The sequence below is a fragment of the Candidatus Aalborgicola defluviihabitans genome (assembly GCF_016705985.1).
GTDB lineage: Bacteria > Pseudomonadota > Gammaproteobacteria > Burkholderiales > Burkholderiaceae_C > Allorhodoferax > Allorhodoferax defluviihabitans.
This window is the reverse complement of record NZ_JADJKN010000015.1, coordinates 1-45,846: the sequence shown is the minus strand read 5'-3', so window position 1 is coordinate 45,846 and position 45,846 is coordinate 1. Positions and strand designations below refer to the sequence as shown.

General features: G+C 59.7%; 43 protein-coding genes, 2 tRNA genes and 5 pseudogenes. 35 read left to right on the top strand and 15 right to left on the bottom strand.

All coding sequences use genetic code 11. The annotated features are described in order from the left end of the window. Positions 1-185: hypothetical protein (locus IPI80_RS15060; RefSeq protein ID WP_413861496.1), on the bottom strand; the 185-nt coding region annotated here is incomplete at its 3' end. Between IPI80_RS15060 and IPI80_RS15055 the strand changes: the two genes are divergently transcribed. After that, a complete protein-coding gene (locus IPI80_RS15055) occupies positions 164-439 on the top strand; it encodes an exonuclease domain-containing protein (protein ID WP_413861494.1) in 276 nt (91 codons plus the stop codon). The genes IPI80_RS15060 and IPI80_RS15055 overlap by 22 nt on opposite strands. Before the next feature lie 361 nt (positions 440-800). Here the strand turns inward: IPI80_RS15055 and IPI80_RS15050 are convergent, their stop codons facing one another. Beyond that, positions 801-1,016 (bottom strand): hypothetical protein, encoded by a 216-nt coding sequence (locus IPI80_RS15050; RefSeq protein WP_413861492.1) that lies wholly within the window; start codon positions 1,014-1,016, stop codon positions 801-803. Positions 1,017-1,351: 335 nt separating this feature from the next. Between IPI80_RS15050 and IPI80_RS15045 the strand changes: the two genes are divergently transcribed. The 4 genes and pseudogenes from IPI80_RS15045 to IPI80_RS15030 all read left to right on the top strand — a co-directional run bounded on the left by IPI80_RS15045 (position 1,352) and on the right by IPI80_RS15030 (position 3,407). Then, on the top strand, positions 1,352-1,462 hold the full coding sequence (locus IPI80_RS15045) for a hypothetical protein (protein ID WP_413861490.1): 111 nt from the start codon (positions 1,352-1,354) through the stop codon (positions 1,460-1,462). A 310-nt stretch (positions 1,463-1,772) separates the two neighbouring features. Then, positions 1,773-2,251 (top strand): annotated as a pseudogene (locus tag IPI80_RS15040) (FKBP-type peptidyl-prolyl cis-trans isomerase). Then, positions 2,251-2,604, top strand: a complete 354-nt coding sequence (locus IPI80_RS15035; RefSeq protein WP_413861488.1) for a hypothetical protein — start codon at positions 2,251-2,253, stop codon at positions 2,602-2,604. Before IPI80_RS15040 ends, IPI80_RS15035 begins: the two are co-directional and overlap by 1 nt. 227 nt (positions 2,605-2,831) lie before the next feature. Then, on the top strand, positions 2,832-3,407 hold the full coding sequence (locus IPI80_RS15030) for a hypothetical protein (RefSeq protein ID WP_413861486.1): 576 nt from the start codon (positions 2,832-2,834) through the stop codon (positions 3,405-3,407). A gap of 97 nt (positions 3,408-3,504) precedes the next feature. Here IPI80_RS15030 and IPI80_RS15025 read toward each other — a convergent pair. The 3 genes and pseudogenes from IPI80_RS15025 to IPI80_RS15015 form a co-directional block, all read right to left on the bottom strand. Next, positions 3,505-4,775 (bottom strand): annotated as a pseudogene (locus tag IPI80_RS15025) (amidohydrolase family protein). 4 nt (positions 4,776-4,779) lie between these two features. Further along, a pseudogene (gene upp / locus IPI80_RS15020) lies at positions 4,780-5,142 on the bottom strand (uracil phosphoribosyltransferase); the annotation flags it as partial. Between the two features lie 447 nt (positions 5,143-5,589). Next, the gene (locus IPI80_RS15015) at positions 5,590-6,072 is read right to left on the bottom strand and encodes a hypothetical protein (protein WP_413861484.1); all 483 of its coding nucleotides are present in this window, start codon (positions 6,070-6,072) and stop codon (positions 5,590-5,592) included. 420 nt (positions 6,073-6,492) lie between these two features. Between IPI80_RS15015 and IPI80_RS15010 the strand changes: the two genes are divergently transcribed. Then, positions 6,493-7,458 carry a hypothetical protein gene (locus IPI80_RS15010; RefSeq protein WP_413861482.1) on the top strand — a complete coding sequence of 322 codons (966 nt, stop codon included), beginning with the start codon at positions 6,493-6,495 and terminating at the stop codon, positions 7,456-7,458. Positions 7,459-7,670: 212 nt separating this feature from the next. Further along, positions 7,671-9,320: a YecA family protein gene (locus tag IPI80_RS15005; protein ID WP_413861480.1), complete on the top strand. Its 1,650-nt coding sequence runs from the start codon at positions 7,671-7,673 to the stop codon at positions 9,318-9,320. Positions 9,321-9,628: 308 nt separating this feature from the next. On the opposite strand, the gene IPI80_RS15000 is transcribed toward IPI80_RS15005, so the two are convergent. Next, positions 9,629-9,790, bottom strand: coding sequence for a hypothetical protein (locus tag IPI80_RS15000; RefSeq protein ID WP_413861478.1), 162 nt, complete (start codon positions 9,788-9,790; stop codon positions 9,629-9,631). A gap of 48 nt (positions 9,791-9,838) precedes the next feature. Continuing rightward, positions 9,839-11,398, bottom strand: coding sequence for a helicase HerA-like domain-containing protein (locus IPI80_RS14995; RefSeq protein ID WP_413861476.1), 1,560 nt, complete (start codon positions 11,396-11,398; stop codon positions 9,839-9,841). Between the two features lie 58 nt (positions 11,399-11,456). On the opposite strand from IPI80_RS14995, the gene IPI80_RS14990 reads away from it, so the two are divergent. The 10 genes and pseudogenes from IPI80_RS14990 (at position 11,457) to IPI80_RS14945 (ending at position 20,266) form a co-directional block, all read left to right on the top strand. Continuing rightward, complete coding sequence (locus IPI80_RS14990) at positions 11,457-12,176, top strand: YebC/PmpR family DNA-binding transcriptional regulator (protein WP_413861474.1); 720 nt, start codon at positions 11,457-11,459, stop codon at positions 12,174-12,176. 50 nt (positions 12,177-12,226) lie between these two features. Continuing rightward, positions 12,227-13,552, top strand: a complete 1,326-nt coding sequence (gene purD, locus IPI80_RS14985) for a phosphoribosylamine--glycine ligase (RefSeq protein ID WP_413861472.1) — start codon at positions 12,227-12,229, stop codon at positions 13,550-13,552. Continuing rightward, positions 13,549-14,466 (top strand): oxygen-dependent coproporphyrinogen oxidase, encoded by a 918-nt coding sequence (gene hemF / locus IPI80_RS14980; protein ID WP_413861470.1) that lies wholly within the window; start codon positions 13,549-13,551, stop codon positions 14,464-14,466. The genes purD and hemF overlap by 4 nt, the downstream gene beginning before the upstream one ends. 10 nt (positions 14,467-14,476) lie before the next feature. After that, entirely contained in the window at positions 14,477-15,094 is a 618-nt protein-coding gene (gene nadD / locus IPI80_RS14975; RefSeq protein ID WP_413861468.1) for a nicotinate (nicotinamide) nucleotide adenylyltransferase, read from the top strand. Next, complete coding sequence (gene rsfS, locus IPI80_RS14970) at positions 15,094-15,759, top strand: ribosome silencing factor (RefSeq protein WP_413861466.1); 666 nt, start codon at positions 15,094-15,096, stop codon at positions 15,757-15,759. The genes nadD and rsfS overlap by 1 nt, the downstream gene beginning before the upstream one ends. Positions 15,760-15,766: 7 nt before the next feature. Next, on the top strand, positions 15,767-16,234 hold the full coding sequence (rlmH, locus tag IPI80_RS14965) for a 23S rRNA (pseudouridine(1915)-N(3))-methyltransferase RlmH (RefSeq protein ID WP_413861464.1): 468 nt from the start codon (positions 15,767-15,769) through the stop codon (positions 16,232-16,234). 23 nt (positions 16,235-16,257) lie between these two features. Then, a pseudogene (locus tag IPI80_RS14960) lies at positions 16,258-16,859 on the top strand (Maf family protein). Between the two features lie 24 nt (positions 16,860-16,883). Further along, positions 16,884-18,359 (top strand): ribonuclease G, encoded by a 1,476-nt coding sequence (gene rng / locus IPI80_RS14955; protein ID WP_413861462.1) that lies wholly within the window; start codon positions 16,884-16,886, stop codon positions 18,357-18,359. An 18-nt stretch (positions 18,360-18,377) separates the two neighbouring features. Beyond that, a complete protein-coding gene (locus tag IPI80_RS14950; protein ID WP_413861460.1) occupies positions 18,378-19,103 on the top strand; it encodes a polysaccharide deacetylase family protein in 726 nt (241 codons plus the stop codon). Then, a complete protein-coding gene (locus IPI80_RS14945) occupies positions 19,100-20,266 on the top strand; it encodes a glycosyltransferase family 4 protein (RefSeq protein ID WP_413861458.1) in 1,167 nt (388 codons plus the stop codon). Before IPI80_RS14950 ends, IPI80_RS14945 begins: the two co-directional genes overlap by 4 nt. A gap of 61 nt (positions 20,267-20,327) precedes the next feature. Here the strand turns inward: IPI80_RS14945 and IPI80_RS14940 are convergent, their stop codons facing one another. Then, positions 20,328-21,746 (bottom strand): heavy metal sensor histidine kinase, encoded by a 1,419-nt coding sequence (locus IPI80_RS14940; protein WP_413861456.1) that lies wholly within the window; start codon positions 21,744-21,746, stop codon positions 20,328-20,330. After that, the gene (locus IPI80_RS14935) at positions 21,743-22,426 is read right to left on the bottom strand and encodes a heavy metal response regulator transcription factor (protein WP_413861454.1); all 684 of its coding nucleotides are present in this window, start codon (positions 22,424-22,426) and stop codon (positions 21,743-21,745) included. The genes IPI80_RS14940 and IPI80_RS14935 overlap by 4 nt, the downstream gene beginning before the upstream one ends. Before the next feature lie 158 nt (positions 22,427-22,584). On the opposite strand from IPI80_RS14935, the gene IPI80_RS14930 reads away from it, so the two are divergent. From IPI80_RS14930 to IPI80_RS14880, 11 genes are all read left to right on the top strand, one after another. Next, complete coding sequence (locus tag IPI80_RS14930; protein WP_413861452.1) at positions 22,585-23,790, top strand: TolC family protein; 1,206 nt, start codon at positions 22,585-22,587, stop codon at positions 23,788-23,790. Then, the gene (locus IPI80_RS14925) at positions 23,787-24,347 is read left to right on the top strand and encodes a hypothetical protein (RefSeq protein WP_413861450.1); all 561 of its coding nucleotides are present in this window, start codon (positions 23,787-23,789) and stop codon (positions 24,345-24,347) included. The genes IPI80_RS14930 and IPI80_RS14925 overlap by 4 nt, the downstream gene beginning before the upstream one ends. Before the next feature lie 5 nt (positions 24,348-24,352). Continuing rightward, on the top strand, positions 24,353-25,507 hold the full coding sequence (locus tag IPI80_RS14920) for an efflux RND transporter periplasmic adaptor subunit (RefSeq protein ID WP_413861448.1): 1,155 nt from the start codon (positions 24,353-24,355) through the stop codon (positions 25,505-25,507). Position 25,508: 1 nt separating this feature from the next. After that, entirely contained in the window at positions 25,509-28,625 is a 3,117-nt protein-coding gene (locus IPI80_RS14915; RefSeq protein ID WP_413861446.1) for an efflux RND transporter permease subunit, read from the top strand. Between the two features lie 52 nt (positions 28,626-28,677). After that, a complete protein-coding gene (locus tag IPI80_RS14910) occupies positions 28,678-29,133 on the top strand; it encodes a hypothetical protein (RefSeq protein ID WP_413861444.1) in 456 nt (151 codons plus the stop codon). Between the two features lie 34 nt (positions 29,134-29,167). Beyond that, complete coding sequence (locus IPI80_RS14905) at positions 29,168-29,635, top strand: DUF411 domain-containing protein (RefSeq protein WP_413861442.1); 468 nt, start codon at positions 29,168-29,170, stop codon at positions 29,633-29,635. 287 nt (positions 29,636-29,922) lie between these two features. Then, positions 29,923-30,429: a hypothetical protein gene (locus IPI80_RS14900; protein ID WP_413861440.1), complete on the top strand. Its 507-nt coding sequence runs from the start codon at positions 29,923-29,925 to the stop codon at positions 30,427-30,429. Positions 30,430-30,439: 10 nt separating this feature from the next. Further along, positions 30,440-30,910 (top strand): DUF302 domain-containing protein, encoded by a 471-nt coding sequence (locus tag IPI80_RS14895; protein WP_413861438.1) that lies wholly within the window; start codon positions 30,440-30,442, stop codon positions 30,908-30,910. Between the two features lie 5 nt (positions 30,911-30,915). Further along, positions 30,916-31,161: an SHOCT domain-containing protein gene (locus tag IPI80_RS14890; RefSeq protein ID WP_413861436.1), complete on the top strand. Its 246-nt coding sequence runs from the start codon at positions 30,916-30,918 to the stop codon at positions 31,159-31,161. 94 nt (positions 31,162-31,255) lie between these two features. Then, complete coding sequence (locus IPI80_RS14885) at positions 31,256-33,622, top strand: heavy metal translocating P-type ATPase (protein ID WP_413861498.1); 2,367 nt, start codon at positions 31,256-31,258, stop codon at positions 33,620-33,622. 173 nt (positions 33,623-33,795) lie between these two features. After that, the gene (locus IPI80_RS14880; RefSeq protein WP_413861434.1) at positions 33,796-35,010 is read left to right on the top strand and encodes an aminopeptidase; all 1,215 of its coding nucleotides are present in this window, start codon (positions 33,796-33,798) and stop codon (positions 35,008-35,010) included. On the opposite strand, the gene msbA is transcribed toward IPI80_RS14880, so the two are convergent. Genes msbA through IPI80_RS14865 form a run of 3 tightly spaced genes read right to left on the bottom strand, consistent with a single transcriptional unit; the run spans position 34,933 to position 38,719 of the window. Next, positions 34,933-36,687 (bottom strand): lipid A export permease/ATP-binding protein MsbA, encoded by a 1,755-nt coding sequence (msbA, locus tag IPI80_RS14875; RefSeq protein ID WP_413861432.1) that lies wholly within the window; start codon positions 36,685-36,687, stop codon positions 34,933-34,935. The genes IPI80_RS14880 and msbA overlap by 78 nt on opposite strands. Further along, a complete protein-coding gene (locus IPI80_RS14870; protein ID WP_413861430.1) occupies positions 36,684-37,967 on the bottom strand; it encodes an O-antigen ligase family protein in 1,284 nt (427 codons plus the stop codon). The genes msbA and IPI80_RS14870 overlap by 4 nt, the downstream gene beginning before the upstream one ends. Next, complete coding sequence (locus IPI80_RS14865) at positions 37,937-38,719, bottom strand: glycosyltransferase family 2 protein (RefSeq protein WP_413861428.1); 783 nt, start codon at positions 38,717-38,719, stop codon at positions 37,937-37,939. Before IPI80_RS14865 ends, IPI80_RS14870 begins: the two co-directional genes overlap by 31 nt. Positions 38,720-38,790: 71 nt before the next feature. On the opposite strand from IPI80_RS14865, the gene IPI80_RS14860 reads away from it, so the two are divergent. The 7 genes and pseudogenes from IPI80_RS14860 to IPI80_RS14830 all read left to right on the top strand — a co-directional run bounded on the left by IPI80_RS14860 (position 38,791) and on the right by IPI80_RS14830 (position 43,303). Then, positions 38,791-39,645: a glycosyltransferase family 2 protein gene (locus IPI80_RS14860; protein ID WP_413861426.1), complete on the top strand. Its 855-nt coding sequence runs from the start codon at positions 38,791-38,793 to the stop codon at positions 39,643-39,645. Between the two features lie 7 nt (positions 39,646-39,652). Continuing rightward, positions 39,653-40,918, top strand: a complete 1,266-nt coding sequence (gene tolB / locus IPI80_RS14855; protein ID WP_413861424.1) for a Tol-Pal system beta propeller repeat protein TolB — start codon at positions 39,653-39,655, stop codon at positions 40,916-40,918. A gap of 31 nt (positions 40,919-40,949) precedes the next feature. Next, positions 40,950-41,486 (top strand): peptidoglycan-associated lipoprotein Pal, encoded by a 537-nt coding sequence (pal, locus tag IPI80_RS14850; protein WP_413861422.1) that lies wholly within the window; start codon positions 40,950-40,952, stop codon positions 41,484-41,486. Further along, entirely contained in the window at positions 41,483-42,274 is a 792-nt protein-coding gene (gene ybgF / locus IPI80_RS14845; RefSeq protein ID WP_413861420.1) for a tol-pal system protein YbgF, read from the top strand. Before pal ends, ybgF begins: the two co-directional genes overlap by 4 nt. A gap of 78 nt (positions 42,275-42,352) precedes the next feature. Further along, positions 42,353-43,073 (top strand): annotated as a pseudogene (locus IPI80_RS14840) (ThiF family adenylyltransferase). Positions 43,074-43,144: 71 nt separating this feature from the next. After that, a tRNA-Lys gene (locus tag IPI80_RS14835) sits at positions 43,145-43,220 on the top strand. A 7-nt stretch (positions 43,221-43,227) separates the two neighbouring features. After that, positions 43,228-43,303: transfer RNA gene (locus IPI80_RS14830), tRNA-Lys, on the top strand. Between the two features lie 317 nt (positions 43,304-43,620). On the opposite strand, the gene IPI80_RS14825 is transcribed toward IPI80_RS14830, so the two are convergent. The 3 genes from IPI80_RS14825 to IPI80_RS14815 form a co-directional block, all read right to left on the bottom strand. Further along, entirely contained in the window at positions 43,621-44,196 is a 576-nt protein-coding gene (locus tag IPI80_RS14825; RefSeq protein ID WP_413861418.1) for a tyrosine-type recombinase/integrase, read from the bottom strand. Between the two features lie 71 nt (positions 44,197-44,267). Then, positions 44,268-44,399 (bottom strand): hypothetical protein, encoded by a 132-nt coding sequence (locus IPI80_RS14820; protein WP_413861416.1) that lies wholly within the window; start codon positions 44,397-44,399, stop codon positions 44,268-44,270. Between the two features lie 220 nt (positions 44,400-44,619). Beyond that, on the bottom strand, positions 44,620-45,846 hold a 1,227-nt coding region (locus tag IPI80_RS14815; protein WP_413861414.1), incomplete at its 5' end, for a hypothetical protein.

The following is a 45,846-nucleotide window of genomic DNA, read 5'->3' as shown; positions in this document are numbered from 1 at the left end:
TGGCCTCGGCGCACCAGCCTTGCGGGTAGCGGCGCTTTCCACATTGCAGCTGGCGGTATTGCGCCTTGGTCGTCCAGCATCGCAGCGCCCACGGCGTAGTGGGAGTAGGGCACGCGGGCGTGGGTGCGGGCGGCTTGAGGAGGCGGCGCGCAGGCGTTCCAGAATGTCGGGGAGAGTGGGTCCATATTGCGTTTTTGCTAGGGATGTCAGGGCCAGGAATAGGTGTAGTGTCGTCACACACGGTAAAGCCTATGGACCGCCACACCTTCTCTGGCACGACTACGAAACTTTTGGTGCCACTCCCCGGCGCGATCGCCCGGCGCAGTTTGCAGCCATCCGCACCGATGCCGAACTGAACCAACTGGGCGAGCCCCTCATGCTGTATTGCCAGCCTGCGCCCGATTTTTTGGCGCCGACCCAGAGGCCTGCAAGGCTCTGATCACCGGCATCACGCCGCAGCAGTGTCTGGAGCAGGGCAAAGCCTGAATACCAATCTACTGCCACCATTGAGCAGGCTTTGCCCTGCCCGGCACCAAGGGCAGGGCTACAACACCATCCGTTTTGACGATGAGGTCACGCGCTTTATGTTTTGGCGCAAACCTGATAGACCCCTACGCCATGAATGGCGTGTAAAAACGAATGCGGCCGCTGGGATTTGCTCGACGTGGTGCGCACCGCCTATGCCTTGCGCCCGAGGGCACTCAATGGCCCACACGGCCAGAGGGTGCAGCCAGCCTCGCGCGACTGACCTGACTGCCGCCAGTCGGCCTCGCGTTACAGCTTAGCCGCCCATGATGCCCTCAGCGACGTGCGCGCCACCATTGCCCCTGGCGCGCTTGATTCGCACCGCGCAACCACGCTCGTTTGACTACCGCCCGGGCTTCGTACAAGAAGGACCAGGTGGCGTTCGAGGTCAGTTTACCTGCCACTTGCACCACGCCAAGCCGTTCTGGCACGTGTCGGGCATGTTCGGGGTAGAGCGCGGGCTGCCCGGCCTTGATGTGGCCGCTGGCCATGCACCCGCACAACAAGAACGAGCCGATCGCCTGGGACTGCGTTTGACCCCGCTGAACTGGCCACGCCTCGGCCGATACCATCCGCATGCGCCTCGTTCAGCAAGACGGCCGATCTGCCCGAGGGGCGCGCGGCTGCCAGTTAAAACCATTCACCCTCAACAAATCGCCCATGGTGGGGTTGCAACCCCAAGGTGTTTCCCTAAGCGCCGTGACTGCGCGCTGGGGCATGGACTTGCCCGCCCAACCGCAGCGGCGCAGTGCAGGCGCGTGACCCGCTCCGACATGAGTGGCATCTGGCCCGAGGTGTTTGATCGCCTCAAGCGCCCGCGCCCGATGTGGACGAAGACCCGTACGGCGGCTTTATCGGCAACAGCGACCGGCGCCGCCTGAACGAACTGCGCACTTTGCTGCCCGCGCAACTGGCAATACGCCCACCCCGCGTTTGACGACCTGGGCGCTCTGCCAGAGCCTGTTGTTTCGCTACCGGGCTCGCAACTTCCCGATGGGCTCACCGCGGAAGTTATTAGTTGCTCAATGGGGAGGCGCACCGCGCCGAAAGCGCCTGTTTGAGGCGCCGGTGGTGCCCGCACGGTGGAACAGTTGTTTGAGGCCATCGACCGCCATCCGAGACCGTGGATGACCGCGGCGAGGCGATTTTGGGCGCCCTGTACGATTACGGAATCCATCGCCCCTGACCGCGCCTGATCTGCGGCGAAAATGCCCCACTGAACCATTCAACCCACTTTACGGAACCCCATGAAAATTGCAAAGACACTCGCCGTTACCCTGCGCGTCCGCCCCGGACTCTACCGGCAAACTGATCGACGACGGCACCCACCCCACGGTTTACCTGCACGTAGGTTACGAAAACACCTTCCTGAAGATCGAAGCCGCGCTGGAAGGACAAGAACCAGGCTTTCAGTTCACTATGACCCCAAGCTGTCTGCAGACGTTGTTTGGCGTGCGCGATGAAGCCTTGCTAACCACTCATCGACAAGAAGAACTTTCCACCCGGCGTGAAAGTGGGCGGCCAGTTGCAGGGCCGGGGTGAAGATGGCCAGGACCGCGTCTTTAACGTGGTCAAAATCAAGGGCCCTGTCGTGCACCTCGATGCCAACCACCCTCTGGCCGACCTGACCCTGCGCATTACCGGCACCGTGGTGGATGTGCGCGCGGCATCCGCTGAAGAAATTACCCACAAACATGTGCACGGGGAGCATGGGCACCACCATTGATGAGCTATTCGACAAACGACCTCAAACATGGCTTGGTGCACGGCCAGTATGCACCGGGTTTTGAGCCGGTTGTAACCCGGTTCGTCCAGTCCTTTGAACGCGCCCAAGAGATTGGCGCCAGCCCATGTGTGTACCACCGGGGAGAAATCGTGGTGGACCTGTGGCGGGCTAACAGATCAGGCGGCACGCACGCGCCGTGGACGGCAGACAGCCTGATCGTCGCCTCTTTTCTGCCACCAGAAGGGCTGACCGCCATGGCCCTGAACCCGGCCGCCGGAGCGGGCGGCTTTGATCGGGACACATCCGTGGCACGGTATTGGCCTCCGCCTTGGGCAGGCTGGCAAACAGCATAACCGTGCGCCAGCTTATTCAACCACCGCGCGGGCCTGGGCGGTATCACCGGACCGCTAAGCCTTGCGCAAATCAGCGACCCGGCGCCCGTTGACTCGGTGCGCTCTGCGCTGGAGCGGCAAGCACCCGCATGGCCGGCCGATACCGAGCAGGGCTACCACGGCATTAGCTACGCACTCAGGCGTTACTGCTTTTTTGAGCAGGTGTGTGGTGAACCCCGCACACGTTCTTGCACTGTGAATACCTCGACCCATTGGGTGCCGACGTTTTCATGGGTACACCGCCGCGCAAGACCACCGGTAGCAACGTTGTACCCCTGTTCGCGCGCCAGTCTGTTGGGCAAATGGCTCTGGGCCGCCGTGCGCGGGGGCAGCACCGAGACCCATGGGGCGTTCGCTTCTCCGCAGGCGGCCATGCCCGGCAAGCGTTTGTGAATCCGCCCACGCCCCCGGTGGAATTTGGCGTCTACAACTCACTGCCGCTGCGTCGCCACAACCTCGCATGGGCGTCGGCCACCGCTACCGCGCGCGGCCCGGCACGCGCCTACGTGCCATGGTCCAGCGGTGGCAATGGTAAGGCCGCCGCCATCTTCGCCGACGAGACGATTGCAGCCGTCACCCAGCGCCAAGGCAGGAGCGAGCGCGACCATGTGCTGGGAAAGCCTTTGGGCTGGGCGCAAGGGTTTTTGAAGAAGATGATGGCGCTTTTTCACCCAATCGCGCCTTTCGGGCACCCTGGAATGCGTGGCGCGGGCTGGTGCGACCCTGCACGCAACTGGCCTTGCGTACACCATGAACCGTTGTGACTGGCATATCCGCTCACCGCGCACCGTGGCGCTGTGCGAGGCGTTGTACTGCTGTGATGTGAACCCCGACCGCAGGGGTTCAAACCAAGCCCGCGGTTCATCGGCCAACCATCAACGAGGTTTTGGTCCGCCGCCCTGGCAGATTCAAGCGCGGCCGTGCGAGGCCGGCGTTTGCGCCAGCAGTTTGCCGCGCTTGAATACCTTGAGCCGAGTGGCTTTCAGGCGCAGGGCCTCCACAGTGTCGCGCGCTTGCAGCAACACAAAATCGGCGTGGCAGCTTTTGGCAATGCCATAGCCGGCGAGCTGCAGGATGCGCGCGGGGTTGGTGGTGACCGCCTCGAAGCATTGGCGCATGGCGCCTTGGCTGGTCATCTGGGCCACGTGCAGGCCCATGTTGGCTACCTCCAGCATGTCGGCACAACCCAGGCTGTACCGGGTCCAGCACGCAGTCGTGGCCAAAGGCCACGTTCACGCCGGCGGCCATCAGCTCGGGCACGCGGGTCATGCCGCGGCGCTTGGGGTAGGTGTCGTGGCGGCCTTGCAGCGTGATGTTGATCAGCGGGTTGGCCACCACGTTGAGCTGCGCCTCGGCCATCAGCGGCAGCAGCTTGCTGACGTAGTAGTTGTCCATGCTGTGCATGGAGGTCAGGTGCGAGCCGGTCACGCGGCCCTGCAGCCCGAGCCGCTGCGTCTCGGCGGCCAGGATCTCGACATGGCGCGACAGCGGGTCGTCCGATTCGTCGCAATGCATGTCCACCGGCAGGCCGCGCTCGGCGGCCAGCTCGCACAGCAGGCGCACGCTGTCGGCACCATCGGCCATGGTGCGCTCGAAGTGCGGGATGCCGCCGACCACGTCCACGCCCATGTCCAGCGCGCGCTGCAGGCTCGCGGCGCGCCCGGGGTGCGCAACACGCCATCCTGCGGGAAAGCCACCAGTTGCAGGTCGATATAGGGCGCCACGCGCTTGACCTCCAGCAGTGCCTCCACCGCCAGCAGGCGCGGGTCGCTGGTGTCCACATGGAGCGGAATGGCCAGGCAGGCCCTGGGCCACGGCCCAATCGCAGGAGGTAAGGCACGCTCGATGATGGCATCTGCCGTCAGGCTGGGCAGCTCGCCCCACAGCGCAATGCCCTCCAGCAGCGTGCCGCTGGCGTTAACACGCGGCATGCCATAGGTGAGGGTGGCGTCCATGTGGAAATGCACGTCCACAAAGGGCGGACTTAACAGCAGGCCACCTGCGTCCAGCGTCTCGGCGGCGGGGGCTTGCAGACACTCAGCCACTTCCACAATGCGCCCATCTTGCACCGCCACCGACATATTGGTGCGGCCATCGGGCAGGGTGGCGTGGGTGATCAGCAGGTCGAGCATGGGGTTCAACCGCCTGCAGTGTTTTGGGGTCGCGGTACAGGCCAATGTGGCCCACACGCGCGCCGGGCACCACCGACAGCACACCGTCCAGAATGCCGTTGCCGGCGCGCAGGATGCTGACAAACACCAGCTTCTTGCCGTCGATCATCTTGGCGTTCATCTTCTCCAGCGGCGTTTCAATTTCGACGTCTTGCAACGCCATGTCGCGGGTGACCTCATAGGCCATCAGGCTGGAGAGCTCGTTGAGCAGGCGGCGAAAGCTGTTGGTGCTGGCCGTTTTGTTGCGCATCAAAGACAGCTTGTGCTGCACCAGCGGGTGGTCAATCAGGTGGACGTTGGCGCGGGCTTGGGGGTTTATGGGTGTCATGGGCGGGGCTACCGGTGAAAGTGGGAAGGAGTGTGCTGAGTTTAGGCTCGCCAAACTCTAACGCAATTTGTTTGTGGGTTTAAGCATTCGACAGGGCGCCTGCGAGCCCTACAGCGACATTGCATGGGAGTTGTGTGCCACGCGGAAATATGGGCACGGGTTGCGGAGGATGAAGGAGGCAGTGACCGGCTATGGCAGATCGCGGGCCTTCAATCCTGCAAGCCCTATGTCAGCATCCGACCCAAAGCTGAATTCCGCTACATCGCATTCAGAGCCCAGTAGCGGACATTCAAGGAAGCGGCAATGCTGTGAAAACCGGAATAGCCCTAAGTGAAAAGTAGCCGCTCAGCCTGCTGCGGATCGGGCCAACTTAGACGTAACCGGCGACTTGCGCCAAGAGGAAGCGCAGCGGCCGGACTCCGCAAGGCGTCCGGGTTGACGACCATATTAAACAGCACGCCCACCGCTCCGCGGCTTCGAAACCTTCGCCCGAGCCTTTTTGTTCCAGAGAAGATGCGTCTCAGAAAGTGAATTTCGGTTGATCAGTTCTTCTTCCACGGTCAACCGTATCGAATCTGGTTGAACCAGAATTGCGGTAACGCCGACCTGCGCGCCCGATTCGATTGCCGCCCGCACTTCCTGCAATTTCGACTGTGTGCCGCTCGGCGTTGAGAAAAGGTGCTGCCGAACCCGACCCCAACCAGATTTGAAACTGCGTTGACCGACGTACATCAGTTCCCATTTCTCATTCGACGTATTGCGCTGCCAAAGTGCGTAGATGTTGATCGAGTCGCCTCCGAGCGAAGATGGGAGTTGGTTGTTCTTGAGAGTCTTCTTGTCTGAGTAGTCGATCAAGCAAGGGGTCGATGCCAAGAGGCGCTCTTGGGCAGCGTCGATCAAGGCGCTGATGTCAATGGAGAGGTTGTTCATGCGGTCTGCGTAATGTATAGAAAAAAAGCCTGCTAGATAAAACCGAAGCGGCTCGATGTTCTGGCCATTGAATTCCCAGAAGCCCGCTTACAGTCTGAACTTTGAAGGTGAATAAAGTCCATTCGTACAGTTACAAAAATTCCACGAAATATCGCAGTCTGTTGCCGTTGATTTTGCCGAGTCTCTCATTCCTTACACATCCCCCAATCGGGTGAGTCTTCGGGTGCCTTTGGACTTGAAAGCAGACGTTCGCCTAAGAAAGCTTCTGGTCGATAGCTATGCCCGGCGTGGTGCCACGCACAAGAGCCTGACAGCGGCTTGCGCCAGAAGGCCCAAGCTTTCCCAGAAATGGGCACGCATCGACAAGGACAAAACGTGAAATACTGTTTGAAGTTGTAACTTCCCCTCCCGCTCTCCCCCATGGTCATTCTAGATCCAGCCCAGCTTGTCAGGATCGAAGCCGTTCATCGAGGCTTCATGTACCAGCACCTCTTCGCTGCTGGTTGCCTGCTTGCAGCTTCAGGTTCGGACCTCATGGCTATCAGAGTCGAGCTGGACGAAGACATCGAACTGCAGTTCCCGTCTCTGACAGTCTATGTGCAAGTCAAGACGCGGAACCGCCCGTTGATCCGATCCGACATTGAGGGCGTATTGGAGCGATTTGCCACGCTACAGCAGGAGCACGCTTCGGGCGGAAGAGCCGGTGATTCACAGTTTGTCGTTGTCTCGAACCAACCGCCTGGTGAAGCATTGGCTCGCGCGGTTGCTGAACGAGACTTGAGCTACGTTTCGCTGGAATGGCCCGGGGGCTGCATCGGGCCTCAGACTCCAGGCATACCGCGTGCGTGGCGAGACCTCCCGAGTGCGGTCGCTTGGTGCACTACAGCTGCAGAACAGTTGCCACTGCGAACCATCGCAGCCGAGACGCTGGTTTGGAAGCTGGCTGCAAACGTGGCGCTTGCTTGCAGCGGCACAGAGCCTTACGGCGATCATCAGTTTCTTGCGGAAAGCCTGCCAGCACTCTTTGAACAGTTCGCAAGTCAGTTGCACGACTTCCCTGAGTTGTTGCTTCACTATAGGCCGCACCAGAGTGAGCCGGCGATTGAATCGACGGAGCACATTCGGGTCGTCTGCGGCTTTTCGGGTGCTGGAAAGACGGCGTGGGCGGCGCAGACTGCCGCGCATTCTGGAAGTGCATGCGCCTACTACGACGCGGGAGACACGGCACCTGCCGCCCTGCCATCGGCTCTCGTGCGGGAATGCGCCGCCCAACTAGCAGGCGCAGTGGCACTGGAAAAGGTTCTGCTTCCCGGCGCCAGCGGCCTTGAATCGCTTCGAGCCTTGGACCAAGCATTGCAGGAGAGGGGCCGCTCCCCATTCTGGTAATCGACAACGCCCACGCCTTGCCCCTCGACAGCTCTGGAACAAGTCGCGCGGAATACATCGTGCATACGTCTGGTGTTGCTCTGCCACCCTGGGCGCACGGTGGCAGAGCTGGAAGCATTGCAGGGCATTCAGCGAGAGGACCTTCGCGGCTGGTCTGTCGAGGATGTGGCGGCGAAGCCGCGGCGCTCGGTTGCGCAGGCACGATCTAAGGAATGGAGCGCCTGCGGGTCCTGACAGGAGGCTATCCGTTGTTCGTGCAAAGCGCGGCTCGCTTGACCGCGTCGGCGCACGACGGCAGCATCGACGAGTTAGTGCAGTCGCTAGAAGCAGGCCTCCACGGCGCAGTCACCGCCCAGGAAGTGATCCTGGAGCGAGTCTTCGATAGCTTGCCGCTTCAACAGCAGAAGGCAGCCTGCGCCTTTAGCTTCTCCGACGTTCCGCTATCCCACGCAGAGATGCTCAAGCTTCTGACGCGCTGCCTGGACATCGATGAAGCGAGCGCCGCCAGCATCGTAAGGCAACTCAAGACACTGGGTTTGGCACAAAGTGTTGGAGGTGATCGTGCGCGCATTCACGATGCTGTTCGTACCCTCGGCAAGATTCGATCCAACGAAGTGCCGGACTTCAAGGCGCGGGCGCTGCAGGAGTTGTCCGAGATCATCTTGCAATCCCTGCAGGAGCATCGCGATTTCGGTCGAATCGTCTTCTGGGCGAGGCTGCTGTCCGCACTCAATCATCTAGAGCCTCTGATAGAGCTGATCGGGGAGGAGATCTTCCATGAAATGGGCGTCATTCCCGAAGTCTCGTCGGCCCTGGAGCAAGCATTGGTGTCGGGCACGTTGGAGCCTGAGCAGCAATTCTGGGCTTACGACGGCTTGATTTTTGCGTCGCTCAAGCACGGGGTGCTAGAGCGAGCCGACAAAGTCTCTGAGTGGCTTTCAGCAAGTGAACACATCGTTGAGCAGTTCGGTCTTTCGCCGACGTTTCGAGCGCGGCTCTGGATGAAGCGCATGAACTTCGCGGGCGTGCTATGCGATGAGGACGGCGTGATGGCCGCACTTGAAGAGGCGTCCCGCGACATGCCTGATCTAAAAGGCCACCAACGCATACTGGCCTACAACGCCGCAGCGGCGCTCTTTTCTATAGGCTCCCACCGAGTCGCCGAGGCGGTCGTTTCTGGCGTCATCGAGGAGTACTACGAAGTACTCGGCATTGCACCGGAGCAGGTCATAGGGCTCAAGCAGGCAGAGCTCTGCATGGCCATCAACACACCATCACTCGACATTGATGACGTTAAACATCTCGCCGATGCACTTGAGCTTCTGGCGAAGATTGGTAAAGAGACCAAGCAGAGAATGTCGCTCGCGCGGATTCATGCCATGCGGTTCTATGAGATAGCTGGCGCTCTTGATTCCTATGTGCGAGCCGGGCTCGACGTGGCTGATGACTTCGTATGGGTGAATGATTTCCTGGGAGCTCGCAACATCATGGAGGACTTTGTCTTGCCGTTCATTCAGCGACACTCCATGGTTGGCAAGATGCTGGATGCACGCAGCTTGTACGCGGTGATACTGGCCTATAGCGGTGAATTCGACGACGCGGAATTGCAGATGCGGCGGCTTGAGCCCCTCATCGAGGGAGCACCGCAGCCTATGCAGACTCAGCTCGCCGATCAGAAACGCCTCATCGCCGAGATTCGTCAGAAGGGGCCTCCCCCTCAGCGCAAACTGCGTGAGGGTGCCATAGTCTCTCCGTTTGTGCCCAGATCTGCGCCAATCGCTCATCAGAGCGGGAAGGTCGGGCGTAACGAGCCATGCCCCTGCGGTTCAGGCTTCAAGTTTAAGAAGTGCCACGGCGCGTGAATCACGCCCTCGATCACTACACAGTTGCTGACGCAAGGAACAGTTCTAGCTCCTTGACCACCACGTCGCGCTTTTCCCTGTGCGGTTGGGTACTCAAGCAATAGCTCACACGCGCGGCGAAGGGCTTCAGTAACCGCAAGCGGATCTGCTGGTGGGCGCCCGAATTGCGCCAGCAATGCCTGCCTAGAACCAGTCACTCGCGAACGTCAGGTACTGGCCCATTGTGTCAGTTCGTTTCGTCAAGCCGCAGGACAGCTGCCGTAGCAAAGCGGGTGGCCAACTAGAACAGGTGAGCAAATCCATGCACGCTAAATGCCCGATGGGAGTTTGGACGCCATCATCTTCTTGCGATCCATCTTGAGCCCATCGACAATGAATGTTCCGTCACCAACAGCGTGAACCGTGCACGTCTCCTGACGTGTGGTATCAATGGTTGCAGCAACCGCCTCCAGCACAACGATGTTGTGCATTTTGATGTTGTCGATGACCTTGCATTCGATGTTGGCAAGGCATTCTGGCTACCGCTTGGACCCACCAAAAATCCCACCCAGCACCCCGCGAATAATCTGTCGCCCCACCTCGCGCCCAATCGAGCTCGCCGCGCTGCGGGCCAGTTGTTCGCCTACGCCGGTGCGGGTGCGGCGGTTGCCGCCACCGAGCATGTCTCCAATGGAGTCAAAGATGCTCTTTTCGGGTACCGCAGGCGCGGTCGGTGCACCCGCAGGTGCGGGCGCTGACGTGCTGGCCTGACCCGCCGTCGGCGCTGGCTGGCGCGCCTGGGTTCTGCCCTTGATGGCTTCAAAGGCAGACTCGCGGTCTACGGCCTTCTCGTACACGCCGGCTACCAGCGAGTTGGCGATCAGGGCTTTGCGCTGCTCGGGCGTGATCGGCCCAATCTGGCTGCAAGGTGGCAACACAAACACACGCTCGGTTGGGCAGGGGCGGCCTTTCTCGTCCAAAAAGCTCACCAGGGCCTCGCCCACGGCCAGTTCGGTGATGGCGGCGCCAATGTCCAGGCCGGGGTTGGGGCGCATGGTGTCCGCAGCGGATTTGACTGCCTTTTGGTCACGCGGCGTAAATGCGCGCAGTGCGTGCTGCACGCGGTTGCCCAATTGGGCCAGCACGGTGTCGGGAATGTCCAACGGGTTTTGCGTGACGAAATACACGCCCACGCCCTTGCTGCGAACCAGGCGCACCACCAGTTCAATGCGCTCCAGCAGCACTTTGGGTGCGTCGTTGAATAGCAGGTGGGCTTCGTCAAAGAAGAACACCATCTTTGGCTTGTCCAGGTCGCCCACTTCGGGCAGGGTCTCAAACAGTTCGCTCAGCATCCACAGCAAGAAGGTGGCGTACAGGCGGGGCGCGTTCATCAGCTTGTCGGCGGCCAGGATGTTGACCATGCCTTGGCCATTGGTATCCGTCTGCATGAAGTCGGCAATGTTGAGCATGGGCTCGCCAAAGAACTTCTCGCCGCCCTGGGCTTCAATTTGCATCAAGCCGCGCTGGATGGCGCCAATGCTGGCGGCGCTGATGTTGCCGTATTCGGTGGTGTACTGGCTGGCGTTGTCGCCCACGTCCTGGCACATGGCGCGCAGGTCTTTCATGTCCAGCAGCAACAGGCCGTCGTCATCGGCAATCTTGAACACCAGTTGCAGCACGCCAGCCTGGGTGTCATTCAGGTTGAGCATGCGCGAGAGCAACAGCGGCCCCAAATCGCTGACGGTGGCACGCACCGGGTGGCCTTGCTCGCCAAACACGTCCCACAGGGTGGTGGGGAAGGCCTGGTAGCTGGGTGTGGGCAGGCCACGCTCGGCAATGATTTTGGTCAAACCGGCTTTTGCAACACCCGCTTGTGAGATGCCGGTCAGGTCGCCCTTGACGTCGGCCATGAACACCGGCACGCCCCGGCTGGAGAAGCCTTCGGCCATGGTCTGCAGGGTGATGGTCTTGCCAGTGCCAGTGGCGCCGGTGATCAGGCCGTGGCGGTTGGCCTTGTTGGGCAGCAGGTAGCACTGGACAATATTGTTGTCGGTGCCATGCTGGGCAATGAGGATGCTGGTGTCGTTGAGGTCGGCCATGAAATACTCAAAAAGTACAATCGAACCAGTAGGGTAACGAATAATTAAAGGATTTCACGTGGCAGGACATAGTAAATGGGCCAATATTCAGCACCGCAAAGGTCGCCAGGATGAAAAGCGCCAGCGTATCTGGACGCGGGTGATGCGTGAAATCATGGTTGCGGCGCGTATGGGTGGCGGCGACCTCACCACCAACCCCCGCCTGCGCCTGGCCATTGATAAGGGCAAGGCCGCCAATATGCCGGCGGAAAACGTCAAATACGGCATTGCCAAGGCCACGGGAACGCTGGAAGGCATTGTGTACGAGGAGATCCGTTACGAGGGTTACGGCATTGGCGGTGCAGCCATCATTGTGGACACCATGACCGACAACAAGGTGCGCACCGTGGCCGAAGTACGCCATGCCTTCAGCAAACACGGCGGCAACATGGGCACCGAAGGCTCTGTGGTGTTCCAGTTCAAACACTGCGGACAATTGATTTTTGCGCCTGGCACCAACGAAGACAAGCTGATGGAAGTGGCCCTGGAGGCCGGTGCCGATGATGTGGTTACCGATGATGACGGTGCTATTGAAGTGCTGACCACCCCTGCAGACTACGAAGCTGTCAAAACCGCCCTGGAGGCTGCCGGATTTACCGCCGATGTAGCGGGAGTCACCATGCGTGCCGAAAACACCATCGAAATGGGTGTGGAAGAGGCCGCGCGCATGCAACGGCTACTGGACGTTTTGGAAGACCTGGACGATACCCAAGAGATTTACCACAACGCGGCTTTATAAGCACTGTACGGGACAGATCTTTAGCTCTGCCCCCGACTGATTAGGATTCTATGAATGTTCTTGTGATTGGTGGCGGTGGGCGTGAACACGCTTTCGCCTGGAAGTTGGCGCAGTCGCCCAAGGTGCAAACGGTCTATGTGGCCCCTGGCAATGGGGGCACGGCGCTGGACAGCCGCCTGGAAAACATCCCCATTACCGACGTAGTAGCCCTGCGTGAATGGGCTCAGGCCAACAAAATCAATCTGACCGTGGTGGGTCCCGAGGCTCCGCTGGCTGCCGGTGTGGTGGACGAGTTTCGCCGCCACGGCATGCGCATTTTTGGCCCCACCCAAGCTGCTGCCCAGCTGGAAAGCTCCAAGGCCTTCTCCAAAGCCTTTATGCAGCGCCATGGTATTCCCACGGCGGCTTATGAAGCGTTCACCGACCCGGTGGCAGCTCATGCCTATGTGACCCGCATGGGTGCGCCCATTGTGGTCAAGGCGGACGGCCTGGCCGCAGGCAAAGGCGTGGTGGTGGCGATGTCGTTGGACGAGGCCCACGCTGCCATCGACTTCATGTTGCTGGACAACAAGTTGGGCGTGATGCACAACGCGGGCGAGGGCGGTGTGGCCGTGCCACGCGTGGTGATTGAAGAGTTTTTAGAGGGCGAAGAAGCCAGTTTCATGGTCTTGTGCGATGGCAAGGACGTGGTGCCACTGGCCACCAGCCAAGACCACAAGCGCCTGCTGGATGACGACCAGGGCCCCAACACCGGTGGCATGGGCGCCTATTCGCCCGCACTGGTGGTGACACCCCAGGTGCATGCCCGTGCCATGCGCGAGATCATCTTGCCCACGCTCAAGGGTATGGAGCAAGACGGCATTCCTTACACCGGATTTTTGTACGCTGGCTTGATGATCGACCCCCAAGGCCAAGTCAAAACGCTGGAATTCAACTGCCGCATGGGCGACCCCGAAACGCAGCCCATTTTGATGCGCCTCAAGTCCGATTTTCTGGATGTGCTGTGGGCCGCGACCGAACCCGGTGGCCTGGAAAATAGGGAGCTCGAATGGGACCGCCGTACCGCCATGGGTGTGGTGCTGGCAGCCTATGGTTATCCGCTTGCGCCGCGTAAGGGTGATTTGATTACAGGGCTACCTGTGGAATCCGAAACCGCCATGGTGTTCCATGCCGGCACCGAACAGGTAGATGGCACAACCCGCACCAGCGGTGGGCGCGTGCTGTGTGTGACTGCGTTGGGTGAAAACCCCCGTGCCGCGCGCCAGGCGACTTACGAGGCCATTGGCAACATCCGTTTTGACGGCATGCAATACCGCAAAGACATTGGTCACCGTGCCGTGCGTCCGGTGGGTGAGGGCGCCAAGGCCACCCGATGAGCGACGCGCGCAATGGCATGGTGCGGGCCTATCTGTTGGGCCTGCAGGAAAGCATCACTGGCGCCTTGACCGCACTGGACGGTAGCCCGTTGGTGAATGACCACTGGGAAAAAGCGCCGCACGAGCCGCTGCAAGGCAACGGCATCACCCGCATTATGGAAGGCGGCCCGGTATTTGAGCGCGCGGGGTGCGGTTTTTCGCACGTGCGCGGCCCCAAACTGCCACCGTCTGCCACGCAACACCGCCCCGAGCTGGCGGGTGCGCCATTTGAGGCCATGGGCGTGTCGCTGGTGTTCCACCCACGCAATCCTTATGTGCCCACAGTGCACATGAATGTGCGCATGATCTCCGCCGGCCACCCAGGGCAGGAGCGAGTCAACTGGTTTGGCGGTGGTATGGACTTGACGCCGTTTTATGGCTTTGAGGAAGATGCCGTGCATTTTCACCAGACCTGCAAAGATTCGTTGACCCCTTTTGGAGCAGACAAATACCCGCGCTTCAAAGAGTGGTGCGACGCGTATTTTTTCCTCAAGCACCGCAATGAACAACGTGGCATTGGCGGCATCTTCTTTGACGATTTTGCCGAGGGCGGCTTTGACAATGGCTTTGCGCTGATGCTGTCCGTGGGCGATGCGTTTTTAGGTGCCTACCTGCCCATTGTGGAGCGCCGCAAGACCATGGCCTATGGCGAACGTGAACGCAATTTCCAGCTTTACCGCCGGGGCCGCTATGTGGAGTTCAACCTGGTGTGGGACCGGGGCACGCATTTTGGCCTGCAGTCGGGTGGGCGCACCGAGTCCATTTTGTTGTCCATGCCACCCTTGGCAAGCTGGGCCTACCAGTCGGTACCCGAGGCCGGTACGCCCGAAGCTGCGCTGACCACGCAGTTTTTGCCACGGAGAGACTGGGTTTGAGAGGCGCGGCATGAGCCTGGCAACCCTACCACCGCAGCGCATCGGCGTATTTGGCGGTGCGTTTGATCCGCCCCATGTTGCCCATGTGGCACTGGCGCGCGCGGCGATTGCACAGTTGCAACTGGACGCCTTGCACATCATCCCCACCGGACATGCCTGGCACAAAACCCGCACGCTGTCCCCCGCTGTTCACCGGCTGGCCATGACGCGTTTGGCCTTTGCCGGTGTGGACAAGGTGGTGGTTGATGCGCGCGAAACCCTGCGCAGTGGCCCCAGCTACACCGTGGAGACGCTGGAGGCCTTGCGGGCCGAGTATCCGGCAGCCCAATTTTTCCTGATTGTGGGAGAAGACCAGGCTCAATCGTTGGGTACCTGGCACCGCTGGCAAGACGTTTTGCAGCTTGCTATAATATGTGTAGCTGCTCGCGCAGGTTTTACGAGGGCTAGCCCCTTATTTGAAGCACTGCATTTGGCGCCAACGGCCTTTCAACTGATTGAGATGCCCCCCATGGACGTTAGCGCGACTGACATCCGCTTGCGTGTGGCAAACCACCAAAGCACTGACGCACTGGTTTTTGAACCCGTTGCGCGTTATATTGATCACCATCACCTTTACCAGACCGCCTGATGAATACTCCCACCGTTGCCAAAAAAGACATTACCAAACTCCAGCGCGCCATCGTCGATGGTCTGGAAGACGTCAAAGCCCAGGACATCGTGGTGTTTGACACCGAGGCGTTGTCGGCATTGTTTGAACGGGTGATCGTGGCCTCGGGCACTTCCAATCGCCAGACCAAGGCGCTGGCCGCCAGCGTGCGCGATGCCGTGCGCGAAGCCGGTTTTGCCAAGCCACGGATTGAGGGCGAGGCCAATGGTGAATGGATCATTGTGGATTGCGGCCAGGCCGTGGTGCACATCATGCAGCCAACGTTTCGCCAGTACTACAACCTCGAAGAGCTGTGGGGCGAGAAGCCCGTGCGCATGAAGCTCGGTGCCGCCAAGCCTGCCATGCCCGAGAGCGCCAAGGCTGCCGCCAAGAAAACTGCAGCCAAGGTGGAGCCCACCAATTTGAGGCGCTCCAACGCCGCCAAGAAGGGTGTTGCAGAAGCCTTCCCGTCCAAGGCAGCCCTAAAAAAGGCGGCAGAAAAAGCACCAGCCAAAAAAGCCGTCGTGAAAAAGCCGGCTGCCAAGAAGGTGCCTACGGTCGTGATCAAGTCGACGGTCAAACCCGCCGCCAAGAAAGCCGCGGCCAAGAAAGCACCAGCCAAGAAGCCCGCTACCCGCAAAGCCTGATTCCGCCGTGCGCCTGCTCATCGTTGCCGTGGGTCAGCGCGTGCCTGACTGGGCGCAAACCGCCTGGGACGATTACGCCAAGCGCTTTCCGCGTGAACTGCAGGTCGAGCTCAAGGCTGTCAAGACCGAGCCGCGCGGCTCCAAAACTCTGGAGACGCTGTACGCCGCCGAGCGTGCCCGCATTGAAGCCGCCATCCCCAAGGGCACCCGCATCGTGGCCCTGGACGAGCGCGGAACCACCGTCACCACGCTGGCGCTGGCCTCCAAGCTCCAGGACTGGCAACTCAGCGGTGATGACGTAGCCCTGGTCATTGGCGGCCCCGACGGCCTGGACCCCGCTTTTCGCCAGGCTGCGCATGAACGTATCCGCCTGTCGGACCTGACCCTGCCGCACGCATTTGCCCGGGTGTTGCTGATAGAGCAGCTGTACCGCGCCTGGTCCGTCAATGCCAACCATCCGTACCATCGGGAGTGATCACAATGCCTGTTGGCGAAACATTGCCTGGCTTTATCTACCTGGCGTCCCAAAGCCCCCGGCGCAGCCAGTTGCTGGACCAGTTGGGTGTGCGCCACGAACTGCTATTGCCCGACGCCAGCGAGGATGCCGAAGCGCTCGAAGCAGTGCTGCGCAACGAAGCGCCCAAAACCTATGTGCAGCGCGTGACCGGTCTGAAGTTGCAGGCTGCGCTGCAGCGCCTGGCGCAACGCAAGCTGCCACCGGCACCCGTGCTGTGCGCCGACACCACGGTGTCGTTGGGCAGCACCCTTTTCGGCAAACCGGAAGACGCCGCAGACGCCAAGCGCATGCTGCGCGCGCTGTCCAACCGTCCGCACCGGGTCTTGACGGCAATTGCGGTGGGTTGGCAGGGCCGGGTCGAAAGCACTACAGCGAGTCATGGGTTACCTTTTCTGACCTGTCTGACCATGAAATTGATGCCTATGTGGCCACCGGTGAACCCATGGGCAAGGCCGGTGCGTATGGTGTGCAAGGCAAGGCGGCGGCACACATTGCGCACCTGAGTGGCTCGTACTCTGGCATCATGGGGCTTCCACTTTTTGAGACGGCCCAGGCACTGCGGTCCCTGGGTTTTGCAGTCTGAACCGAACAACCCCGATAGGGCGCCATGCAACAAGATATTCTGATCAACTGGTCACCCCAGGAAGCGCGGGTGGCGGTTATGGAAAACGGCGCCGTGCAAGAGCTGCATGTGGAGCGCGCCCTGGAGCGCGGCCTGGTCGGCAACGTCTACCTGGGCAAGGTGGCGCGGGTGCTGCCAGGCATGCAGTCGGCCTTTATTGACATTGGGCTGGAGCGTGCGGCTTTTTTGCATGTAGCCGATGTCTGGCACCGCCAGCCGGATGGCGAAGCCCCGTTTGCCGCCAAGGGCAGTGCCCCGCTGATCCCCATTGAGAAGCAGATTTTTGAGGGCCAGTCCCTCATGGTGCAGGTCATCAAAGAACCCATTGGTTCCAAGGGCGCGCGCTTGTCCACCCAAATCAGCATTGCAGGGCGTTTGCTGGTGTTTTTGCCGCAGGACGACCACATTGGTATTTCGCAAAAAATCCCCAACAACCAGCGCGATGAACTGCGTGCCCGCATGCAGCAACTCGCGGGCAAAGAGGGTGGGGGCTTCATTTTGCGCACGAATGGCGAGGATGCCTCGGATGCCGAACTGGGCGACGACATTGGCTACCTGCGCAAAGCCTGGGCGCGCATTAAAGATGCCTCGGTGCGCTTGCCGGCGCAGTCGATCTTGCACCAGGATTTGAGCCTGCTGCAGCGCGTGCTGCGCGACATGGTGAGCGAATCCACGCAAACCATCCGTGTGGATTCGCGCGAACAGTTTGAAGCACTGAAGGCCTTTGGCAGCGAGTTCATGCCCATGGCAGCGTCCAAGCTCCAGCACTACAAGGGCGAGCGGCCCATCTTTGATTTATTCTCGATTGACGAAGAAATTGCCAAGGCCCTGGGCCGGCGTGTGGAGCTCAAGTCGGGCGGCTACCTGATCGTGGACCAGACCGAAGCGCTGACCACGGTAGATGTGAATACCGGCGGTTTTGTCGGTGCCCGCAACTTTGACGACACCATCTTTAAGACCAACCTGGAAGCCGCGCAGGCCATTGCCCGGCAACTGCGCTTGCGCAACCTGGGCGGCATCATCATCGTGGACTTTATCGACATGGTGCGTGAGGACCACCGCGACTCCGTGTTGGCCGAGTTCCGCAAGCAATTGGCCCGCGACCGTGTCAAGACCATGGCGGGCGGTTTCTCGCAGCTGGGCCTGGTGGAGATGACGCGCAAGCGCACCCGCGAATCGCTGGCCCATATGCTGTGTGAGCCGTGCCCCAGCTGCGAAGGCAAGGGCATTGTCAAAACGCCGCGCAGCGTGGCCTACGACATTTTTCGCGAGATTCTGCGCGAGGCGCGCCAGTTCAACCCGCGTGAATTCCGCGTGGTGGCCAGCCCCAAGGTGATCGAGCTGTTTTTGGATGAAGAAAGCCAGCACCTTGCTGGCCTGTCGGAATTTATCGGCAAACCGGTATCGCTGCAGAGCGAGGCGGCCATGGGGCAAGAGCAGTACGACATTGTGCTGATGTAGCGTGGGCGGTGCGTGCGCGTGAATCCCACCCCCATCCTCACCTTCCACCAGATTGCGCCCGAGCCGCCCAAGGGCACGGGTTATCGCAGCTTGAGCGTGGCGCCACCGGACTTTGCATCGCGCATGGGTTTCCTGAAAACTTTGGGCTGGCGCGGCTTGTCCATGACGGCACTGTTGCCCTATTTGCGTGGCGAGGCACATGGCAAGGTGTTTGGCATTACCTTTGACGACGGCTACCTCAACAACCTGACCCATGCTGTGCCTGTGCTGCAGCAGTTGGGTTTTTCTTCGACCTGCTACGTGGTCAGCGCCATGCTGGGTCAAACCAACAGCTGGGACCGCCACAACGGCGTGCCACCCTCAGAATTGATGGCGCAGCAACACCTGCAGCAGTGGCTGGCTGCGGGCCAGGAGATCGGTGCCCACACCCGCCACCATGTGCGTCTGCCCACGCTGGATGCCGCCACCTGCCAGGATGAAATTGCCGGCTGCAAGACCGAGCTGGAGCAGATCACCGGTGCGCCAGTCCATCATTTTTGCTACCCCTATGGCGAGTACACGGCCGGCCATGTGGCCCAGGTGGCCCAAGCCGGTTATGCCAGTGCGACAACGACGCAGCGGGGGCGCTGCCAAAGCCCCGATTCCCTGCTGGAACTACCCCGCGTGCCAGTGTTGCGCCGCACCAGCCGCCCGCTGCTGTGGTGGAAGCTGGCCTCCAATTACGAAGATCGGCGCCGCGCATGAGTGGGCAGAGCGGGAAGCCGCGCTTGCGCATTGCGGTGCTGAACCGCATTTTTTCTCCCACCGGGGGCGGGGCTGAGCGCTATTCCATCGCTCTGGTGGAGCAACTGTCCCAGCGCCACGAGATTCATGTGTTTGCGCAGCAAATCAACCACCAGTGGCCGGGCGTGCACTACCACCGCATTGCGTTGCCGTTTACCCGGCCACGCTGGATCAACCAGCTCTGGTTTGCGCTGGCCACTTGGTGGGCGACCCGTGCGGACTTTGATGTGGTGCATTCGCATGAAAGCACCTGGCATGGCCGCGTGCAGACCGTGCACGTGGTGCCGGTGCGCTACAGCCTGCTGCAGGGGCGCCATGGCTGGCGCTTGGTCCTGCGCTGGTTAAAAATTGTGACCAGTCCACGGCTATTGACCTACCTAGCACTGGAGCGGGCACGCTTTGATGTGTCCGATGGGCGCTGCATCACGCTGGTGTCTGCCAGCCAGTTGCCTGTAATGGCTGAGTCCTTTCCCCACTCTGCAGCGGCCTGCCAGGTGGTGACTCCCGGCGTGGCCACCGTACCCGGCCCTGCGGATGCCGCTCAGCGCCGTGCTGCCCGCACCCAGCTGGGGCTGCCCCAAGATGGGCGTTGCATTTTGTTTGTGGGTAACGATTTTCGCAAGAAGGGCCTGCCCACCTTGCTGCAGGCGCTGGCCGCATTGCCGCCAGACTGCTACCTCGCCGTGGTGGGTAATGCCGCGCAACAGGCGCTGGTGCAGCAAGAGCTGCAGGCCAGCGGTCAGCTTGGGCGCATTCATTTTCTGGGGGCTTTGTCGGCTGTGGACGTGGCGTACCAGGCGGCAGACTGCCTGGCCCACCCCACGCTGGAAGACACGTTTGCCATGGTGGTGCTGGAAGCGCTGGCGCATGGGCTGCCGGTGGTGGTCAGCTCGGCGGGTTACTGCGGCATTGCGGCGCTGCTGCGTGATGGTCAGGATGCGCTGATCCTGCCCAATCCGCAGGATGCACCCGCTTTGGCAGACGCTCTGCGGCGCGTGTTGGAGGACGCCCAGCTCGTCGCCCACCTGCGCGAGCAAGGCCTGCAATTTGCCCGCCAACACCTTTGGTCTGAGATCGCGCTGCAGCAGGAAGCGGTGTACCTACGAGTTGCCCAATTGCCGTAATTACTATCGTTCTGATAGCGGGTTACGTATATTCTACGAGGGCTAGAGGCCAATTTTGCAATCAACAATTTACTTCGTTTTGCGTAGGAGGAAGTTGGATCGTAAAACAGGTCCGTCCCTTGGTTGAAGTCGCCCAGACCTGTCCATGGTGGGCTTGAACTATGGCGTGGGTAATTGCCAGCCCCAGCCCGGTTCCTTCCCCGGTCGCCTGTTGACGAGACGGGTCGGCACGGTAAAAACGTTCAAACAGGCGTGGCAAATGTTGTGCGGGAATGGCTTGGCCAGGATTCTCTACGGTCACAGTGCAGTGCTCCCGGGTACTTTCCAGAACGACCTGTATGGTGCCTCCCCGTGGCGTGTAGCGCAGCGCGTTAGACAGCAGGTTGCTCAATGCGCGGCGCAGCATGAGCCGGTCGCCCTGTACCACGCCATGGCCGGATAGATCCAAACGCACGGCGTTTTCTTCCGCCAGGGCTTCGTAGAAATCAAATAGCCCGCGCACCTCTTGCTCCAGGTCCACTGCCACACTATTGGTCGCCATCAGCGCGCTGGTTTGTCCGACATCGGTTTTCGCCAAAAACAGCATGTCCGAGATCATGCGCGCCAGACGTTCGAACTCTTCTGCGTTGGACTCCAGAATCTCGCGATAACTTGCAGCGTCACGCGGGTGGGATAGCGACACCTGCGTCTGCGTCATCAGGTTGCTCACGGGGGTGCGCAGCTCGTGTGCGATGTCGGAGGAAAAATCGGATAGGCGTTGGAACGCATCTTCCAGTCGCGCCAGCATTTCATTCAGTGACTGCGCCAATTCCGCCAGCTCGGGCGGAAGCGCCTCAACCGGCAGGCGTTGATCGAGCTTGTGGGCCGTTACCCCAGCCGCCCTGTCACGCATAGCGCGTAAAGGCGCGAGCCCGCGTTTGACGGAAAACCATCCCAAAAGACCGGTGGCGGCTGCCGCACACCCGACAAATAGCCACAGAGTCTGCAAAAAGGTGTGCATGAATGCCTGGTGGTGTTCAATGTCCACCGCCACCGTCACCACCAGCGGCTGCCATGCAGCAATCGCCGTGGGCATGTCCTGCGACATTCCGCGGTAGGTTCGCGCACCTTGGGTCCATGTATGCAGTTGCGTGGCACGTTCAGCCGCGCCCCGAGCTTGCCAAGTCGCAGGAAACCCGACATCGGGCGACTCCAGCAGTACCTCCTTTTGGGGCCCCAGCACTTGCACGACCAGGTCGTGGTGACCAATCAATGCATCTTCCAATACGGTGGGTAAGCGCTCGAACTCCTGCGGTGTTGCCACCCGCCCGATTGCGTGCCTGGCAAGCATCATCTTGCCCGCCAGTGCATCGTGGTCCTGCTCTTCAAAATGGCGTTCGATGGAGTGGTCAATCAGCCAGCCCAGGGCTATAAGAACCGCGCAGGAACCGACCGCGAATAGCAACGTAATACGGGCTGTGAGAGATAAGCGCTTGATCATGGGTGATCTGGCACTTCCAGCACATAACCCATGCCACGGGCCGTGCGAATCAGTTTGGGCTCAAACGGATCGTCTACCTTGGCCCGCAGGCGGCGAATAGCCACCTCGATGACGTTGGTGTCGGAATCGAAGTTCATATCCCACACCTGAGAGGCAATCATGGAGCGTGGCAACACTTCCCCCTGGCGGCGCAGCAGCAGTTCCAGCAAGGCGAACTCCTTGGCAGTGAGTTCAATGCGACTGCCCGCACGGGTCACGCGCCTGCGCATCAAATCCAATTCCAGGTCCGCAGCACGCAAGACACTAGCCTCCAGGGCGCTTTTTCCCCGGCGCAGCAGGGTGCGCACGCGGGCCAATAGCTCAGAGAAAGCAAAAGGTTTGACCAGATAGTCGTCCGCGCCCAACTCTAGCCCGTGCACCCGGTCTTCCACCTCGTCGCGGGCGGTTAAAAACAGTACCGGCATCTCTTTTCCGCTTTGCCGCAGACGCTCCAGGACCTGCCAGCCGCTAAGACCCGGCAGCATCACATCGAGCACCAGCAAATCAAAGTCGCCGGTCAATGCCAAATGCAAACCGTCTACCCCGTTGACAGCCAATTCCGTCACAAACCCCGACTCGGTCAGTCCCTGCTTGAGGTAGTCACCGGTTTTTGGCTCGTCTTCAATGATCAGAATTTTCATGGGAGTGTTGTATTGCGCATGGGGTGCGCATCGCCATTGTGCCCGTCGTATGGGCGCAAAACGCAAGCTGACAAAACTGTAATGTGACGGTCAGCAAGCCGTTGGTTAGCAGACTGCATCATCGCCCCAGTCTGTTTTAACTCGCCCGGAACCCTTGAATGAAAAACACAATTGCCCTGACCATGGCAATCACCGTGGGTGGTTTTGTGCACCTTGGCGCCCAAGCACAAAACCTGTCCATTGCGATGGAACAGGCCTGGAGCCGCCATCCGCTGGCTGCGGCCAGTGCCGCTCGCACCGATGAAGCGCTGGCCCGGATGGAGAGTGCCAATGGCCTCACGCCAGCACCCGCTTCCGTTTCACTGGCCAATGTGAACGACCAACTTAACGCCAACCGTGGTAAGCAGGAATGGGAGCTGGAGGTGGCCACTCCGCTGTGGCTACCTGGGCAAAGTGCAGCCCGCCAGAATGAAGCCACTGCGCTCCAGGCCGAAATGGTGACACGCCAACAGGCGTCGCGCCTGCAACTTGCGGCCGATCTTCGTGAAGCTTGGTGGGCACTGGCTGGCGCACGCAATGCTCAAACTACCGCACAGGACAGACTCCACACGGCCAATGCCCTGGCATTGGATGTACAACGACGCTACAAAGTGGGTGAGTTGGCACGGGTCGATACTAATTTGGCACAAAACGAACAAATGGCGGCACAGGCCGAGTTGGTCGACACCCAGACCGCTGTGGCGTTGGCCGAGCAAAACCTGCAGTCTTTAACGGGTGTGGCCCCGCCAGACACCTTGCCCGCTGAAGCAGGGCCGGCACAAACACCTCCCCTGGAGGCGCATCCACTCATGCGCTCTGCCAATGCAGCCACACAGTTGGCCCAATCCCGGCTGCAGCTTGCACAGCATAGTTCGCGCGAAGCCCCAACCTTGGCCGTGCGCATGTTGCGCAGCCGCTCAGACCTGAATGACAGCTACGCCGATGCGCTGGGCATCAAATTGACGGTGCCATTTTCGTCGGGTTCGCGCGTGCGCCAGGAAGATGCAGGAGCCCGTGCCGAGTTGACCCAGGCCGATGCCGAACTGGCGCAAGTGCAACAGCGCGTTCAGTTCGCGCTCGACAGTGCCCGGCGTGACAAGTCGGCTGCAGAGCGCCAATTGGCATTCGCCGAGACCCGTGTGCAATTGACGGCCGACAACCTGGTGCTGGCTGAGACATCATTTGCGCTGGGCGAATCGGACCTTTCCACATTGCTGCGTGCACGTGCAGCGGCACTCGAAGCCCATGCACTGCGAAACCGATATCAGGTAGGAGTGTCTGCCGCCCAGTCCCGCCTCAATCAATCCATGGGAGTTTTACCTTGACCGCTGTATTTCGGACCATTTGCCTAAGCCTGGCGCTATCCACCCTGTCGTGGGGTGCTTGGGCGCACGGAGGTGAAGACCATGGTGACGCCGCTGAACCCGTTGCGAGTGTCGGCATGGCCCCCCGTGCCAGCGCACAAACCGAGGACTTTGAGTTGGTGGCGCACATGCAGGGCAACACCTTAATAGTGACCTTGGATAGGTTCGCGACCAACGCACCGGTTTCGGATGCGCAGATTGAAGTCGAGAGTGGAAGCGCTCTGAAGGCCATAGCCAAACCCATTGCACCAGGCATATACACGCTGCAAGCACCGTTGTTTATCGCACCCGGCAGCTATCCCCTCACATTTTCGGTTGAGGCGGGTAACACCTCGGACCTGCTGGCTGCAACGCTGGACATCGCGGCACCCGCCCACGATGCGGTCCATGTACGCAACAGCGGGAAATGGGTCGCATGGGCAGTATCCGCTGTCGTGTTGATTTTTGGGCTGGCCTTGGTGCTGCTGCGCAGGCGTAAGCGGATTCGCCAACATCTATCTACCTCCATACCGACATGACCGCCATGATGCAACTCCGATTCATTGCCAGCCTGATCGCGCTTAGCGCGCTAGGACTTTGTGGCCCAGCCTTCGCCCATGGCGATGAAGACCATAGCGAACCCGACAAACCCGTCGCAGCAAACGTCGCGGTGGCCAACAATACCGCAGGCACCGCTTTGGAAGCAGCGGCCACCCAACGTTTGCCCGATGGCAGCCTGTTGGTGCCAAAAGCAGTGCAACGCCAGCTCGGTTTGCGCACGGTATTGGCCCAGGTGCAAGAGGTCGCCACCACGGTGGAGTTCAACGGTCGGGTGGTGGCCGATGCCAATGCCGGTGGCCGGGTGCAGGCCAGCCAAACCGGGCGCATTGAAGCTGGCCCCAAAGGATTGCCCAGCCTGGGACAGAAAGTGTCCAAAGGTCAGGTGTTGGCCTATCTGCGTCCCAGCGCCAACAGCATTGACCGCGGCAACAGCCAGGCGCAATGGGCAGAACTGGAATCACAGTTGGCGATTGCAGAGCGCAAACTGCAGCGTTACCAGCAATTGGTAGGCTCCGTGCCGCAGTCCGCCATAGAGGCCGCGCGTTTGGAGCGCGACGCCTTGCAAAAGCGCAGCTCCGCAGTTGGGGCAGGACTGAACACGACCGAAGCGCTGGTGGCCCCGGTGGCTGGCGTTATCAGCGCAGCTCATGCGGCGCTGGGTCAGGTAGTAGACGCCAAAGACGTGTTGTTTGAGGTTGTGGACCCCATGCGATTGAATGTGGAGGCCTTGGCCTACGACGCGGCCTTGGTGGACGGTTTGGCGTCGGCCAGCGCACAAGTCCCCGGTGGCGTGCTGGATTTGCAGTTTGTCGGTGGTGCACGGCAACTGCGCGAACAAGCCATTCCTTTGCTGTTTCGGGTCAAGGCGGGCAGCGTTGCCGTGGCTGTAGGTCAACCCGTCAAGGTGATTGCCAAAACCACGCGCACCACCAAGGGTGCCTTGGTGCCCCAAGCGGCGCTGGTAAAAGGTGCAGCGGGAGAGGCATCGGTGTGGGTGCATGGCGCGCCCGAGCGTTTTGTGTTGCGCAAAGTGACGGCCCACGCCATTGACGGGGCCAACGTTGCAATCACTGTTGGCATTGCTAGTGGCGAGCGTGTGGTCACCGAAGGCGCCGGTTTGCTGTCGCAAGTTCGCTGATATGTTTGACTTCATCATCCATGCCAGCCTGCGCCAGCGCCTGATCGTGTTGGGCGTCTCGCTCTTGCTGGTGATCTACGGCATTCTCACCGTGCAAAAAATGCCGGTAGATGTGTTCCCCGACCTGAACAAACCCACCGTTACGCTGATGACCGAAGCCGGTGGCATGGCACCTGAAGAGGTGGAGCAACTGGTTACCTTTCCGGTGGAGTCCAGCATGAACGGCATGCCCGGTGTGACCCGGGTTCGTTCGGTCTCTGGCATCGGTTTGTCCATCATCTATGTCGAGTTCGAGTGGGGCTCTGACATCTACCGCAACCGCCAGCAGATCAGCGAACGGCTGAACCTGGTGCGCGAGCAGTTGCCAGCGGGCGTGGTGCCGCAATTGGGACCGATCTCGTCCATCATGGGTGAGATATTGCTCATCGCCTTGCCCGCCGATCCGGCCAAAGTCAGCCCGATGCAGGTGCGCGAATACGCCGACTGGGTCATGCGGCCGCGCCTGTTGACCATTCCGGGTGTGGCCCAAGTCACACCCATTGGTGGGGAAGTGCGGCAATATCGGGTGGAAATCAAACCGGCGCAGTTGCAGGCCCTTGGCGTGGAGCGCGAAAAGCTGGAAGCGGCACTGCGCGACTTTGGCGCCAATACCAGTGGCGGTTTTCTGGAGTCGCAAGGGCGTGAATATTTGATTCGTCAGATGGGGCGCACCAGCCGCATTGAAGACCTGCAAAACGTGGTGGTGATGGTCAAAAACGGCCAACCCATTTTGCTCAAGCAACTGGCCGAGGTGAAGATTGCCCCGGCCCTGAAACGGGGCGACGCTGGCTACAACGGCAAGCCTGCCGTCATTCTGTCGGTGCAAAAGCAGCCCAGTGCCGACAGCGTGACCGTGACCCGCGAGGTGGAACGCGCTATGGCAGAGCTGGGCAAGAGCTTGCCGCAGGGCGTGGAAGCGCCGCAGTTCCTCTTCAAACAAGCCGACTTCATCGAACACTCAGTTACCAACGTGCAAGAGGCACTGCGCGACGGTGCCATTTTTGTGGCGGTAATTTTGTTCATGTTCTTGCTCAACGTGCGCACTACGCTGATTTCACTGACCGCAATCCCGGTGTCGCTGCTGGTCACCGCGCTGGTGTTTCACTACTTTGGCCTGTCCATCAACACCATGACATTGGGCGGTCTGGCGATTGCCATCGGCGAACTGGTGGACGACGCCGTGGTCGGTGTGGAAAACGTGTTGCGCCGCCTCAAGCTCAATAGCGCACTCGCCGTTCCACGTCCGGTGGTGGAGGTGATTGCCAGCGCCACGCTGGAGGTGCGCTCAGCTATTGTCTATGCCACGGTCATCATTGTGCTGGTGTTTGTGCCGCTGTTTGTGTTGCCCGGCATCGAAGGGCGCCTGTTCACGCCACTGGGTATTGCTTACATCGTCTCCATCCTGGCCAGCATGCTGGTGTCGGTCACCATCACGCCTGTGATGGCCTTCTACCTCTTGCCGAAAATGAAGCAGATGGGCCATGGCGACAGCCCACTGGTGGTGCGGCTCAAGCGCTGGGACGCCGCCTTGTTGCACTGGTCGTTTGGGCGCACGCGGACCTTGTTGGTGGGCGCATTGGTCGCCGTGGTGCTGGCAGCGGCCACCATCCCGCTGTTCCCCCGTGCGTTTTTGCCGCCCTTTAACGAAGGTACGCTCACCGTCAACGTGGTTCTGAATCCGGGTACCTCGTTGGCCGAGTCCAACCGCATAGGAACCCTGGCTGAGCAGATTGTTGCGGGCGTGCCTGAGGTGACCCAGGTGGGGCGGCGCACGGGGCGCGCCGAGCTGGACGAACACGCCGAAGGCGTTCACTACACCGAGATGGATGTGGACCTCAAAGCGTCCGAACGCAGCCGCGAAGCCATCATCAACGACATTCGCACCCGCCTGGCCGTGCTGCCAGCGGTGAGCAATGTGGGTCAACCCATATCGCACCGGCTGGACCATTTGTTGTCTGGTGTGCGCGCCCAGATTGCGCTCAAGGTGTATGGCGATGATCTGGATACGCTGCGCGGCCTGGCTGCTGACTTGCGTGTGCGGCTGAGCAAGATTCCCGGCATCACCGACCTGGCGGTGGAGAAGCAGGTCTTGATTCCGCAAATCAAGATTCACGTCGATTACGAGCAAGTGGCGCGCTACGGTGTGGCACCCGGCGTGCTGCTGCGCTCGCTACAGCAAATGATCGAGGGAGAACGCATCACCCAGATTGTGGAAGGCAACCGCCGCTTTGACTTGGTGGTGCGCCTGCCCGAGAGCGGTCGCGGCTTGCAAGAATTGCAAAACCTGCTGATCGAAACGCCCACCGGTGCTGTGCCCCTGTCCAAACTGGCGACCATCGAGGATGGCGACGGCCCGAACCAGATCAGCCGCGAGAACGCGCGCCGGCGTATCGTGATCTCCGCCAACACCGATGGCAGCGATATGTCGCGTGTGATTGCCGATATTCGCACCGAATTGGCCGCCAAGGCGTTGCCCGAGGGCTACTTCACGTCGCTGGAAGGCCAGTTTCAGGCCCAAGAACAGGCGGCTCGGCTGATTGCCTTGCTGGCGTTGATTTCGCTCACCATGATTTTCTTGGTGCTGTACAGCCGCTACCAATCCACCGCGCTCACGCTTATCATCATGGGCAATATTCCGTTGGCGCTGGTGGGCAGCGTGATTGCGCTGTGGGTCTCAAACCAGCCGCTGTCGATAGCGGCGCTGGTGGGCTTTATCACGCTGACCGGCATTTCCACCCGCAACGGCATCCTCAAGATCAGTCACTACATCAATTTGTGTGCCTTTGAGGGTGAAACCTTTAGCCAGAAAATGATCGTGCGCGGCTCGCTGGAGCGGCTGACGCCGGTGCTGATGACCGCGCTGGTGGCGGCCTTTGCTTTGGTGCCGCTGCTGGTGTCAGCCGATGCGCCGGGCAAAGAAGTCTTGCACCCGGTTGCTGTGGTGATTTTTGGTGGACTGATCAGCTCCACGCTGCTGGATACCTTGCTCACACCGCTGATGTTTTGGCGCTGGGGGCAGGCGCCACTGGAGCGGCTACTTCAGGCAAAAGTCGGGCCCAACGCCCACGAGAGTTATTAGTTGTTCAATCGATTGCCCAATACCGGGCTTGTTATCTCAAGAAGGAGTCAGTATGAAAAAGCCAGGTTTTCTATCCGCGATGTGGGTTGGTTTGGCATTGGTGGCGGGAGGCGTCCAGGCCCACGATGACGCCTATCTCGACACCGTCAAGACCGCCCATGGTGGCCAACTCCGGATGGCAGGCATGTATCACTTCGAGCTGGTTGTAGAGAAGTCCGCGAAGGGCGCTCGCGACAATCCGGTCGTTGTCTATGTGACCGATCATGCCGGTACCAGCATCCCCACCGCTGGTTCATCGGGAACGGCTACGCTGTTGGCGGGTAAAGACAAGACCGTGGTTACTCTGGCTCCTGATGGTGACAACCGCATGAAAGGCTCCGGCAAATATGCGTCTGCAACGGGTTTGAAAGCGGTGGTCTCCATTACCTTGGCCGGCAAAGCAGCCGAACAAGCGCGTTTTACCCCGTTGGCTGCGATGGCCGATGAGCATATGGAACACAAGCACTGAAAGTATTCAAATTTTTCCGAACAGGAATTCCATGATGACAAACGCAACAAAAATGAGTCGACGCAATTGGGTAGCTGGCGCTTTGCTGTTGCCAGCGTTCAGCGCTTGGGCGTTACCCGAGCGCACATTGGTCGAGGTCTGGAAAGACCCCAGCTGCGGTTGTTGCAAAGACTGGGTCGCGGTCTTGCAGAAGGCAGGGTTTGATGTTCGCATCTCTGATACAGGAAACGATGCCGTGCGTGCAAAACTGGGCATACCTGCCGCTCTAGGTTCTTGTCATACCGCACGGGTTTCGGGCTATGCGCTGGAGGGGCATGTTCCGGTGCGTGAAATTCAACGCTTATTGCGTGAAAAGCCGAAAGTGGTGGGGCTGGCAGTCCCCGGCATGCCGGTAGGCTCGCCGGGTATGGATGGCCCTGCCTACAACGGCCGCCAAGACCCGTATGCCGTGCTGCTGGTGCAACGTGACGGCAGCACAACGGTCTTTCAACGCTATACCTGAGATTGCCGCATGCAAACTTAGAAGTTCAATATGGTTGCTGAATATGTACAGCGTTTTCTTATGGCTAGCGGCTTGCACCTGACGCAAGCAATGTCGCAGTGGGTATGGCTGCGGACCACACAAACAATTGAACAGGCTGCCTTGAATATGTTAGTTGCCGTACGGACTTTCGTGGGGATATTGAGTAACGTTTCGCCATTGCTGGTACATGCCCATCCGGTGAATCGTTACCCAATTTTTATGGGTTGCGTTGGGACGGCAACATACAACGTAAAAGGAAATGCACTATGACTACGAACAAGACATGCACGATGATCGCAACGCTGGTATTGGCGCTGGCGGGATCTGCCTTTGCCGCCGATGCGGTGGACACCACCGACCATAACGCACACCACCCCGCGGGCACGACTTCTGCTACCAAAGCCCCGACAGCCAAAGTAAAGACCGCAACTTCCAAGGCCACACCGGCCATCGCCATGATGGATACCAAGATCCAGGCTATGCAGGATATGCATGAAAAAATGGTGGCCGCGAAAACGCCAGAAGAGCGCAACGCGCTCATGGGTGAGCACGTGAAAACCATGCAAGACGCCATGGGCTCCATGGGGATGATGGGAGGCATGGGCGGTAAAGGTGGCATGGGAATGGGAATGGGCATGGGTGGCGGTATGCAAGGCCAGATGCCCCTCGACATGGCAACGCGCCAACAAATGATGGAAAAACGCATGGAAATGATGGCGTCCATGATGCAGATGATGATGGACCAGATGGCACCCGCCACGGCCACAAAGTGAGGGTCGCAACATGAACCCCGCTCCCATTTCATCGATTGCGCCAGAAGCAGTAGCCTATGGCTTTCACTGCCAGATCGAAGGCAGTGACTTCGACGCTGCCGTGACCCGTGTTACCGCTGCGCTCAAGGTCGAGGGCTTTGGTGTCCTGACCGAAATCGACGTACAGGCCACCATGAAGGCCAAGCTCGGCGTTGACGGGCTGCCTTACCGCATCCTTGGCGCCTGCAACCCGCCGCTTGCCCACAAGGCACTGCAGGCCGAACCCGACATCGGTCTGTTGCTGCCTTGCAATGTGGTCGTTCGCGCAGAGCCAAATGGTCGGCTGGTCGTCAGTTTTATGGACCCGGTAGCCGTATTGCAGATGACGAGTAATGCCGAAGTGGCAAGTGTCGCGCACGAGGTGCGTGATCGGCTGCAGCGAGTCCGTGCCGCGCTGATGGCATCGCCAGGCGGCGCTGGTGTGCCAAACACCAACGGCTGAACGCGATGCACATGTTCTACGACGGCAACTTCGCCATGGGCGGAATGCATGGTCTGTGGTGGATTTTTTGGATATTGCTCATCGGAGTGTTGTTCGTCACCAACTGGGGACGTTCTGAAGGGGAAGGTCGCCGCCCGCGTGAGACGCCGCTGGAGATTTTGCAACGGCGACTGGCCAACGGTGAGATCACCTCGGAAGAGTACGAAAAACGCAAGACCCTACTTGATCGCGACGCTGGCTCAAGAGCCTGATTTCCACTTTTAAAGCCTTGACGTTTCCGCGACGACAAGGTCGGTCTTGCCTCAGACCGTACCCCTCGACGAACACAAGGAAAATGTCATGGATATGCCTTCAAACCTCAAACATGCGGGACATGGGCACCATGAAAACCCAGCCACCGAAGCGGGCGCAAATAGCGCGGTCACGTTGAAAGATCCAGTCTGCGGCATGACTGTCACGGCGCAGTCCGAGCACCACGTCGAATATGACGGTCACCCCTACTATTTCTGCAGCACGAACTGCCTGACGAAGTTCAACGCTGATCCGCCGAAGTACGCCTCAGGCGAGCAGGGTTCTGCGCCAACCGCGCCAACCGCACAAACCCCGCCATTGCCGGCGCAGGCCGGGACGATCTACACCTGCCCGATGCACCCGCAGATCCGCCAGGACCACCCCGGCAATTGCCCCATATGCGGTATGACCCTGGAAGCGGTTATCCCCAGCCTGGAAGACGATGACAACCCCGAGCTGCGGGACTTCACACGTCGCTTCTGGTGGACGCTGCCTCTAACCAGTGTGGTATTCGTGCTGGCCATGTTTGGCCACCGCTTGCAGTGGATGGACATGGCGGTGCAAAGCTGGGTCGAGTTGGTGTTGACCGTGCCCATTGTGCTGTGGGCGGGTGGGCCGTTTTTCAAGCGAGGCTGGCAGTCGGTGGTGAACGGCAGTCCCAATATGTGGACATTGATCAGCATGGGCACGGGTGCGGCGTTTGTCTACAGCGTGGTGGCCACCGTTGCCCCGCATGTGTTCCCGGATTCGTTCGTCTCCATGGGGCGGGTTTCGGTGTATTTTGAGGCTGCAGCCGTCATCATTTCACTCACCTTGCTCGGACAGATGCTGGAGTTGAAGGCGCGTTCCCAAACCTCAGCGGCTATCAAGTCACTGCTTGGCCTAGCGCCCAAGACGGCCCGGCGCATTCGTCCCGACGGCACCGAAGAAGACGTGCCCTTGACCGAAGTGCATGTAGGTGACAGCCTACGGGTGCGCCCCGGTGAAAAAGTGCCGGTGGACGGCGTGGTGATCGAGGGCAGCAGTGCAGTCGATGAATCGATGTTGACCGGGGAGCCTGTGCCAGTGAGTAAGAGGGTGGGGGACAAGGTCATCGGCGCCACGATGAACACCAGCGGTGCCATGGTCATGCGCTGTGAGAGGGTCGGCTCGGCCTCGATGCTGGCGCAAATTGTGCAAATGGTGACCCAGGCCCAGAGGTCACGCGCGCCCATGCAGCGCATGGCCGACGTGGTGGCAGGTTACTTCGTGGTGTCAGTCGTGTCGGCCGCCGTGCTCACGTTTTTTGCCTGGGGCTTTTTTGGGCCAGACCCGGCTTGGGTCTATGGCTTGATTAACGCGGTGTCGGTGCTCATCATTGCCTGCCCCTGTGCGTTGGGGCTTGCAACACCCATGTCCATCATGGTGGCCACGGGGAAGGGCGCCACCCAGGGCGTGCTGTTTCGGGATGCTGCAGCCATCGAGAACTTGCGCAAGGTGGATACGCTAATTGTGGACAAGACCGGCACACTGACCGAAGGAAAACCAGCCTTTGACCGCGCCGTTCCCGCCAAGGGTTTTGATGCGGACGAGGTGTTGCGCATGGCAGCCAGCCTGGACCAAGGTAGTGAACACCCCTTAGCCGAAACCATTGTGCGCGCCGCTCGGGAACGAGGCTTAGTGTTGGACAAGCCGGACAATTTTGAATCAGGCTCCGGCATTGGTGTGCGCGGGCAGGTTGCGGGCAAGCAGCTTGCGTTGGGCAATACCACTTTGATGCAACAGGCCAACGTGGCGGTTGATGGTCTGCTGAGTGAGGCCGAAGCCTTGCGTGCTGAAGGTGCCAGCGTGATGTACCTGGCCGTTGACGGCCAATTGGCAGGCCTGTTGGCCGTGTCAGACCCGGTCAAGCAAAGCACGCCAGAGGCGCTAGCGGCGCTCAAGAAGGCAGGCCTTCGCATCATCATGGCTACCGGTGATGGCTTGACCACTGCCAAAGCGGTGGGTTCCCGCTTGGGCATTGACGAAGTGCATGGAGAGGTGAAACCCGCCGACAAACTGGCGCTGGTGGAGCGCTTGCAAAAAGAAGGCCGCGTGGTGGCTATGGCGGGCGACGGCATCAACGATGCACCCGCGCTGGCCCGGGCCGATATTGGAATCGCCATGGGCACGGGCACCGATGTGGCGATGAACAGTGCGCAGGTCACGCTCATCAAAGGTGATTTGCGTGGCATCTCGACGGCGATTTTGATGTCGCAAGCCACCGTGGCCAATATGAAGCAAAACCTGGCCTTTGCCTTTTTGTACAACGTGTTGGGTATACCGATTGCAGCGGGCCTGCTCTACCCGTTTACCGGTTGGCTGCTCTCGCCCATGATCGCGGCGCTGGCCATGAGTTTCAGCTCTGCGTCGGTGATTGGCAACGCGCTGCGACTGCGCTGACCTTGGGCTTGCTATGACCGCTGGACACCGCAATGGTGCCCGTACTTGGGTGGGTCTACCCCCAGAGGGCGCGCTACGTTGGTGGGTAATGGTCCTATACACTATCGTTTCAATAGCTGCTTATGTATATTCCACGAGGGCTGGAGGCAAATGTTTTGTGTGAAAGGCCCGCTGTGCGTTTAAGCCTGTACCTTCTGGGGCTGCTGACGGTCTTGCTGCAAACCGGGTGTGTGGCAACTCCGTACTACCTGCAGTCAGTCACCGGCCACCTGGCCATCATGCATGCGGCCAAGCCAATAGACCAGTGGCTGGCTGACCCGCAAACACCTGCGGCCCTCAAGGCCCGGCTGGCATTGGCCCAGCGGTTACGCCACTTTGCGGTGACCGACCTGGGCCTGCCCGACAACGCCAGCTACCAGCGCTACGCCGACCTGCACCGGTCGTCTGCGGTCTGGAATGTTGTGGCGGCCCCACCGTATTCCTTGACCCTGAAAACCTGGTGCTTTCCGGTGGTTGGTTGCGTGGGCTACCGGGGCTATTTTGACGAAGCACAGGCGCAAGCCCTGGCCACCCAGCTGCAAAGCGATGGGCTCGAGGCCAGCGTTTACGGCGTGCCCGCCTATTCCACCCTGGGCTGGATGAACTGGGCCGGTGGCGACCCATTGCTCAATACGTTTATCCGCTATCCAGAAGGGGAGCTGGCGCGCATGCTGTTCCACGAGTTGGCCCACCAAGTGCTGTATGTCAAAGGCGACACGCCGTTTAACGAATCCTTTGCCACCACGGTTGAGCGGCTGGGCAGTGCTGCCTGGCTGGCGCAGCACGCCTCCGTTGAGGCCCGCACGCAGTACGCACGATTTGACGCGCGGCGCAGGCAATTTCGGACGTTGACGCGACAAACGCGCCAGGAGTTGGCCAGTATCTATGAATCAAATGAGCCTCTAGCCCTCGGCGCTACTACACAAGAAGCTATGAAATTGAGAGCAATGGAGCGCTTCCGCGAGCAATACGCAACGCTAGCCGCTGGCTGGGATGCCGACGATGCCGACGATGCAGCACGGGCAAGTCGCGTGGGTCCGGCAGCGCCGCCGCCACTGCCCCACAGCGGTTACGACCGATGGGTTGCCAAGGCCAACAATGCCGCCTTTGGTGCGGTGGCGGCCTATGACCAATGGGTGCCCGCGTTTGAAGCACTGTTTGCGCGCCAGAACCAAACGGGTGGCAATGCCACTGTTTGGCCCCGATTTTTTGATGCCGTGCGCCAGCTGGCCGCACTGCCCAAGCCCGAGCGCACACAGGCCCTGCAACGGCTAAGCTGCGGTGGGCCCGCCAAATCCACCCAAACCGAGCTGGTAGAGGCGGGCGTAGTGGCCATTGCGTGCAATTAACTCCTGGTGGGTGCCGGTCTCAACAATGCAACCGGCTTCCATGGTGACGATGCGGCTGGCATGCATCACGGTGGAGAGGCGGTGGGCAATCACCAGGGTGGTGCGGTTACGCATCAGGCCCATCAGTGCGTCTTGCACGGCGCGCTCGGATTCGGTGTCCAGGGCTGAGGTGGCCTCATCCAGAATCAGAATAGGCGCATCTTTGTACAACGCCCGGGCAATGGCCAACCGCTGACGCTGTCCGCCCGAGAGTTGCATGGCGTTATGGCCCACCAGCGTATCCAGGCCTTGCGGCAGCTCGGCCACCAGGGCACCCAGGTTGGCGGCGTGCAGGCAGGACAGCACCTTGTCGCGGTCCAACGTCAGGCCCAGTGCAACGTTGGCGGCAATGCTGTCGTTGAGCATCACCACATGTTGGCTCACAAACGCAAATTGGGCGCGCAGGGCGTGCAGGTTCCAGTCCCGCAGGTCGTGGCCATCGAGCAGGATGCTGCCACCCTGCAGGTCCACAAAGCGCGGCAGCAGGTTGACCAGGGTGGACTTGCCGGCACCCGAGGCACCGACGATGGCAATGGTCTCCCCGCTGTGGATAGCCAGGCTCAGGTGGTTAATGACCTTGGTGGCTTCGGCGCCGTATTGCACCACCACGTCCTGGAACACGATCTCACCTGTGGCGCGTGGTTCGCTGAATGACCCCTGGGTCTCGGACGGCACATCGTGGATCAGCGCCAGCCCGCGCTCCAGCGCAGCCAAGCCCCGGGTGATGGGGCTGGACACTTCGGACAGTTGGCGAATCGGCGCAATGATCATCAGCATGGCTGTTACAAACCCCACAAAGCCGCCGACCGACGTACCACTGGACGTGCTTTGCAGCAGTGCCACCGAGATAACTGCCGACAGCGCTGTGGCCGCCAGCATCTGGGTCATGGGTGTCATGGCGGCGCCAGCCACGGTCGATTTCATGGCCAGGTGCCGCAGCGACTCGCCTAAATGGTCAAAGCGCTCGGCCTGCGATGCCTGGGCAGCGTAAAGGCGGATGTCGCGGTGGGCCAGCACGTTTTCCTCCACCACATAGGCCAGGCGGTCGGTCGCATCCTGGTTGGCCTTGGTCAGAGTGTGCAAACGTTTGGTGAGAACGCGCATGACCCAAGCGACGGCAGGGAACACGGCAATCACGATCAGGGTGAGCTTCCAGTTCAGGAACAAAAGGTAGGCAGTCAGTGCGAACAGGGTCAGGGCATTGCGGGTCAGGCTGAGAACCGAATTAACCAGCATGGAGGCACCAGTCTGGGTTTCATACACGATGGTGTTGGACAAGGCACTGGAGGTCTGGCCTTTGAATAGCTGCATGTGCGCCACCATCAGCTTGGCAAACATCTCGCGGCGCAAGACCATCAAACCCTGGTTGGTGATGCGTGACAGACCCAGTTGTGCCACATAGCCGGCCAGGCCCCGTACCCCAAACAGCGTCAGCAGCACCACTGGCACAGTCCACAATTCCAGACTGCGTTTGACAAAGCCCAGATCCAGCAGTTTGTCGAACAGGGCTGGAATCATGGGCTCGGTGGCCGCACCGACGATAGTGGCCAGAACAATGATCAGCCAGGTGCCGGGATAGATGCCGAAGTAGGGCATCAAGGGGCGCGCGCGCGCCAGCAGGCTGTTGCGCGGCTTCATACCGTCACCTTCGTCACAACAGTGGTGCGCACTCCCAGCGCCATCAAAAGGCCCAGGCTGACGCAGAAAAAGTCGCCCATCAGGTCGTCATACAGGGCTGAGTTGAACAGACAGGCCACAGCCGTGGCAGCGACAACCGCCAACATGGCGTGCTTGACGGTGTCGGGGAAACGCATCGCATCTCTGGCCATGCCGATGAACAGCCCAATGAGCAGCAGCACCCCCCCCACGCCTAACTCCACGCCCCACAGCAGGTATTCCTGATGCGGATTGCTGTGGTTACCCTCGCCAAAAATGGCGTCCGCTTCGCTGCCCTGTATACGCTTGACAACCGGTGTCCAATTGCCAACGCCGTGGCCAACCAGCGGCTTTTCCTGCATGGCCTGAACGGATTGCATCCACGCATTGAGGCGAAAGGCTGAAGAATCCTTGGCTGAAACCTGATGGGTCTGGGCAAAACCCTGACTCTCCTGGAATACCTTTGTCACCCGTTCCTGTACTTTGGCGGAGCCCAGCGTCAAGCCCAGCAGCAACACAAACGGGGTTACGACGAGCGCTGCCAGACGCAAGTGGCGTGGCATGGACCACATGATGGCCAGCGCAATGGCGGTCAATGCCACCAAATAGCCACTGCGACCTTCCAGCACCAGCAACGTGTTGACGAGCGCCAGCACTGCCAGAACCACGCCTGCCCAGCTCGGCCAAAGCTTGTCGCGCCGCAGGTACCAAAACACGCTAGCCGAAGTGGCAAACATGAGGGACTGGTCCAGGTAGGTGGAAAACACCTCGTAGCCCACGGCTGAATCGGCTTTCCAGGGGATCGGAACACCCACAAACAGTAACCATGAACTCAGCAACAAAAAGGCTTGGCCCAGTGCGTAGGCAGCGATGCCAATGCGTGCCTCGGCAGCCGTGCGGATCAGCACGGCGAGCAACACGATTTCCACTACCTTGATGTGTTTGGCCAATGTGTTCAGTGCTGATGGAAGGTCCGCACCCGTCCACAACAGGCTGGTTGCAAACAGTACCCCAATCAGCGCCAAAATCCACGTGGTCCACAGGGCGCCCAGGGCGGTGTCCCGGCGACCTTTGGCGTAGTCAACACACAAATAGGCCAAGCTTACCGCCAGCACCAGCACCTTGGCCAGGCTGACCCAGGCCATGGGCAGGCTGACAGACACGGCCGACAGGCAAACCAGGCCCAGTCGGACACTCCATACATTGGGCGTGGGTAAGCGCGTATCCGGCATCACGGAGGGGGCGCCTTGGGAGCTTGCCATTGCGAACCTTTTTGAATCTCCAGGGCCTTGACGTAGCGGTAGAACGTACCTTCAAAATTACCCAGTGCAATCACAAAGCCCGCCCAGCCATCCAGAAAACCGCGCTTGAAGACATAGTGCTTGACAAAGGCCCAAATGCCATGCGACAAGGCCATGCCCATGGTGATCTTCTTGTGCATGATTTTTTCCGCCCCCAGCGTGGAGTAGCGGTTGGACTTGTGCATGACCTCGGCCATGTTCTTGAACGGAAACTGCCAGATGGCATTCTGTAGGTGGCCGATGGGCTTGTTTGAATTGAGCACATAGCCTTCGTGCACGGGCTTCATGTCGTACGACATGCTGCCGTTGCGAAAGAGCTGTGGTTGGCGGTAGTTGGGGTACCAGCCGGAGTGTTGAATCCAGCGCCCCATAAAATAGTTTCGCCGTGGCATCCAGTAGACGTCCAGCGCGTCGGGGCTGTTGGTGATGGCACGGATTTCTTGCTCCGCCTGCGGCGTGCAGCGCTCATCGGCGTCCAGGCTGAAAATCCACTCATGGGTACAGGCCGCAATGGCCTGGTTGCGCAAATCGCCGAAACCCTTGAAGTCCACCTGCACCACCTTGGCGCCCATGCGTGTTGCAATTTCGGGCGTGCCATCGGTGCTCCAGGAGTCCACCAACACGATCTCGTCGGCCCATTTGGCGCTTTCAATGGTGGCGGCAACTTTTTCGGCTTCGTTGAAGGCGATGATGTAGACGGAAATTTTGCTCATCAGGGGGTGGTAGTATTCGGCCTCTTCGTGCACGCAGCAGACGGGTTGCCAGCCGCGTAGTCTAGTTCAAAATGAATGCACTCCCACTTGTGTCCGTGGTCATCACCACCTACAACCGCAGCGACGCATTGCTGGCGGTTCTGGACGGTTTGCGCCAGCAAACGGATGGTCATTTTGAAGTCATCGTGGCCGACGATGGCTCGCGTTTAGAGCACCAACACGCTATTCACACCAGCGACCACGCGCGTGCGCTCAAGGCGGTGCATGTGTGGCATCCCGATGTGGGATTCACCGCGTCGCGTGTTCGCAATCGGGGCGTGGCGGTGTCCCATGGGGAATACATCGTTCTCCTGGACGGGGACTGCGTGCCAGAAGTTGACTTCATTGCCCGCCACAAGTTATTGGCCCAGGAAGGGCATTTTGTGAACGGTAGCCGGGTGTTGCTCTCGCCGGCGTTCACACTGCGTGTGCTCAACCACTCAGAGCGCCTCTGTGGGCGCTCTGCCGGGTACTGGGTGGGGCAACGCCTGCGTGGGCATGCCAACAAGCTCACCGGCTTGCTGCGTTTGCCCAATGGGAACTTTCGGGTACACAAAGCGTTCTCATGGAAAGGCATACGCAGTTGCAATATGGGCATTTGGCGTGCGGACTACCTGGCGGTCAACGGATTTGACGAGTCGTTCGTGGGTTGGGGGCACGAAGATGCGGACATGGTGCTGCGCCTGCACAACAGCGGGGTAGCCCGCAAAAATGGTTTTTGCGCCACTGAGGTATTTCATCTTTGGCACAAAGAGGCCTCGCGCAACCAGGAATCGCAAAATGCCAGGACCGTGCACGATCGTGCCAAGAGCAGGGTGACCCAGCCTGTGCTGGGTTTTTCACAAGAACGGATCAACGATGACGTGGTCATCACAAGACTGGGATAATGCAAAGATGTTGAAACGTCACTTATTTGTTTTGCTGGCTGGTATGGTGTGCCTGCCCACTTTTGCGCAGTTTCGGGTTGAGGTTTCCGGTGTCGGCCTGACACAGGTTCCTATTGCCATCGCTGCATTTCGGGGTGATGACGCCGCACCGCAAAAAATCGGGGCTATCGTGCAGGCCGATCTGGAGCGTAGCGGGCAGTTCCGCGCGGTTGATACCACCGGGGTGGCCCTGGATGAGACAGCGCGGCCCGATGTGTCCACCTGGCGCCAAAAAGGTGCCGATGCCATGGTGGCCGGCAGCATCACCCGCCTTGCCGATGGCCGGTTTGATGTGCGCATGCGCCTTTGGGACGTGGTGCGGGGGCAAGACCTGGGTGGACAAAGCTATGCCGTGGTGACAGGTGATCTGCGCTTGGTAGCGCACCGCATAGCCGACTTTGTGTACGAAAAGCTCACGGGTGACAAGGGCATTTTCTCGACCCGCATTGCCTACGTGACCAAGGTGGCGCAGACCTACAATCTGTGGGTGGCCGATGCGGATGGTGAGAACGCACAAAGTGCCCTCAATAGCGCCGAGCCTATCATCTCCCCATCTTGGGCACCCAACGGTACGCAGATTGCCTACGTGTCGTTTGAGTCCCGCAAACCCACCATTTATGTGCACGACGTGGCAACCGGAAAGCGGCGACTGGTCGCCAACTTCAAGGGGTCCAACAGCGCGCCGGCTTGGTCGCCGGATGGCCGGACACTGGCCGCGACATTGAGCCGGGATGGTGGGTCGCAACTGTATTTGCTGGAAGCCACTGGTGGTGAGCCCAGGCGCCTGTCGCAGTCTTCTGCGATCGACACCGAGCCTACCTTTACTGCCGACGGCAAGACTATTTACTTTGTCAGCGACCGTGGTGGCGCACCCCAGATTTACCGTATGCCGACTGCAGGTGGCAATGCGGAGCGGGTCACATTTACCGGTACTTACAATATTTCGCCCGCCCTGAGTCCGGATGGGAAGTGGCTGGCCTATATTTCGCGGGTCAGTGGCGTGTTCAAGCTGCATGTGATGGAACTTTCAACCGGCGCAACCACCGCAATCACCGACACCACCGCCGATGAAAACCCCAGCTTCTCACCGAATAGCCGACTCATCATCTATGCAACCCATCAACTCGGCCGCGAGGCACTGATGACTACCACTTTGGATGGCAAGATCAAAGCCCGCCTGGCGGGTAAAAGTGGCGACATACGTGAGCCCGATTGGGGCCCGGTGCAGAAATAGTTTTATTTTGTAATTCAACAAGGAGTAGTGGATGAACCGATTAATTTGGGCAGCTGCGGTTGCCGTTTTGCTGAGTGCGTGCAGCTCGGGCGTCAGGTTGAACGATGTGCCGGTTGAGCATAAGTCTGGAACCGACGTTTCCCAGACTCTGGTGGACCCTAATGCGTCCTCCCGCGTGGGTCAAAGTACAGTGACCGGCGTGGCATTGGACAATGCCCATGCCACAGCAGCCATGATGGCAACCAACCGCACGGTGTACTTTGATTACGACAGTTTTGCGATTCGCCCTGAGGCCCAGCCTGTGATCGAAGCGCATTCCAAGTTCATCAAGGCCGACGCCTCGCGCAAAGTAGCCATTGAAGGCCATACCGACGAGCGCGGCGGTCGTGAATACAACCTGGCTCTGGGCCAAAAACGAGCGGAGGCCGTTCGCCGTGCCATGTCGCTGCTGGGTGTGTCCGAGAACCAGATTGAAGCCGTGAGCTTTGGCAAGGAAAAACCGGCTGTCCTGGGTTCGACCGAAGACGCCATGGCGAAGAACCGCCGCGCTGAAATTAACTACCGATGAGAGCCGCTTCTTCCTCCTCATTGGCCCGTGTGTCGCGCAGCGCCTTGGCTGCCGTCCTGATGATCGGATGTTTGGGTTCCGCAACGGCTGGACTGTTCGATGACGAGGAGGCGCGCAAGGCCATTCTGGACTTGCGCCAAAGAATGACGGAGTCAGAGAAGCGAATCACGGAAGAGAACAAACGCGCAACCGAAGACTCCACGCAATTGCGCCGCAGCCTCATCGACCTGCAAAACCAACTGGATACTGCCCGTGCTGATCTGGCCAAATTGCGGGGTCAGGACGAGCAGATGGCGCGTGATTTGGCCGATATGCAACGCCAGCAAAAAGACGCGATTCAGTCCGTGGATACTCGTATGAGCAAGTTTGAACCCGCGCGCATCACTGTGGATGGTCGCGAGTTCGTTGCAGACCCCGCCGAAAAGCACGACTTTGACGCAGCCATGGGCATCTTTCGCAAAGGTGAATTTGCAAATGCCCAACAGATGTTCGTGGATTTTCTTAATCGCTACCCCAAGACGGGTTACCGTGCGTCGGCCTTGTTCTGGTTGGGCAATGCGCAGTTCGCCACCAAAGGTTACAAGGAAGCACTGTCCAGCTTTCGTTCCTTGGTCACGTTGGCACCCGATCACCAGCGTGTACCCGAAACCAATCTGGCCATTGCCAATTGCCAGTTGGAGTTGAAGGACAGCAAGGGTGCCCGCAAAACCCTGGAGAGCCTGGTCGCCAACTACCCAGGCTCGGAAGCGGCGCAGGCCGCCAAGGAGCGGCTGGCGGTTTTGCGGTAGGCGCATTTGACTGCACCAATCGAACCGGTGGAGGCGCCCGCGTCTGATTCGGCTGATCTGGCTCGGCGTTTTTCGGGGATGGACCGTCTTTATGGTGTTTCGCAGGCGCGGGCCATCCGCCGAGCACATGTCGCCGTCATCGGAATAGGTGGTGTTGGCTCTTGGGTTGCGGAAGCACTGGCGCGCAGTGGTGTGGGCCAGCTGACATTAATCGACATGGACCACGTGGCGGAATCCAACATCAACCGCCAGGTGCACGCACTCTCCACCACGCTGGGAATGGCCAAGATCACGGCCATGCAGGAACGCATCGCCTTGATCAATCCGGCTTGTGTGGTGCATTGCATCGATGCCTTTGTAGAGCCTGACAACTGGCCTGCCATTCTTCCCCACGGTGTGGACGCCACCATCGATGCCTGCGACCAAATCAAGACCAAGACCGCCATGGCCGAATGGGCACGACGCACCAAAGCCGTGTTCATTTCCGTAGGCGCAGCAGGCGGCAAACGCCTTGCCCACAAGGTCGACATTGCCGACTTGAGTGAAACCACCCATGACCCGCTGCTGGCCCAATTGCGCTACCGTTTGCGCAAGGAATACAACGCACCGCGCGAAGGCAAACGCATGGGAGTGGCCTGTGTTTTTAGTCGTGAAGCAGTCAAGCCTGCCGATGCCTCGTGCGCAGTGCAGGGCGATAACACACTCAACTGCCATGGCTATGGATCGTCTGTTGCTGTCACTGCAGCATTTGGAATGTGCTGCCGGTTGGGTGCTCGATAAAATTTCTTCGCCCTCGTGAGTTGGCTGAAAGAATGGCGATATAATTGAAGGCTTCGCGGGGTACGGCACATAAACAGGTTGCGCCTCGTCGGGACGTTAGCTCAGTTGGTAGAGCAGCGGACTTTTAATCCGTTTGTCGTGGGTTCGACCCCCGCACGTCCCACCATTTATCAGGGATCTTAGCTCAGCTGGTAGAGCAGCGGACTCTTAATCCGTAGGTCGAGAGTTCGAATCTCTCAGTTCCCACCAGTTGAATCAAGGACTTAGCCGCGTGGCTAGGTCCTTTTTTTCTTTGTGGCGTGACAAAAACGTGACGGAGTCCAACACGTTTTCAACACGGACACGTTCGATTCGCATGGGAGCCAAATGCCTTCAAATGCGCCAGTTCACTAGTTTCCCCCAACGGTCGGCCATACTTTGCCATGTCTCTCTGGACTTCCGAGGCCTTAAGTCCTTGAGCTCATCGCATGACGTTCCCGCCTGGCGATGCCACGATGCCCAGGTATGGCGCAAATCGTGAAACCTAAAGTCAGAGATACCGAAGCCCAGGGGTATGCCACGCAGAATTAGTGACTTGCCATTCCAAGGTTCCCCTGAAAGGTGGCACAGTGGGTCAGGCTTTTGCCTATCTGCTCTTTCAACACTTCAACTGCATCTTCATTTAACGGCACTCCCCTGGGCGTCCCATTCTTGGTCTGGTTGAGCCATGCGGTCTTGCGGTCCAAGTCCACACGCGTCCATTCCAGCCCCGTGATTTCCGATGCACGGCAGCCTGTTGCCAGGGCAAACCGTACCAAGGCCGCCAGTTGAGGAGGGCAGTTGCGAATCAGTCTTTCCGCTTCTTCCCGCCTCAACCAACGGTCCCGCTCAACTTCACCGGTCAAGAGTCTGATTTTCGGAAATGTATCGATCCATTGCCATTCATCCCGCGCCATCCGAAACAGCGCGCGCATGGTGGACAACACCGATTCACCGTAGCGGGCGGCTACCGCGCTTAGTCTGCCCTGGATGACGGACCAAACCACGTCGCCATTGACTTGGTTCAGCATCATGGAGCCCAGGTAGGGATCAAGCTGGCGGCATATCCGCTTCACATCCGAAAAACTTCTCAAATTCCGCTTCACATCGAGATACCGAATCACGGCCTCTTGCCAACTGCGTTGGGGCTTGATCCCGAAATGCGTTTCCCGGTACGCATCCAGCTTGAGTTTCGCTAGATACGCTTCGGCGTCCTGTCGGTCTTCAGTCCCAGCGCTTTGGCGTACTCTTTGCCGTTGGGGAGTGTTGCATTGATCCACCAGAAACCGGAGTCCGGTCGCTTGTAGATTCCTTCATTACGGGCCATAAATTCTCCTTTCCGGCCCGCCTTCGCTCGCCCTTAGTGTCTTCGAGCCAGGTATCCAGGTCAACCCGGTCATAGACGCAGCGCCGACCCAGGCGAACATAGGGCACGCCCAACTGGGCCAGGAGCGTGACTCCGATACCCAGGTAGATGGCCGCTTGTTCCTTGGACAAACACCGAACAGGGGGCAAAGGTAGACTGGATTCCTCCATGATGTTTCCCTCTAGTGACCCTTGGAAGCCCGCCGATAGGCGTCCGCTCCCGCGTCCAGAAAGTCTTGTTTGAGGTTGTCCTTCAAGCCTGGTGCATTGATGGACGTGTTGAATTCCCGCGACTTGACGTTGACACGTTTCTGCAGGTATTCGTCAAAGGTCTCACCGCTTTTGGCAGCAATGAAGGAATAGTGCTCATAGACCTTGCCTAGTAGTTGATCGATGGCCTCGGCCCGGTTGTCCAGCTGGTAGGCAGCCATGTAAGACGACAAGGCCCCCAGAACCACGGTAATCAGACGCAGGTCAGTCGGTGTCCTGGCATTGCTGTAGCGGTCCAGCAAAACACTGTCGGTGCTTTCCCAATCCACCGAGGCCAGGGACTCCCACAGATGGTGCGTGGGCCACCGGGACCGGGTTGCATCTGCTTCATTGGGAACGGTCAGCCGCAGCCATTCGGTAGTGGCGTAGCTCCAAAGGCCATTGAGGTTGCCCAGAACCGTATCCAGGGACGACAAACCGCGTTCTTTGAGGAAGTCCCGCTTGAACTCGAATTCCAGCCTCCAAACGTCCTCACCAAGCTTCCAGCCCATAGGAATCCACAGATTCATGGCCCAAGCTTTGCCGCTGTGAACGATTTCCTTGATCTTGTCGTACAGGCGGCATCCTATAACCCCGCCCATGCCCACGGTCCAGCCGGTGAATTGTTGGTCTTTGGCGTAGCTGTGGATTTCACTGGCACGGGTGACCCAGGCCGACCGGTGCCAGGAGTCCATGATGACGGGAGAACTGAAATCAGCTGCCAGGTCGATTCGGCTCACTGTGTTGACTCCCGCAAGGTCTCCCATATCGGATAGCAATGCCTGGGCTCCTTTGATGTCCTTTGGGCTCTTTGTGGGCGGGTACTGCGCCGACACCTGGACGTAGGCCATAGGCAGCTTCTTGCCGGGCCTTGAGAGCTGAATACGGTAAGCGTTGTCGACCAGGGTGAAGGGAAACAATCCTGTTCCCTTGTCTTTGACCTCGAAGACGTGAGAGCCTACCGGATACTGTGAGCTGGCGAGTGGTTCGGGGTGTTCTGACTGTGCCAGGGCCTTGAGCTTTTGCAGCGCAGAGTAGGTGGCGGCATTGAGCTCACCGGGGAAGGACAGGTACAGACTGTCAACAGCCAAACGCAACAGCCGAAAACCGTCGGGTAGTGGTGTTGTATTGCTGTTATGGGGTGCTGTGTTACTAGGCGA

Excerpts from the sequence above, each read along its gene's own strand:
- IPI80_RS15055 (WP_413861494.1), top strand. The coding sequence starts at position 164 with ATGTCGGGGAGAGTGGGTCCATATTGCGTTTTTGCTAGGGATGTCAGG.
- IPI80_RS15050 (WP_413861492.1), bottom strand. The coding sequence starts at position 1,016 with ATGGCCAGCGGCCACATCAAGGCCGGGCAGCCCGCGCTCTACCCCGAA.
- IPI80_RS15035 (WP_413861488.1), top strand. The coding sequence starts at position 2,251 with ATGAGCTATTCGACAAACGACCTCAAACATGGCTTGGTGCACGGCCAG.
- IPI80_RS15015 (WP_413861484.1), bottom strand. The coding sequence starts at position 6,072 with ATGAACAACCTCTCCATTGACATCAGCGCCTTGATCGACGCTGCCCAA.
- IPI80_RS15010 (WP_413861482.1), top strand. The coding sequence starts at position 6,493 with ATGGTCATTCTAGATCCAGCCCAGCTTGTCAGGATCGAAGCCGTTCAT.
- IPI80_RS15005 (WP_413861480.1), top strand. The coding sequence starts at position 7,671 with ATGGAGCGCCTGCGGGTCCTGACAGGAGGCTATCCGTTGTTCGTGCAA.
- IPI80_RS15000 (WP_413861478.1), bottom strand. The coding sequence starts at position 9,790 with ATGCACAACATCGTTGTGCTGGAGGCGGTTGCTGCAACCATTGATACC.
- IPI80_RS14995 (WP_413861476.1), bottom strand. The coding sequence starts at position 11,398 with ATGGCCGACCTCAACGACACCAGCATCCTCATTGCCCAGCATGGCACC.
- purD (WP_413861472.1), top strand. The coding sequence starts at position 12,227 with ATGAATGTTCTTGTGATTGGTGGCGGTGGGCGTGAACACGCTTTCGCC.
- hemF (WP_413861470.1), top strand. The coding sequence starts at position 13,549 with ATGAGCGACGCGCGCAATGGCATGGTGCGGGCCTATCTGTTGGGCCTG.
- nadD (WP_413861468.1), top strand. The coding sequence starts at position 14,477 with ATGAGCCTGGCAACCCTACCACCGCAGCGCATCGGCGTATTTGGCGGT.
- rsfS (WP_413861466.1), top strand. The coding sequence starts at position 15,094 with ATGAATACTCCCACCGTTGCCAAAAAAGACATTACCAAACTCCAGCGC.
- rng (WP_413861462.1), top strand. The coding sequence starts at position 16,884 with ATGCAACAAGATATTCTGATCAACTGGTCACCCCAGGAAGCGCGGGTG.
- IPI80_RS14945 (WP_413861458.1), top strand. The coding sequence starts at position 19,100 with ATGAGTGGGCAGAGCGGGAAGCCGCGCTTGCGCATTGCGGTGCTGAAC.
- IPI80_RS14940 (WP_413861456.1), bottom strand. The coding sequence starts at position 21,746 with ATGATCAAGCGCTTATCTCTCACAGCCCGTATTACGTTGCTATTCGCG.
- IPI80_RS14935 (WP_413861454.1), bottom strand. The coding sequence starts at position 22,426 with ATGAAAATTCTGATCATTGAAGACGAGCCAAAAACCGGTGACTACCTC.
- IPI80_RS14930 (WP_413861452.1), top strand. The coding sequence starts at position 22,585 with ATGAAAAACACAATTGCCCTGACCATGGCAATCACCGTGGGTGGTTTT.
- IPI80_RS14920 (WP_413861448.1), top strand. The coding sequence starts at position 24,353 with ATGATGCAACTCCGATTCATTGCCAGCCTGATCGCGCTTAGCGCGCTA.
- IPI80_RS14915 (WP_413861446.1), top strand. The coding sequence starts at position 25,509 with ATGTTTGACTTCATCATCCATGCCAGCCTGCGCCAGCGCCTGATCGTG.
- IPI80_RS14910 (WP_413861444.1), top strand. The coding sequence starts at position 28,678 with ATGAAAAAGCCAGGTTTTCTATCCGCGATGTGGGTTGGTTTGGCATTG.
- IPI80_RS14905 (WP_413861442.1), top strand. The coding sequence starts at position 29,168 with ATGACAAACGCAACAAAAATGAGTCGACGCAATTGGGTAGCTGGCGCT.
- IPI80_RS14900 (WP_413861440.1), top strand. The coding sequence starts at position 29,923 with ATGACTACGAACAAGACATGCACGATGATCGCAACGCTGGTATTGGCG.
- IPI80_RS14895 (WP_413861438.1), top strand. The coding sequence starts at position 30,440 with ATGAACCCCGCTCCCATTTCATCGATTGCGCCAGAAGCAGTAGCCTAT.
- IPI80_RS14890 (WP_413861436.1), top strand. The coding sequence starts at position 30,916 with ATGCACATGTTCTACGACGGCAACTTCGCCATGGGCGGAATGCATGGT.
- IPI80_RS14885 (WP_413861498.1), top strand. The coding sequence starts at position 31,256 with ATGCCTTCAAACCTCAAACATGCGGGACATGGGCACCATGAAAACCCA.
- msbA (WP_413861432.1), bottom strand. The coding sequence starts at position 36,687 with ATGAAGCCGCGCAACAGCCTGCTGGCGCGCGCGCGCCCCTTGATGCCC.
- IPI80_RS14870 (WP_413861430.1), bottom strand. The coding sequence starts at position 37,967 with ATGGCAAGCTCCCAAGGCGCCCCCTCCGTGATGCCGGATACGCGCTTA.
- IPI80_RS14865 (WP_413861428.1), bottom strand. The coding sequence starts at position 38,719 with ATGAGCAAAATTTCCGTCTACATCATCGCCTTCAACGAAGCCGAAAAA.
- IPI80_RS14860 (WP_413861426.1), top strand. The coding sequence starts at position 38,791 with ATGAATGCACTCCCACTTGTGTCCGTGGTCATCACCACCTACAACCGC.
- tolB (WP_413861424.1), top strand. The coding sequence starts at position 39,653 with ATGTTGAAACGTCACTTATTTGTTTTGCTGGCTGGTATGGTGTGCCTG.
- pal (WP_413861422.1), top strand. The coding sequence starts at position 40,950 with ATGAACCGATTAATTTGGGCAGCTGCGGTTGCCGTTTTGCTGAGTGCG.
- ybgF (WP_413861420.1), top strand. The coding sequence starts at position 41,483 with ATGAGAGCCGCTTCTTCCTCCTCATTGGCCCGTGTGTCGCGCAGCGCC.
- IPI80_RS14820 (WP_413861416.1), bottom strand. The coding sequence starts at position 44,399 with ATGGCCCGTAATGAAGGAATCTACAAGCGACCGGACTCCGGTTTCTGG.